Annotated in this window: 57 protein-coding genes (1 of these 57 cut by a window edge); 29 read left to right on the top strand and 28 right to left on the bottom strand. The window is 71.6% G+C overall.

The features are described 5' to 3' along the window. The 3 genes from ASF58_RS09710 to ASF58_RS09700 form a co-directional block, all read right to left on the bottom strand. Positions 1-852, bottom strand: partial view of a LysR family transcriptional regulator gene (locus ASF58_RS09710; RefSeq protein ID WP_055950930.1) — the 5' portion only. It extends 45 nt beyond the left edge of the window; 852 of the gene's 897 nt are visible here — the first part of the coding sequence; its start codon is at positions 850-852; its stop codon lies off the left edge, out of view. Between the two features lie 79 nt (positions 853-931). Beyond that, on the bottom strand, positions 932-2,083 hold the full coding sequence (gene rnd / locus ASF58_RS09705) for a ribonuclease D (protein WP_055950928.1): 1,152 nt from the start codon (positions 2,081-2,083) through the stop codon (positions 932-934). Positions 2,084-2,163: 80 nt separating this feature from the next. Then, positions 2,164-2,613, bottom strand: a complete 450-nt coding sequence (locus ASF58_RS09700; RefSeq protein ID WP_055950925.1) for a hypothetical protein — start codon at positions 2,611-2,613, stop codon at positions 2,164-2,166. Between the two features lie 207 nt (positions 2,614-2,820). Between ASF58_RS09700 and aspS the strand changes: the two genes are divergently transcribed. The 3 genes from aspS to ASF58_RS25730 all read left to right on the top strand — a co-directional run bounded on the left by aspS (position 2,821) and on the right by ASF58_RS25730 (position 6,017). Beyond that, on the top strand, positions 2,821-4,635 hold the full coding sequence (gene aspS / locus ASF58_RS09695; protein ID WP_055951008.1) for an aspartate--tRNA ligase: 1,815 nt from the start codon (positions 2,821-2,823) through the stop codon (positions 4,633-4,635). 70 nt (positions 4,636-4,705) lie between these two features. After that, positions 4,706-5,035 carry a hypothetical protein gene (locus ASF58_RS09690; RefSeq protein WP_055950923.1) on the top strand — a complete coding sequence of 110 codons (330 nt, stop codon included), beginning with the start codon at positions 4,706-4,708 and terminating at the stop codon, positions 5,033-5,035. An 841-nt stretch (positions 5,036-5,876) separates the two neighbouring features. Next, positions 5,877-6,017: a hypothetical protein gene (locus ASF58_RS25730; protein WP_156375613.1), complete on the top strand. Its 141-nt coding sequence runs from the start codon at positions 5,877-5,879 to the stop codon at positions 6,015-6,017. Positions 6,018-6,020: 3 nt separating this feature from the next. On the opposite strand, the gene ASF58_RS09685 is transcribed toward ASF58_RS25730, so the two are convergent. Next, positions 6,021-6,275 carry a DUF3297 family protein gene (locus ASF58_RS09685; RefSeq protein WP_055950921.1) on the bottom strand — a complete coding sequence of 85 codons (255 nt, stop codon included), beginning with the start codon at positions 6,273-6,275 and terminating at the stop codon, positions 6,021-6,023. 384 nt (positions 6,276-6,659) lie between these two features. Here ASF58_RS09685 and ASF58_RS09680 point away from each other — a divergent pair, with 384 nt between their 5' ends. The 4 genes from ASF58_RS09680 to ASF58_RS09665 all read left to right on the top strand — a co-directional run bounded on the left by ASF58_RS09680 (position 6,660) and on the right by ASF58_RS09665 (position 11,636). Further along, the gene (locus ASF58_RS09680) at positions 6,660-8,993 is read left to right on the top strand and encodes an NADP-dependent malic enzyme (RefSeq protein WP_055950919.1); all 2,334 of its coding nucleotides are present in this window, start codon (positions 6,660-6,662) and stop codon (positions 8,991-8,993) included. Between the two features lie 167 nt (positions 8,994-9,160). After that, the gene (gene gnd, locus ASF58_RS09675; RefSeq protein WP_055950917.1) at positions 9,161-10,135 is read left to right on the top strand and encodes a phosphogluconate dehydrogenase (NAD(+)-dependent, decarboxylating); all 975 of its coding nucleotides are present in this window, start codon (positions 9,161-9,163) and stop codon (positions 10,133-10,135) included. 73 nt (positions 10,136-10,208) lie between these two features. Further along, positions 10,209-10,937 carry a 6-phosphogluconolactonase gene (gene pgl / locus ASF58_RS09670; RefSeq protein ID WP_055950916.1) on the top strand — a complete coding sequence of 243 codons (729 nt, stop codon included), beginning with the start codon at positions 10,209-10,211 and terminating at the stop codon, positions 10,935-10,937. Between the two features lie 222 nt (positions 10,938-11,159). Next, positions 11,160-11,636 carry a hypothetical protein gene (locus tag ASF58_RS09665; RefSeq protein WP_055950915.1) on the top strand — a complete coding sequence of 159 codons (477 nt, stop codon included), beginning with the start codon at positions 11,160-11,162 and terminating at the stop codon, positions 11,634-11,636. 83 nt (positions 11,637-11,719) lie between these two features. Here the strand turns inward: ASF58_RS09665 and ASF58_RS25725 are convergent, their stop codons facing one another. The 9 genes from ASF58_RS25725 to ASF58_RS09625 form a co-directional block, all read right to left on the bottom strand. Further along, on the bottom strand, positions 11,720-11,887 hold the full coding sequence (locus ASF58_RS25725; RefSeq protein WP_156375612.1) for a hypothetical protein: 168 nt from the start codon (positions 11,885-11,887) through the stop codon (positions 11,720-11,722). A 158-nt stretch (positions 11,888-12,045) separates the two neighbouring features. Beyond that, positions 12,046-12,243, bottom strand: a complete 198-nt coding sequence (locus ASF58_RS09660) for a hypothetical protein (RefSeq protein WP_055950913.1) — start codon at positions 12,241-12,243, stop codon at positions 12,046-12,048. A gap of 144 nt (positions 12,244-12,387) precedes the next feature. After that, positions 12,388-13,659: an oxalate/formate MFS antiporter gene (gene oxlT, locus ASF58_RS09655; protein ID WP_055950911.1), complete on the bottom strand. Its 1,272-nt coding sequence runs from the start codon at positions 13,657-13,659 to the stop codon at positions 12,388-12,390. Between the two features lie 513 nt (positions 13,660-14,172). Next, positions 14,173-14,640: a hypothetical protein gene (locus ASF58_RS09650; RefSeq protein WP_055950908.1), complete on the bottom strand. Its 468-nt coding sequence runs from the start codon at positions 14,638-14,640 to the stop codon at positions 14,173-14,175. Between the two features lie 87 nt (positions 14,641-14,727). Continuing rightward, entirely contained in the window at positions 14,728-15,501 is a 774-nt protein-coding gene (locus ASF58_RS09645; RefSeq protein ID WP_055950907.1) for a DeoR/GlpR family DNA-binding transcription regulator, read from the bottom strand. A gap of 107 nt (positions 15,502-15,608) precedes the next feature. Next, complete coding sequence (gene pdxA / locus ASF58_RS09640; protein ID WP_055950905.1) at positions 15,609-16,625, bottom strand: 4-hydroxythreonine-4-phosphate dehydrogenase PdxA; 1,017 nt, start codon at positions 16,623-16,625, stop codon at positions 15,609-15,611. Continuing rightward, a complete protein-coding gene (locus tag ASF58_RS09635) occupies positions 16,622-17,887 on the bottom strand; it encodes a four-carbon acid sugar kinase family protein (RefSeq protein WP_055950902.1) in 1,266 nt (421 codons plus the stop codon). Before ASF58_RS09635 ends, pdxA begins: the two co-directional genes overlap by 4 nt. Before the next feature lies 1 nt (position 17,888). After that, the gene (locus tag ASF58_RS09630; protein ID WP_055950900.1) at positions 17,889-18,914 is read right to left on the bottom strand and encodes a 2-keto-3-deoxygluconate permease; all 1,026 of its coding nucleotides are present in this window, start codon (positions 18,912-18,914) and stop codon (positions 17,889-17,891) included. 355 nt (positions 18,915-19,269) lie between these two features. Continuing rightward, positions 19,270-20,013 carry a sulfite exporter TauE/SafE family protein gene (locus ASF58_RS09625; RefSeq protein ID WP_055950898.1) on the bottom strand — a complete coding sequence of 248 codons (744 nt, stop codon included), beginning with the start codon at positions 20,011-20,013 and terminating at the stop codon, positions 19,270-19,272. 290 nt (positions 20,014-20,303) lie between these two features. On the opposite strand from ASF58_RS09625, the gene ASF58_RS09620 reads away from it, so the two are divergent. The 8 genes from ASF58_RS09620 to ASF58_RS09585 all read left to right on the top strand — a co-directional run bounded on the left by ASF58_RS09620 (position 20,304) and on the right by ASF58_RS09585 (position 28,025). Next, entirely contained in the window at positions 20,304-20,621 is a 318-nt protein-coding gene (locus tag ASF58_RS09620; RefSeq protein ID WP_055950896.1) for a UxaA family hydrolase, read from the top strand. A gap of 136 nt (positions 20,622-20,757) precedes the next feature. Continuing rightward, on the top strand, positions 20,758-21,909 hold the full coding sequence (locus ASF58_RS09615; protein WP_103709481.1) for a UxaA family hydrolase: 1,152 nt from the start codon (positions 20,758-20,760) through the stop codon (positions 21,907-21,909). 204 nt (positions 21,910-22,113) lie between these two features. Next, the gene (locus ASF58_RS09610; RefSeq protein ID WP_244477246.1) at positions 22,114-23,472 is read left to right on the top strand and encodes a cation:dicarboxylase symporter family transporter; all 1,359 of its coding nucleotides are present in this window, start codon (positions 22,114-22,116) and stop codon (positions 23,470-23,472) included. A 95-nt stretch (positions 23,473-23,567) separates the two neighbouring features. Further along, entirely contained in the window at positions 23,568-24,509 is a 942-nt protein-coding gene (locus ASF58_RS09605) for an NAD(P)-dependent oxidoreductase (RefSeq protein WP_200930193.1), read from the top strand. Between the two features lie 6 nt (positions 24,510-24,515). Then, the gene (locus ASF58_RS09600; protein WP_055950887.1) at positions 24,516-25,505 is read left to right on the top strand and encodes an Ldh family oxidoreductase; all 990 of its coding nucleotides are present in this window, start codon (positions 24,516-24,518) and stop codon (positions 25,503-25,505) included. A 2-nt stretch (positions 25,506-25,507) separates the two neighbouring features. Then, complete coding sequence (locus ASF58_RS09595; protein WP_244477245.1) at positions 25,508-26,395, top strand: GntR family transcriptional regulator; 888 nt, start codon at positions 25,508-25,510, stop codon at positions 26,393-26,395. Between the two features lie 38 nt (positions 26,396-26,433). Beyond that, positions 26,434-27,648 (top strand): molybdopterin-dependent oxidoreductase, encoded by a 1,215-nt coding sequence (locus ASF58_RS09590; protein ID WP_055951004.1) that lies wholly within the window; start codon positions 26,434-26,436, stop codon positions 27,646-27,648. 86 nt (positions 27,649-27,734) lie between these two features. Further along, the gene (locus ASF58_RS09585; RefSeq protein WP_348271578.1) at positions 27,735-28,025 is read left to right on the top strand and encodes a cytochrome c; all 291 of its coding nucleotides are present in this window, start codon (positions 27,735-27,737) and stop codon (positions 28,023-28,025) included. Positions 28,026-28,070: 45 nt separating this feature from the next. On the opposite strand, the gene ASF58_RS09580 is transcribed toward ASF58_RS09585, so the two are convergent. Continuing rightward, positions 28,071-28,313, bottom strand: coding sequence for a hypothetical protein (locus ASF58_RS09580; RefSeq protein WP_055950885.1), 243 nt, complete (start codon positions 28,311-28,313; stop codon positions 28,071-28,073). A 134-nt stretch (positions 28,314-28,447) separates the two neighbouring features. On the opposite strand from ASF58_RS09580, the gene ASF58_RS09575 reads away from it, so the two are divergent. Further along, positions 28,448-29,533 carry a putative sulfate exporter family transporter gene (locus ASF58_RS09575; RefSeq protein ID WP_082512958.1) on the top strand — a complete coding sequence of 362 codons (1,086 nt, stop codon included), beginning with the start codon at positions 28,448-28,450 and terminating at the stop codon, positions 29,531-29,533. A 17-nt stretch (positions 29,534-29,550) separates the two neighbouring features. Here the strand turns inward: ASF58_RS09575 and ASF58_RS09570 are convergent, their stop codons facing one another. The 3 genes from ASF58_RS09570 to ASF58_RS09560 form a co-directional block, all read right to left on the bottom strand. Continuing rightward, positions 29,551-30,564 carry a zinc-binding alcohol dehydrogenase family protein gene (locus ASF58_RS09570; RefSeq protein WP_055950883.1) on the bottom strand — a complete coding sequence of 338 codons (1,014 nt, stop codon included), beginning with the start codon at positions 30,562-30,564 and terminating at the stop codon, positions 29,551-29,553. A 316-nt stretch (positions 30,565-30,880) separates the two neighbouring features. After that, positions 30,881-31,987 (bottom strand): 2'-deoxycytidine 5'-triphosphate deaminase, encoded by a 1,107-nt coding sequence (locus tag ASF58_RS09565; RefSeq protein WP_055950881.1) that lies wholly within the window; start codon positions 31,985-31,987, stop codon positions 30,881-30,883. Between the two features lie 99 nt (positions 31,988-32,086). Beyond that, positions 32,087-32,506, bottom strand: a complete 420-nt coding sequence (locus tag ASF58_RS09560; RefSeq protein WP_055950879.1) for a hypothetical protein — start codon at positions 32,504-32,506, stop codon at positions 32,087-32,089. Between the two features lie 144 nt (positions 32,507-32,650). Here ASF58_RS09560 and apaG point away from each other — a divergent pair, with 144 nt between their 5' ends. From apaG to speG, 3 genes are read left to right on the top strand one after another with little or no spacing between them, the layout of a single operon-like run. Then, positions 32,651-33,043, top strand: coding sequence for a Co2+/Mg2+ efflux protein ApaG (gene apaG, locus ASF58_RS09555; RefSeq protein ID WP_055950877.1), 393 nt, complete (start codon positions 32,651-32,653; stop codon positions 33,041-33,043). Between the two features lie 4 nt (positions 33,044-33,047). Continuing rightward, the gene (gene argE, locus ASF58_RS09550; RefSeq protein WP_055950876.1) at positions 33,048-34,220 is read left to right on the top strand and encodes an acetylornithine deacetylase; all 1,173 of its coding nucleotides are present in this window, start codon (positions 33,048-33,050) and stop codon (positions 34,218-34,220) included. Then, positions 34,205-34,801 carry a spermidine N1-acetyltransferase gene (gene speG, locus ASF58_RS09545; RefSeq protein ID WP_280137536.1) on the top strand — a complete coding sequence of 199 codons (597 nt, stop codon included), beginning with the start codon at positions 34,205-34,207 and terminating at the stop codon, positions 34,799-34,801. The genes argE and speG overlap by 16 nt, the downstream gene beginning before the upstream one ends. Positions 34,802-34,873: 72 nt before the next feature. Here the strand turns inward: speG and ASF58_RS09540 are convergent, their stop codons facing one another. The 4 genes from ASF58_RS09540 to ASF58_RS09525 all read right to left on the bottom strand — a co-directional run bounded on the left by ASF58_RS09540 (position 34,874) and on the right by ASF58_RS09525 (position 40,002). Continuing rightward, a complete protein-coding gene (locus ASF58_RS09540) occupies positions 34,874-36,157 on the bottom strand; it encodes a hypothetical protein (RefSeq protein ID WP_055950874.1) in 1,284 nt (427 codons plus the stop codon). Between the two features lie 173 nt (positions 36,158-36,330). After that, positions 36,331-37,350 (bottom strand): Hsp33 family molecular chaperone, encoded by a 1,020-nt coding sequence (locus ASF58_RS09535; RefSeq protein ID WP_055950872.1) that lies wholly within the window; start codon positions 37,348-37,350, stop codon positions 36,331-36,333. Positions 37,351-37,714: 364 nt separating this feature from the next. Further along, positions 37,715-38,668 (bottom strand): ornithine carbamoyltransferase, encoded by a 954-nt coding sequence (gene argF, locus ASF58_RS09530; protein WP_055950870.1) that lies wholly within the window; start codon positions 38,666-38,668, stop codon positions 37,715-37,717. A 140-nt stretch (positions 38,669-38,808) separates the two neighbouring features. Continuing rightward, positions 38,809-40,002 carry an aspartate aminotransferase family protein gene (locus ASF58_RS09525; RefSeq protein WP_055950868.1) on the bottom strand — a complete coding sequence of 398 codons (1,194 nt, stop codon included), beginning with the start codon at positions 40,000-40,002 and terminating at the stop codon, positions 38,809-38,811. Positions 40,003-40,317: 315 nt separating this feature from the next. Here ASF58_RS09525 and ASF58_RS09520 point away from each other — a divergent pair, with 315 nt between their 5' ends. The 4 genes from ASF58_RS09520 (at position 40,318) to ASF58_RS09505 (ending at position 44,209) form a co-directional block, all read left to right on the top strand. Continuing rightward, a complete protein-coding gene (locus ASF58_RS09520) occupies positions 40,318-40,791 on the top strand; it encodes a RidA family protein (RefSeq protein WP_055950866.1) in 474 nt (157 codons plus the stop codon). Between the two features lie 5 nt (positions 40,792-40,796). Continuing rightward, positions 40,797-41,552, top strand: a complete 756-nt coding sequence (locus ASF58_RS09515) for a glycerophosphodiester phosphodiesterase family protein (RefSeq protein WP_055950997.1) — start codon at positions 40,797-40,799, stop codon at positions 41,550-41,552. Between the two features lie 82 nt (positions 41,553-41,634). Continuing rightward, on the top strand, positions 41,635-42,987 hold the full coding sequence (locus ASF58_RS09510; RefSeq protein WP_244477243.1) for a GNAT family N-acetyltransferase: 1,353 nt from the start codon (positions 41,635-41,637) through the stop codon (positions 42,985-42,987). Between the two features lie 61 nt (positions 42,988-43,048). Continuing rightward, the gene (locus ASF58_RS09505; protein WP_055950864.1) at positions 43,049-44,209 is read left to right on the top strand and encodes a M20 aminoacylase family protein; all 1,161 of its coding nucleotides are present in this window, start codon (positions 43,049-43,051) and stop codon (positions 44,207-44,209) included. A gap of 265 nt (positions 44,210-44,474) precedes the next feature. Here ASF58_RS09505 and ASF58_RS27445 read toward each other — a convergent pair whose 3' ends face one another. Together ASF58_RS27445 and ASF58_RS09500 are read right to left on the bottom strand one after the other, a co-directional pair. Further along, a complete protein-coding gene (locus ASF58_RS27445; protein WP_280137535.1) occupies positions 44,475-44,609 on the bottom strand; it encodes a hypothetical protein in 135 nt (44 codons plus the stop codon). After that, positions 44,596-45,057: a hypothetical protein gene (locus ASF58_RS09500; RefSeq protein WP_055950862.1), complete on the bottom strand. Its 462-nt coding sequence runs from the start codon at positions 45,055-45,057 to the stop codon at positions 44,596-44,598. The genes ASF58_RS27445 and ASF58_RS09500 overlap by 14 nt, the downstream gene beginning before the upstream one ends. Positions 45,058-45,351: 294 nt before the next feature. Here ASF58_RS09500 and ASF58_RS09495 point away from each other — a divergent pair, with 294 nt between their 5' ends. From ASF58_RS09495 to ASF58_RS09475, 5 genes are all read left to right on the top strand, one after another. Further along, positions 45,352-45,852, top strand: a complete 501-nt coding sequence (locus ASF58_RS09495) for a glutathione peroxidase (RefSeq protein ID WP_055950993.1) — start codon at positions 45,352-45,354, stop codon at positions 45,850-45,852. Between the two features lie 475 nt (positions 45,853-46,327). Beyond that, a complete protein-coding gene (locus tag ASF58_RS09490) occupies positions 46,328-46,954 on the top strand; it encodes a sigma-70 family RNA polymerase sigma factor (RefSeq protein ID WP_055950860.1) in 627 nt (208 codons plus the stop codon). A 351-nt stretch (positions 46,955-47,305) separates the two neighbouring features. Then, positions 47,306-47,533 carry a hypothetical protein gene (locus ASF58_RS09485; RefSeq protein WP_055950858.1) on the top strand — a complete coding sequence of 76 codons (228 nt, stop codon included), beginning with the start codon at positions 47,306-47,308 and terminating at the stop codon, positions 47,531-47,533. Positions 47,534-48,093: 560 nt separating this feature from the next. Then, positions 48,094-49,137 (top strand): hypothetical protein, encoded by a 1,044-nt coding sequence (locus ASF58_RS09480; RefSeq protein WP_055950856.1) that lies wholly within the window; start codon positions 48,094-48,096, stop codon positions 49,135-49,137. 143 nt (positions 49,138-49,280) lie between these two features. Beyond that, complete coding sequence (locus tag ASF58_RS09475; RefSeq protein WP_156375611.1) at positions 49,281-49,535, top strand: hypothetical protein; 255 nt, start codon at positions 49,281-49,283, stop codon at positions 49,533-49,535. Positions 49,536-49,544: 9 nt separating this feature from the next. On the opposite strand, the gene ASF58_RS09470 is transcribed toward ASF58_RS09475, so the two are convergent. Next, a complete protein-coding gene (locus ASF58_RS09470; protein WP_055950852.1) occupies positions 49,545-50,528 on the bottom strand; it encodes a cation diffusion facilitator family transporter in 984 nt (327 codons plus the stop codon). Between the two features lie 222 nt (positions 50,529-50,750). Continuing rightward, entirely contained in the window at positions 50,751-51,521 is a 771-nt protein-coding gene (locus ASF58_RS09465; protein ID WP_055950849.1) for a glutaredoxin, read from the bottom strand. A gap of 305 nt (positions 51,522-51,826) precedes the next feature. Here ASF58_RS09465 and ASF58_RS09460 point away from each other — a divergent pair, with 305 nt between their 5' ends. Then, a complete protein-coding gene (locus tag ASF58_RS09460; protein ID WP_055950847.1) occupies positions 51,827-52,273 on the top strand; it encodes an HIT family protein in 447 nt (148 codons plus the stop codon). 1 nt (position 52,274) lies between these two features. On the opposite strand, the gene ASF58_RS09455 is transcribed toward ASF58_RS09460, so the two are convergent. From ASF58_RS09455 to ASF58_RS09445, 3 genes are all read right to left on the bottom strand, one after another. Further along, positions 52,275-52,691: a PilZ domain-containing protein gene (locus ASF58_RS09455; RefSeq protein ID WP_055950844.1), complete on the bottom strand. Its 417-nt coding sequence runs from the start codon at positions 52,689-52,691 to the stop codon at positions 52,275-52,277. Positions 52,692-52,832: 141 nt separating this feature from the next. After that, positions 52,833-53,060, bottom strand: coding sequence for a hypothetical protein (locus ASF58_RS09450; protein ID WP_055950842.1), 228 nt, complete (start codon positions 53,058-53,060; stop codon positions 52,833-52,835). Between the two features lie 66 nt (positions 53,061-53,126). Then, complete coding sequence (locus tag ASF58_RS09445; RefSeq protein WP_055950839.1) at positions 53,127-55,208, bottom strand: NAD(+) synthase; 2,082 nt, start codon at positions 55,206-55,208, stop codon at positions 53,127-53,129. Positions 55,209-55,258 lie beyond the last annotated feature (50 nt).

Here is a 55,258-nt window from a genome sequence, read left to right as displayed (position 1 = left end):
CGCCACGGCGGCTCGCGCCCGGGGGCCGTGGGTCGGGGCGCCGTTGCGATAGAGGCGGATCTCCAGGGGCATCGCGGGCCCGCTGGCGACGAGGCGGCCCTCGGCGAGTTCCCGGGTGACGAGGCTGCGCGGCACGAAGGCGAGGCCGTGTCCCTCGAGGGCCATGCATTTCAGGGCCTCGGCCATCGGGTTGGCGTGGACCACCGGCCCCGGCGGCAGGCCGAGCTCGGCCTGCGCGAGCGCGCTGACGCGGCCGAGGAAGGAATCCCGTCCGTAGTCGAGGCGCGGCAGCGGCCGGCCCTCCGCCCCGGCGGCGAGGTCCGGGCTCCGCACCGGAACCAGCGCGTCGGCCCCGACCACCCGGTGGGGATAGAGCGCCGGGTCGAGGGGGATCGGCACGCCCGGATGATGGAAGGTCAGGAGGAAGTCCGCGCCGCCCTCCACCAGGGCCTGCAGGCAGTCGTGGAAGTCGTCCGGCAGGAGCCGCGTCGCCACCGGTCCGGTGCGCGCGGCGAGGGTCCGGAACCAAGCCGGGAAGAACGTCAGGGCCAGGGTGTGCAGGCCGGCGATCCGCACCAGGGGCTCGGCGGCGTCGAGGCCGGCGCGCAGGTCGGCCCGGGCGCCGAGGAGCACCCGCACGCTCTCCTCGGCGGTGTCGCGGAAGCGGCGACCCTCAGGGGTCAGGGTGGTGGGGTAGGTGCTGCGGTCGACGAGGGCCACGCCGAGCCAGAGCTCCAGGGCCCGGATGCGCCGGCTGAAGGCCGATTGGGTGACGTGGCGGGCTTCCGCCGAGCGGGAGAAGCTGCGGGTCTGGGCGAGGCTGAGGAAATCCTCCAGCCACTTCAGCTCCACGGCGGCCGCCCGACCGGGCCTCCGCCGCGGGGCGTCGCGCCGGAGGGTCTCATGCCGGACTGACTCACGCCGGACTGACTCACGCCAGGTCGCGCACCACCACCCGGCCGCGCTCGGCCGAGAGGGCGAGGCGGCCGCTCTTGAGGGCCAGGGCCTTCTCGCCGAACAGCGCTCGGCGCCAGCCGTGCAGCACGGGCACGTCGGCCGCGTCGTCCTCCGCGATGGCCTCGAGGTCGTCCACGGTGGCGATGATCTTCGGGGCGACGCCCTCGGTCTCGCACACGGCCTTCAGCAGGACCTTGAGCAGCTCGACCAGCGCCCCGTTGCCGCCCCGGCTGCGGGTGCGCTCGGGCAGCGCGATGTCCGAGAGGTCGCGGGTGAAGCCCCGCTCCACCGCCGCCAGGATGTCGGTGCCCGTGCGCGAGCGCTCGAAGCCGGCGGGGATCGAGCGCAGGCGACCCAGCGCCTCGACGCTGCGCGGGGCGGAGGTCGCCACGTCGATCACCGCCTCGTCCTTGAGGATGCGCCCGCGCGGCACGTTGCGGTTCTGGGCCTCGCGCTCGCGCCAGGCGGCGACCTCCATCAGCACCGCGATTTCGCGGGGCTTGCGCATCCGCCCCGCCAGGCGGCGCCAGGCGGAGGCCGGATCGGCCCGGTAGGTTTCCGGCGAGGTGAGCACGCTCATCTCCTCGTCGAGCCACTCGCCGCGATCGGTGGAGAGGAGCTTGCCGGCCAGCACCTCGTAGACCTTCACCAGGTGGGTGACGTCCGAGAGGGCGTAGCTGAGCTGGGCGTCCGAGAGCGGCCGGCGCGACCAGTCGGTGAAGCGCGAGGACTTGTCGATCTTGGCCTTGGCCACGTCGTTGACGAGCTGCTCGTAGGAGACCGAGTCGCCGTAGCCGCAGACCATGGCGGCGACCTGGGTGTCGAAGAACGGCTGCGGCAGCAGGCCCCCGAGGAGCCAGATGATCTCCAGGTCCTGGCGGGCGGAATGAAACACCTTCACCACGCCCTCGTCGGCCATCAGGGCGAAGAACGGCGCCAGGTCGAGGTCGGGGGAGAGGGGATCGACGAGCACGCCCGTCCCGTCGGGCGCCGCCATCTGGATGAGGCAGAGCTTGGGATAGTAGGTCGTCTCGCGCATGAACTCCGTGTCGACGGTCACGAAGGGATGGGCGGACAGGCGGGTGCAGGCCTCGGCCAGGGCCGCAGTGGTGGCGATCAGATCCATAGAATCGGCTATACCGAAGGTTCTCGCCTCAGGCGAGGGACGCCGGACCCGGTCACCAGAATTCGCGCGCCCGAGGAGTGTCAGGCGGCGGCGTCGCGCGGCGTATCCGGCCTGCTCGCCCCGCGCCGGCGCGACGCCAGGGCCCGGATCTGGGCCGCGCGCTCCCGGCGCTGCGCCTCGGCCCGGGCGAGGAGCCAGTCGAGGATGCCGGCCTCGATCCGCGTGGCGCTGGCCGGGTCGGTGAGCCGACGGATGCGGTCGGCGCGAAAGCCGCGGTAGCCGCCACGTCCCCGGTCGATGCCGCCCAGCAGCGTCCGGCCCGGCCCGAGCTTCAGCTCGCGCGCCTCGACCCGCCGGGTGCTCCAGGCCCCGCGCGAATCCTCGTAGACGATCTCGAAGGTGCCCTCGAGGGGCAGGACGCGCCATCGGCCCTCCTGCCCCTCGCGCGCCGCGGGGGCGGGGGCGCGGGCCGGCTCGGACGCCTCCGCCGCGGCCTGCCGCAGAATATCGAAAAAAGCGTTGGAATTCATGAGACTAATATGGGAATCGCCGGGCGATTCCGGAAGAGTTTCGGGGCCATTTCCGTCGCGTTCCGGCGGACCTCGGACAGACTTCGGGCGGGCGTCCGGCCTCGCCCCCGCACCCCCGTCGCCTTGACTTCACCTCCCCCGCGTGAATGGTGCGCCGCTCAATCCCCAAAGCCCGTGATCCGTCAGCCCGTTATGCAGCAGCCCGTCATGCACCGTTACCGGACCCATACCTGCGGGGCGCTCCGGCCGTCCGACGTCGGCGAGAGCGTCCGCCTCTCCGGCTGGTGCCACCGCATCCGCGACCATGGCGGCGTGCTGTTCATCGACCTGCGCGACCATTACGGCCTGACCCAGTGCGTGGTGGATTCGGATTCGAAGGCCTTCCAGGCCGCCAACGCGGCGCGCTCGGAATGGGTCATCCGCATCGACGGCCGGGTCCGCACCCGCCCCGCCGGCACCGAGAACCCGGACCTGCCCACCGGCGCGCTGGAGGTCTACATCGATGACCTCGAGGTGCTCGGCCCGGCGGGCGAGCTGCCGATGCCGGTCTTCGGCGACCTCGACTACCCGGAGGAGACGCGCCTCAAGTACCGCTTCCTCGACCTGCGGCGCGAGAAGCTGCACGCCAACATCATGAAGCGCGGCGCGATCATCGACAGCCTGCGCCGGCGCATGCGGGACGGCGGCTTCTTCGAGTTCCAGACCCCGATCCTCACCGCCTCCTCGCCGGAAGGCGCGCGCGACTACCTCGTTCCGTCCCGCGTCCACCCGGGCAAGTTCTACGCGCTGCCGCAGGCCCCGCAGCAGTTCAAGCAGCTGACGATGATCGCGGGCTTCGACCGCTACTTCCAGATCGCGCCCTGCTTCCGCGACGAGGATGCCCGCGCCGACCGCTCGCCGGGCGAGTTCTACCAGCTCGACATCGAGATGAGCTTCGTCACGCAGGAGGACGTGTTCCAGGCGGTGGAGCCGGTCCTGCGCTCGGTCTTCGAGGAATTCGCCGAGGGCAAGCGCGTCACCGGCACCTTCCCGCGCATCCCCTATGCCGAGGCGATGCTGAAGTACGGCGTCGACAAGCCGGACCTGCGCAACCCGCTGATCATCGCCGATGTGACGGCGGAGTTCGCCCGCGAGGACGTCGCCTTCAAGGCCTTCAAGGGCGTGATCGCGTCCGGCGGCGTGGTCCGGGCCATCCCCGCCACGGGGGCGGCGACCCAGTCCCGCTCGTTCTTCGACAAGCTCAACGACTTCGCCCGCGCCGAGGGCGCGCCGGGGCTCGGCTACATCATCTTCGAGGACGATGGCGGCACGCTCACCGGCAAGGGTCCGATCGCCAAGTTCATCCCGGCGGAGGTCCAGGCCCTGATCGCGCAGAAGACCGGCACGAAGGCCGGCGACGCGGTGTTCTTCTCCGCCGGGACCGAGGCCAAGGCGGCGGCGCTCGCCGGCAAGGCCCGCATCCGCATCGGCGACGAGCTCGGCCTGTCCGACAAGGACCAATACGCGTTCTGCTGGATCACCGACTTCCCGATGTACGAGTGGAACGAGGACGAGAAGCGGATCGACTTCTCGCACAACCCGTTCTCGATGCCGAACTTCGACCGCGAGGCGTTCCTCGCCCTCGACCCGGCGGATGCCGAGACGATCCTGAACATCAAGGCGTTCCAGTACGACATCGTCTGCAACGGCACCGAGCTGTCCTCGGGCGCGATCCGCAACCATCGCCCCGACGTGATGGAGAAGGCCTTCGGCATCGCCGGCTACGGCGTCGAGGTGCTGGAGGAGAAGTTCGGCGGCATGCTCAACGCCCTGAAGCTCGGCGCCCCGCCGCACGGCGGCATCGCGCCGGGCATCGACCGCATCGTCATGCTGCTCTGCGGCGAGCAGAACCTGCGCGAGGTCGTGCTGTTCCCCATGAACCAGCGCGCCGAGGACCTGATGATGGGCGCCCCCGCCGAGGCCACGCCGAAGCAGCTGCGCGAGCTCCACATCCGCCTCAACCTGCCCGAGAAGGGCGCCTGAGGCGGCCGCGCCCGGGCCCTCCCCGCACGGGGGCGGCCGCGTGGCTTCGGGCCGACGGGACTCCGCGCGCATGACCGTCGTCCTCCGGCCCGCCGAGGCCCTGGCCCGCGCCGTCGAACGCCTCGCGGCGCAGGGCTTCGCGGTGGTGGCCCGCAACACCCGGGGCGACAGCGTCTACCTCAAGCCCGAGGCCTGCGCCTTCGCCCTGCGGGTCTCGAATCACGCCCGCACGGCAAAGCAGCGCAAGAACCACCCCGACGCCATCACCAGCCTCGTCCTGCGCGACCCGACCTCCGAGACGGCGCTGGCGGAGGCGGTGGCCGTGGCGGTGCGGAATTTCGCCGGCGAGCGAGCGAAGCGGGAGCGCGAAACGGGTGCCAACGGACCATCCCAGGCCTGAATATAGAGCTAGAACAGGCTTTTATTGATAGATATTTGGGGTTCCGTGAGAGAAATGGGCCGGTCGCTCGATCTCTCCGGAGCTCCGCCCACGTCCCACGCCCACCTCCCACGCCTGTATCCCTGTCAGGTCGTCAGAGCGCGGAACGCGCGACACGCCCCTGTGACCTCGCGGCCCTGAGAGTCGAACGCGGACGGCTCCGCGTCGGGCCTCTCCTCTCCCGGGCGTACGATCCCGATCTGCCCCGGACGCGGGCCGGCGAGAGCGGCTTCGCAGCGCTGCGTGCGACCCGAATCGCACGGATGGTGGCCCTCCATTTCCCGGGCACGCGACGCATCATCGGGAATGAAAGAAGGCCGACCCGATGACGAACGCCAGGCAGATCAAGCAGGTTTTCGGGGCCCTGGCAGCGCCGTATGACGACCTGAAGCAGATCGGGTCCCCCTATTTCGGGCTTCGTCCGGGCCGCCACGTGGCCCTGCGCGTCCCGACCGCAGTTCGCACGAGGACGTCTGTACGCCGCAAAGGACGATGTTGCAGAGCTTCCTGCCCGGTCCCGATCTGCTGACAAGCATCGGCTGTTCCGGCTACCTGCATCGTCCCGCGTGGCGGCATGGGACTGGTCGGACCCGGCGATGATCGAGAACCCGCTCTCAGTCATCGCAATGGGTGCACTTCCCCGGCTTCGAGCGATCGATGCTCCGTCGGCATTCTGGGCGGTCTACACCGACGGCACCGATCGCAAGGTGCCGCAAGGGCCGGAAGCCCGCCTGATCTTCCGCATCGCTCGCGGCGACCTGGATGCGGCACGGGCGCGAAACGCCGCCGGATGGTCCGGCGCGTGTCCGCGCCGCTTCTGGCCGGCGACCGGGCCGCGCTCGCGACACTCCTGCACGGCCGGGAGGCGGACAGCATCCGCGGCACCGAGATCCAGCCCTACCGGGGGCCGACGCCGGTCCCGCCGGAGGACGCGTCGGCCTGAGGCTCAGCCCTCGGCTGGCGCGTCATCGCGAAAATACGGCTCCACGGGGCCCTTCAGCTTCACCGTCATCGGATTGCCGGCGCGGTCCAGGGTCTTGCCGGCCGAGAGGCGGACCCAGCCCTCGCTGACGCAGTATTCCTCGACATTGGTCTTCTCGACGCCCTTGAAGCGGATGCCGATGCCGCGCTCGAGGATCTTCTCGTCGTAGTACGGGCTGTTGGGATTCACAGCGAGGCGGTCGGGGGGCGTGTCGGACATCGTCGCGGGCCTTGGATCGGTTCAGGTCATGCGGAGCAGGAGCGCATGCGGGTACGGGATTCGGCGCGGGGCCGCAACGCCGGGCCGCCCGCCACCCCCGCCGCGGGGGCGGCCAGGAACGCAATCCCCGGCACGATGGAACAAAATGCGCCAATCGTCAGCGTCGGCCCCCGGTCCGGACGCGACAGGAATGCCCCGCCGTAGGAGTTTGTGCCGAAGGGAAAACCGGCCCGGAGGGCGGGCGGGCACGGTCGATCCGGGTCTCCGCGCGCGGGTTGCGCCCATCCGGCAGCCGGTGCAACAGGAGCCCCCAGCGAAGATCCCGCCGATGATGGGAGACGCGCTCCGACGCCGGGGCAGCGCGCAATCCTCAGGAGGACGACCATGGGCGACAATATGTCCGACGATCTCAAGTCGGGAGCGCTCGTCTATCACCGACTGCCACGGCCCGGGAAACTGGAGATCCAGGCGACCAAGCCCCTCGGCAACCAGCGCGACCTGGCGCTCGCCTACTCGCCCGGCGTCGCCGCCGCCTGCATGGCGATCCACGAGGATCCGCAGGAGGCCGCCACCCTCACCATCCGCCAGAACCTCGTCGCGGTGCTCACCAACGGTACGGCCGTGCTCGGCCTCGGCGATATCGGGCCGCTCGCCTCCAAGCCGGTGATGGAGGGCAAGGCCGTCCTGTTCAAGAAGTTCGCCGGCATCGACGTGTTCGACATCGAGGTGGCCCAGAACGACGTCGGCAAGCTCGTCGACGTGGTCTGCGCCCTGGAGCCGACCTTCGGCGGCATCAACCTCGAGGACATCAAGGCGCCGGAGTGCTTCGAGGTCGAGGAGCAGTGCCGGGCCCGGATGAACATCCCGGTCTTCCACGACGACCAGCACGGCACCGCGATCATCGTGGCGGCCGCCGTCCTCAACGGCCTGGAACTCGCCGGCAAGCAGCTCGGCGACGTCCGCATCGTCACCTCGGGCGCCGGTGCGGCCGCTCTGGCCTGCCTCAACCTCCTGGTGTCGCTGGGCGCCCGGGTCGAGAACATCACCGTCACCGACATCAAGGGCGTGGTCTACAAGGGCCGGCCCGAGCTGATGGACCGCTGGAAGGACGTCTACGCCCAGGAGACGCAGGCCCGGACCCTCGCCGAGGTGATCCCCGGCGCCGACGTCTTCATCGGCCTCTCGGCCGGCGGCGTGCTGAAGCCCGAATACCTGGAGAAGATGGCCGACAAGCCGCTGATCATGGCGCTGGCCAACCCCTACCCCGAGATCATGCCGGACCTCGCGCAGGAGAAGCGCCCGGACGCGATGATCTGCACCGGGCGCTCGGACTTCCCGAACCAGGTCAACAACGTCCTGTGCTTCCCCTACATCTTCCGGGGCGCCCTCGACGTCGGCGCCACCTCGATCAACGAGGAGATGAAGCAGGCCGCCGTGAAGGCGATCGCGGCTTTGGCCCGCGAGACGCCCTCCGACGTGGTCGCCCGCGCCTATGGCGGCGAGGCCCGGCCCTTCGGCCCGCGCTCGCTGATCCCGAGCCCGTTCGACCCGCGCCTGATCCTGCGCATCGCCCCCGCCGTGGCCCAGGCCGCGATGGATTCGGGCGTCGCCGGGCGGCCCCTGGAGAACGTCCAGGCCTATACCGACAGCCTCGACCGCTTCGTCCACCGCTCGGGCTTCATCATGAAGCCGATCTTCTCCAAGGCGAAGGAGAACCCCAAGCGGGTCATCTACACCGAGGGCGAGGACGAGCGCGTGCTGCGCGCCGCCCAGGCGATCTGCGAGGACAAGGTCGCGCGGCCGATCCTCGTCGGCCGGCCCCGGGTGATCGAGACCCGGATCAAGCGCTTCGGCCTTTCCCTCAAGCAGGGCGTCGACTTCGACCTCATCGATCCCGAGGACGATCCGCGCTACCGCGACTACGTCGCCACCTACCTGGAGGCCGCCGGGCGGCGCGGCATCACGCCGGACGCCGCCCGCACCCTGGTGCGCACCAACAACACGGTGATCGGCGCCATCGCGGTGCGCCGCGGCGAGGCGGACGCGCTGATCTGCGGCCTCGAGGGCCGCTTCGAGACCCGCCTGCGGGTGATCCGCGACGTGATCGGCCTCGCGCCGGGCGTGCTCGACTTCGCCGCCATGAGCCTGATCGTCACCAAGGAGGGCGCCTACTTCCTCGCCGACACCCACGTGCGGCCGGATCCCAGCGCGGAGGAGATCGCGGACGTGGCCGTGGCCTGCGCCGAGCACGTCAGCCGCTTCGGCCTGACCCCGAAGATCGCGCTCCTCAGCCACTCGGATTTCGGCCAGTCGGATTCGCGCTCGGCGGTGAAGATGCGCACCGCCCTGGGCCTGATCCGCGAGCGCCGGTCCGACCTCGAGGTCGACGGCGAGATGCAGGCCGATTCCGCCCTGTCGGAGCTGATCCGCGACCGGGTGATGCCGGCCTCGCGCCTGAAGGGGGCGGCCAACGTGCTGATCCTGCCGAACCTGGATGCGGCCAACATCGCCTTCCAGTTCGCCAAGGTGCTGGCCGACGCCCTGCCCGTCGGGCCCCTGCTCATCGGCCCGGCCAAGCCCGCCCACATCCTGTCGCCCTCGGTGACCGCCCGCGGCATCGTCAACGTCACGGCCGCCGCCGTGGTCGAGGCGCAGGCGGCCGAGATCGGCACCAGCCCGGTCCTGGCCGAGCCCGGCGTCGGGCCGACCTCCGCCTGAGGGCGGCGACGGCGTCCGGCAAGGGGGTGACCCGCGCGCCGGACGCAGGGGCGGCGGCCGGACCGCCGCCTCGCCCTGGCAGGCCAAATGCGATAGCCCTTCGCGCGAGGGAGCGTGCGACGGCCGGACGCGAGTCCGGCGGCTCTTCGCGGGCACGGGAGACACGGATGCAACTCGGCATGATCGGCCTCGGCCGGATGGGCGGCAACATCGTCCGCCGGCTCCTGCGGGACGGGCACCAGGCGGTGGTCTTCGACCAGAACCCGGAGGCGGTCGCCGCCCTGGTGGCGGAGGGCGCCACGGGGGCCGACAGCCTGAAGGACTTCGTTGCCAAGCTGAGCGCGCCCCGCGCCGCCTGGGTGATGCTCCCGGCGGGCGCCATCACCGAGGCCACGGTGACGACCCTCGGGGGCCTGATGGCCCGGGACGACGTCATCATCGACGGCGGCAACTCCTTCTACAAGGACGACATCCGCCGCGCCGCCGCGCTGAAGGGCGCCGGCATCCACTACGTCGACGTCGGCACCTCCGGGGGCGTCTGGGGCCTGGAGCGCGGCTACTGCATGATGATCGGCGGCGACAGCGCCGCCCTGGAGCGCCTCGACCCGATCTTCCGGACCCTGGCGCCCGGCCTCGGCACCATCCCGAAGACCCCGGGCCGGGAGGGCCGCGACCCGCGGGCGGAGGCCGGCTACATCCATGCCGGCCCGAGCGGGGCCGGCCACTTCGTCAAGATGGTCCATAACGGCATCGAGTACGGCCTGATGCAGGCCTATGCCGAGGGCTTCGACATCCTCCGGCACGCCGATTCCGAGGACCTGCCCGAGGCCCAGCGCTTCCAGCTGAACATCGGCGACATCGCCGAGGTCTGGCGCCGCGGCAGCGTGGTCTCGTCCTGGCTCCTCGACCTCACCGCCGGGGCCCTGGCCCAGGACGAGCACCTGGAGGACTTCTCCGGCTTCGTCGCCGATTCCGGCGAGGGACGCTGGACCCTGAACGCCGCCATCGAGGAATCCGTGCCGGCCAACGTGCTCTCGGCCGCCCTCTACGCGCGCTTCCGCTCCCGCGAGGAGGCGAGCTACGCCGACAAGCTGCTCTCGGCCATGCGCAAGGGCTTCGGCGGCCACCAGGAACCGAAATAACCCCGCGGCGGTCGCCCCCGCGTCCGGCGGCCCGTCCCCGGTCGCGTCCCGCCCCCACCGAGGTCCCGCGCCGATGATCCCCCTGCCCGAGGCCGCTGAGATCCTGCCCGATGCCGACGCGGTGGCGGGGGCCGCCGCCGAACGCCTCGTGGCCCTCTGCGATTCGGCGCCGCGGCCGGCCATCGCGGTCTGCCTCTCCGGCGGCGCGACGCCCAAGCGCCTCTACGCCCGGCTGAGCGGCCCGGATTACCGGGCGCGGCTGCCCTGGGAGCGCCTGCACTGGTTCTTCGGCGACGACCGGATGGTGCCGTGGACGGATGCGGCGAGCAATGTCCGCATGGCCCGCGAGGCCTTCGGCGATGCGCCGATCCCGGAGGGCCACCTGCACGGGATGGACACGGGCGGAACCCCGGAGGAGGGCGCGCGCGCCTATGCCGAGACCCTGCGGGCGTTCTACGGCGCTGCCGTCCTCGATCCCGCCCGGCCCCTGTTCGACCTCGTCCTCCTGGGCCTCGGCGAGGACGGGCACACGGCCTCCCTGTTCCCCGGCAAGCCAGCCCTGGCGGAGCGGCACGCCTGGACGGCGCCGGTGCCGGAGGCGGGGCTCGCCCCCTTCGTGCCGCGCATCACCCTCACCTTTCCGGCCCTCGCCTCGGCCCGCGAGACCCTGGTCCTCGTGACGGGCGCCGGGAAGCAGGAACCCTTACGCCGACTCGCGCGCGGCGAGGACCTGCCCGCCCGCCATCTGCGCAGTGTTGGCCGCCTGGTCTGGCTGGTCGACCAGGCGGCGGCAGGGGCCTGATCTGCACGATGGCAAAGTTTCGTCGGTCCCGGCCGACGCTTCACTGATAAAAGATGTTGATTTGTCGGTATCGGTAGGCGAACATTTTTGGATTGCCGGAATGTCCCGGTCTCGCAACGCTGTGTCATGGGCGTGGACTCTTCCGTAGGCCTGTCCCGCCGCCCTGCCCCTCACCGGCGGTGGCGCCGCACGCCCCGGCACCGGATCGGACCGCTGCGCTCGGTGTCCGAGGCCGCGCCGCATCCGATCCTGCGCGGCATGCGCTCGGGGGCGATCGCGGGCCTCGCCCTGGTGGCCGGCCTCGGCCTGCCCATCCTGCTGGTTTTCACGGTGAAGGCTCCCTCCCCGGTCATGGACGAAGCGCCCGCCGTCGCCCGGGTCTGGGCCGCCGAGCCGGTCGCGCGGGCCGCGGCCGAGCCCCCGGTGCCCCCCCGTGCGCCTGCCAGGGGGCCGGTCGCGGCGGCGGGAGCCGGGGCCGAGCCCGTTCCGAGCCGCGACGCGCGCGGCTCGGGCCCCGCCGCCCCGGCACCGACCTCGGGGCGCGGGGACGGGAGCGGCGCGCGCTCGGCCCTCAGCCTCGACCTGATCCCGGTGCTCGACGACGCGAGCGGCGCCCTCGCGATCGAGGATCCGGCGGCGGCCGCCAAGCCGGTCCGGCCGGCCCGCGCCGCCGCGGCCAAGCCCCCCAGAACCCCCTGACGCCGTCCGCTCACGGCGCGGCATGAAAACACCCGCCGCGTCGGACGCCGGGCGGGTCGAAACGTCGGGTGGACGCGCCGCGATCAGGCGGCGCGACGGGTCGTCTGCAGGGCGTTGTCGTTGAGCGTCACGAACATGCCGGCGGAGCCCGTGTCGGCGACCGACGATCCCGTGGCCTCCTCGTCGATCAGCAGGGCCAGCATCGGGCCGATGGCGACGGCCGCCAGGCCGAGAACGAACAGGGAGAGCATCGTGGGATCCCGGGTGCGGTGCGACGGAACGTTATCGCACTGCACAACGGGCCTTGGTATGCCACGGGCCGCAAGGCGGTCATGCGGCTGGGGCCGGGCTCGCCGGCCGGGATGACGGACAGGCGCTGCCCGTCGATCCTGCGACGCCGAAGCCGCGGCTAGCGATGCACCGGCTCGGGGACGATCGGCGGCAGGGGCAGCAGGTAATAGCCGCCGACTAGCAGGATGGCCGAGAGGACCAGGCCGAGAGAGGACACGTACAGCACGGTGAAGACGTCGCGATTGAAGTCGGCGGTCTGCAGCACGACGAACGCGAAGGGGATGCTCACCAGTGCGAGGAGGACGGAGAGGACCATCTCGTCACCTTCTTCGAAGCCTTGGCCGGTTGGAAGGCTGATTGATACCGCCGGGGATCGCAGGGAGCGCGGATGGCTTCGAGCCGGGCTCTGGGCCCGGCTCGCGAGAGTGGCCCCGGCCCGAGGGCCGGGGTGCGGGCCGGGTCAGGCGTGGGCCAGAACCCCGGCCGGCTGGGCGACGCCCTGCGCGGCGTGGTGACGCTTCAGCATCGGCCGCAGCACGGCGATGGCGAGGAAGGCCGCGATGAGGTCCATCACCGCCACGGTGTAGAGCACCGTCGCCCAGGTCCCGGTCGCCTGCATCAGCAGGTTGCCCACCGGCACGAACAAAGCGGCGAAGCCCTTGGCGCAGTAGAGCACGCCGTAGATCTTGCCGATGTGCTTGGAGCCGAAGGTATCGGCGGCGGTGGCGCTGAACAGCGAGTAGACCTCGCCCCAGGCCAAGAACACGATGCCCGAGAGGATGACGAAGGCCCACGGGTTGGTGCCGAAATAGCCCAGCGCGACGATGCCGAGGCCTTCCATGGTGAAGGCGATGAACATCGTCTTCTCGCGGCCGATGCGGTCGGAGACGTAGCCGAAGAGCGGGCGCGAGATGCCGTTCATGATCCGGTCGAGCATCAGCGCGAAGGGCAGCGCGGCCATGGCGAAGAAGTACAGGTTGACCTGGAATTCCTTCACGCCGAGGTCCTGCGCGATGACGCCGAGCTGGGCCACCGCCATCAGGCCGCCCGTCACCGTGCAGGTGAACATCAGCAGCATCACCCAGAAGACCGGCGTGCGCAGGGCCTCCCGCAGGGTGTAGTCGCGCCGGGTCTGCAGCACCTTGGTGGAGAAGATGACCTCGTCCTTGGCCGGCGCGCGCAGGCCGAGGGCCGCCAGCATGATGATGCCGCCCTGGATCAGCCCGAAGATGAAGAACGCCTGGGCGTAGCTGCCCTGCGAGATCATGTTGGCGATCGGGATGATCGTCAGGGCCGAGCCCGCGCCGTAGCCGCCCGCCGTGAGGCCGACCGCGAGGCCGCGCTTGTCCGGGAACCACTTGAGGGCGTTGTTGATGCAGGTGGCGTAGACGCAGCCGACGCCGATGCCGCCCGCCACCGATCCGGCATAGAAGCCGGTAAGCGAGGTGGCGTAGGAGTTGATCACCCAGGCGAGGCCGGTCATCAGGCCGCCGAACAGCACCACGCGGCTCGGGCCGTACTTGTCGATGAAGTAGCCCTCGATCGGGGTCAGCCAGGTCTGGACCACGACGAAGATCGTGAAGGCGACCTGGATCGCCGCGCGATCCCAGCCGAAGGTCTTCTGGATCTCCGGAACGAAGAGTGTCCAGGCATATTGTATATTCGCGGCCGCGACCATGCAGGCCACGCCGAGGATCAGTTGCAACCATCGATTGACGGAAGGTTTCGTCATAGGGGGCGCGGCAGCCGTCATCGCCATGAGCTGAGTTCCTCGTTTTGCTTAAGGCCGGGCAGTCAGTGCTGAATATCCCGGTCGGAATGCTGGAATGCGGCCCGCACGCCTGAGGCGAATCCTGTGGTTCACTTGCCGGGCAGCGCACTTGCATTATTTGGTATGCCACGAACCCGTGCAAGCAGAATAATTCTACAACGGGTCGCGATTTTTCGGGATTAAACCCATTGCCGGGCGCGTTTACGGGCTTGGACCCAGTCCTGACCTGGTCGATGTCGGATCACAACGCGGCTCGCCGGCCGATGATCGCTGGTGCCGGATCGCAATGCTGTCCTGTGACTGGCGTGACCGCGGCTTTTACCAGGACAGGCTCCGGGAAAGCCTTCGCGGGACATTCGGCGGGACACTCGGCGGGCACTTGGCGCGAAACTCGGAGGAGCACTTGGAAGCCGCGCGGTCCGACGCGCTTGCCAGCGGGGCGCCAGGATCGGGTCGTGGCCCGGCCGCGATCCCCTAGCGGGGCAGGCGCAGGAGACGCGGCCGCCAGATGCCGAGGACGACGTTCGCGGTGGCCACCGCCAGCAACACCCAGAGCGTGTTGCGCTCCGGCCCGAGGGTGGCCGCCAGGGTGGCGGGATCGACCCGTCCCGCCAGCGCCAGGGCGCTCTGCTCCGCCTCCTGGCGCATCGGTCCCTGCACGTAGACGAGCACGCCCTCGAACATCAGCACGCCGGTGGCGAGCTTCAGCCAGGCCCAGCCCGCGTTGAGGAAGCCGCGGTTCAGGGTCATGGCCAGCAGGCCGGAGACTAGGGTCAGCGCCAGGCTCGGCAGGACGATCCAGGTGGCAACCGCCCCCATGGCGGCCCGCGCCGCGGCGTAGCCGTCGAGGGCGCTCGGCGGCGGCGCCACGCCGAGCATGACGACGAGGGCCGCCATCGCGCCCAGCAGGCCGGTCGAGCCCATCGTGTGGAGGAACTTCATCAGGCGTCGCCGCACGGGTCCGGCCTCCGGCTCAGGAGCGGGCGATCCTAGCCCGGGCGGATGGTCCGGCGGTAGCCGGTGCGCGCCTCAAGCGTCCCGGTCGGTCGCCACGTGGATCCGGGCGCCGGCCTCGGCCAGGCGCCGCAGCTGCTCGCGTGGCTCGGCCGAATCCGTCACCAGGGTCCAGTCGCGCGGAAGGGGGGCCCAGGCGGTCTGCTCGGCGCGGCCGAGCTTGCCCGCATTGGCCAGCACGATCACCTCGCGCGCCTGGCGCATCATCAGGGACTTGAGGGCGACCTGATCGAGGCTCGCCTCGCACAGGCCGCGCCCGGCCACGACGCCGTCGGCGCTGACGATCGCCCGGTCCGCCGTCATCAGGCGCAGGGCCTCGATGGCGAGGGGGCCGACGGTGCTCATGCTGGTGGCCCGCAGGGCCCCCCCGAGCACGACGAGGTCGAGCTCCGGGGCCTCGGCCAGGAAGGGCAGCAGCGCGAGGTTGTTGGTGATGATCCGCAGCCGCCGCTTGGCGAGGAGCTGGCCGAAGGCCGCCACCGTCGAGCCGGCATCGAGGATCAGCGTGTCCCCGTCCGCCACGAGGTCGAGGGCGGCGCGGGCGATCGCCCGCTTCTCGGCGCCGTTCACCGCGAGCCGCTCGGTCAGGGTGGTCTCGGGCGGGTGGCGCGTCAGGATCGCCCCGCCATAGGTCCGACGTACCGCCCGGGTGGCGGAGAGGTGCTGGAGGTCGCGCCGGACCGTCGAGGCGGAGACCTTCAGGCGGGCCGCGACATCGTCGACGTCGATCTCGCCGACGCTCAGCGCCTCCAGCAGCAACGCCCGACGCTCCTGGCTGCGCATCGACATGGGTTCGTGGCTCTCCCGGCTTCGGTCCCTCGTCATGGCCGAGGTCGCGGCCGCTGGCCAGGGCGTTTCACCCGGGTCGGCGGCCGCGGCGCGGGCGGGACGCGGTGTCAGGCGGCGATCGATTTCGGCGCCAGGTCGACCGCCTGGCGCAGGGCCTCGATCAGGCTGCGCTCGTCCGCGATCCCCTTGCCGGCGATGTCGAAGGCCGTGCCGTGGTCGACGGAGGTGCGAATCACCGGCAGGCCCACGGTGATGTTCACCCCCGCCTCGAGCCCCAGGACCTTGATCGGGCCGTGTCCCTGATCGTGGTACATGGCCACCACCATGTCGTAGTCGCCGCGCCCGGCCAGGAAGAACAGCGTGTCGGCGGGCAGCGGCCCGCGCACGTCCCAGCCCTTCGCTTGGCAGGCCGCGATGGCCGGGGTGATCTTCTCCGCCTCCTCGCCGCGCCCGAACAGGCCGTTCTCGCCCGCATGGGGATTGATGGCGCAGACGCCGATCTTCGGATCGGCGATGCCCGCCTTCACCAGGACGGCGTGGCCGCGGGCGATGACGCGCTCGACGAGGCCGGGCTCGATCTTCGCGATGGCGTCGATGAGGCCGATATGGGTTGTGACGTGGATCACCCGCAGCTTGGGCGAGACCAGCATCATCGAGACCTCCGGTGTGCCCGTGAGATGGGCGAGAAGCTCGGTGTGGCCGGGGAACTTGTGACCGGCGGCGTGGAGCGCCTCCTTCGACAGGGGGGCCGTGCAGATGCCCTGGGCCTGCCCGGCCTGCACCACCGCCACGGCCTTCTCGATGTAGCGATAGGCCGCCTCCCCGGCGACCGGCGAGACTTGCCCGAACGGCAGGTCGGCCGGCACGACCTTGAGGTCGAGGCACTGCACCGCGCCGCCGTCGAAGTCCGCCTCCCCGGCCGCGGACAGGGAATCGACCGTCAGGCCGGAACCGACGATCCGCCCGGCCTGCCGCAGGCGCTCGGCGTCGCCGATGACCAGGGGCCGGCACGTCGCCTGGACGTCGGCATGGGCCAGGGCCTTCATGATGATCTCCGGCCCGATGCCGGCGGGATCGCCCATGGTGATCGCCAGGGTCGGGCGGGTGGAGCTGGGGCCGGTCATGAGAAGCGTCCTTCGGTTCGGGCGACGCGCAGGCGCGCGCGAATGCGGATGAGGGAGTCGGCGTCGCCGAAGGCGCCGGCCTTGGTGGCGACCGGCACGGTGAGCCGTCCCAGGGTCAGGCCGAGGGAGACCCCCGGCTCGATCTCGTCGACGAGGCGGATGCCGTCGACGCCGAGGCGCGCCAGCAGCGCCGCGGCGGTCTCGCCCCCGGTGGCCGCCACGGCCCCGATCCGGCCCGCCACCGGGTCGAGGGCCTCGGCGAGGCTCCGGGCCAGGCGCGGGCCGAGGGCCATGTCGGGCTCGCCCGCGGTGGTGATCTCCACCAGGGCGTCGCCGCCGGCCTCGAGGATGGCGGCGACGCGGCCGGCGAAGGCGGCCCGGTTCGGGCCGTCGTCGAGCAGCGTCTCGGGGTCCACCGGCAGGTGGGTGACGCCGTCGCATCCGGCAAGCCTGCGGGCGGCCGCGCGGCTGGCGGCCGCCAGCGAGCCGACCACGATCAGGCTGCCGAAGCGGCTCGGCGGGTGCGACCGGGGCGGGATCGCCGGCGCCGTCGGGAGGCCGGCGAGCGCATGTGCGAGGCCCGCGCTGCCGATGAAGAACGGGGCCGGCGCCACGGACAAGCCCGCCGCCGCGATCCGGCCGAGGTCGGCCTCGGTCTCGGCATCGCAGACCGCGACGGCCGGCCCTGCGGCGGCGATCCGGGCGAGGTCGGCGGCGAGGCCGGGTCCGCGGACGGCCGCCAGCGGCACCGTCTCGCTGCGGATCCCGGCGCTGGCGAGGACGGCCCCGAGGTCGGCACTCGCGTAGGTGTGGTCGCGGCGCCAGACCTCCGCCGCCTCGAGGGGGCGGCCGTCCACCCGGACCCGGCCCTCCAGGGTGGTCCGGCCGGTGGCCGGGAAGGCCGGGGCGCAGATCCCGAAGGCGGAGCCGGTCCGGGCTGCCAGGACCGCCATGGTGGCGGCGGTCTCGGCGGCGGGCTGGCCCCGGAGGGTCGAATCGATCTTCTTGAACAGGACCCGGTCCGGTTCGAGCCAGCGTCCCAGCAGGTCGGCGTGCCGCGCCGCCGCCGCTTCCCCGGACAGGCCGCGGCTGTCGGCATCGTAGGCCAGCACCGCGAGGTCCCGGTCGGCGACGCCCGCGGCGTCCCCCCAGGTCACCGCCGCGTCGAGGCCGTGTCGCCCGAAGGCGATGGCGCAATCGGCCGCCCCCGTCAGGTCGTCGGCCAGGATGAGCCAGCGGTGGGCTGAATCGGCGGCGGTCATGTCAGCGGCCGGCGACGGGCGGCGCGGGCGCCGCGACCTCCGGGCTCCCGGCCTCGCTTTCGGTCTCGACGTCGGCCGCGCCGCCGAAGCGCCGGGAGGCCCAGGCGGTGGCGATCGGCACGAGGATCGCCGTGACCACGACGCAGGCCGCCACCAGGATCGTCGCCGGCCCGGCGGCGTCGGCATAGGCCGGGTTGGCCGAGGCGACGATCGCCGGCACGGCGGCGGCGTTGCCCGCCGTCGAGGCCGCCGCGATCCCGGCGACGCCGGTCCCGCCCGTGAGCCGGTCGGCGAAGAACAGCGGGATGCCGGTGACGATCACCACGGCGACGCCCATGGCGAGACCGAGCAGGCCCGCCTGCCAGACCTTGCTCAGGTCGAGGCCGGCCCCGAGGGCGAAGGCGAAGAACGGGATCATCACGGGAATCGCCCGGCTGAGGAAGGCGCGCATCTCCCGGTCGAGGTTGCCGATGATCATGCCGACGAGGAGCGGCAGGATCGCGCCCACCAGGGTCTGCCAGGGAAAGGCCGAGAGTCCGGCGACCCCGAGGGTCACCATGGTGAGGAACGGCCCGCTCTCCAGGGACATCACGGTGTAGGCCCCGACGTCGCGAGGGCGGCCGTACTGGCCCATCAGCGCCATGTAGAGGCCCCCGTTGGTGTCGTTCATGGCGGCGACCACCGCCAGGGTGGAGAGGCCCGCGAACATGCCGGCCGCCACGGGCGCCTCGCCGAGGACCTGACCGAAGATCAGCCCGAGCAGGATGGCGATGCCGACCTTCACGATCAGCAGGGTGCCGCCCTTCTTCATGATGTAGGGCGTCGCGCGGAAGTCGATGCTGGCACCCATGCAGACGTAGAAGACCGCCAGGATCGTCAGGGCGCCGGAGAAGAGCGCGCCGGTGAACGAGCCGAACAGCTTCGGGGTGCCGGGAAAGAAGGTGGCGATCAGGGCGCCGGCCAGGAGCGGCACCACCATCATGCCGCCGGGCACCGCCTCGATGGCCCGCTTGATCGGAATCTGCATGCGCGTTTCCTCCGTGCGCGTTTCGCGCAATTTTTTCGCTTTTGAAGATGGTGCATCGATCTGGATCAGGAGCCGATCGTATCGAATCGCATCATTCTGCGCATAACGCGCATGGCGTCAACAATTTTGCGTGATGCGCGCAGCCTTGGGCGGATGGACCGTCGCCGAAGCCCTGGCGTGCGGACCGTGCATCCGGCGGAGGCTGGATCGTTTCGCGGCGACCGCCCGGGGATCGCGAACGCTTCAGGAAGAAACGCCTCGCGACGAGCTGAAGAAACGCCGCGCGAAATCAAGCGTCCCGACAACCTGGTGTTCGGTCTTCTCCCCCCTCTCCGGGGCCAGGCCCGGCGGCGCCTCAGGGCAGCAGGCCTGGGAGCGCCAGGGCGGTGGTGGTGATGCCGATGGCCGCGAGCAGCGCCAGGACGAGGGCGCGGAACCGGCGCTGGTCGATCTGCGCGAACAGCGACAGCCCGGCCAGCACGCTGACGAGGACGATGGGGAGGCCGAGGGCGAGGTCGCCCAGCAACTCGGGCGGGAACGGGTTGAGCACGGCCAGGATCGCCAGGGACCAGACCTGCAGGACCAGGGTGAAGCTCTGGTAGACCGCCCGCTGCATGCGCGGTTCCCAGCCACGCACCAGGCTCCAGGCGGTGGGAAGCGCGCCCGACAGCCCGGCGATGCCACCGAGGATACCGCCGAGGAAGCCCACAGCGCCGTCGCTCCAGGCATTGCCGAACGGCACCCGGAAGTCGCTGCGCAGCAGCGCCACCCCGGCGCTGTAGAGGATCAGGAAGACCCCGATCAGCACCTTGATCAGGGCGGGATTGAGATCGTTGAGGAGGTAGATGCCGATCGGCGCCCCGAGGAGTCCGGGGCCGATCATCGCCAGGGCCGTCGCCCGCGGCGGCAGGGTCCGCAGCCGCATCACCGACAGGGCCTGCGAGAGGATGCTGCAGGTCAGCACCAGGGCGGTCGCCTCGACCGGCGCCCGGATCGACAGCAGGGTGCCGGAGGCCACCAGGGCGAAGGCGAAGCCCGTCAGGCCGGAGATGAGGCCGGCGCAGGCGAGGCACAGGACGATCTGGAGGGTCTCGCTCACGCGGAGTCTCGGTCTGCGGGGATCGTCGGGAGGCGGACCGGCCGGAGCGCGGAACGTGAATATTTATGTCTTATATAAGATTCCGCGGGGATCAAGCCGGTGCCCGTTCGGGCGGCGGGCCGCTCGGGGGAAGCGGAGGGCCGGCGGCGCGTTTCCCCGGGCGGGATCGCTCCGGATGCATCCGCTGGCACGTCAGGGGCGCCTTCCGGATTGACGCCGGAAAATCTCATGTCTTATACAAGACTCAGTCGCCGCAAAGAGCCGACGGCTTCACCAAGGAGGATCTCGGAATGAACAGCCACGCCGGATCGGGCGAAGGGCGGACGAAGCCGCACCTTCTCGCCCACAGCCCGCTGGACAACGTCGCCGTCGCGGTCATCGAGGGCCTCGGTGCCGACACCGATGCGTTCGGCGTCATCACCGAAAACGATTCGACCTTCGCGGTGCATGTCCGCCACGACATCCCGATCGGCCACAAGGTGGCGCTTACCGACCTGAAGGCCGGCGACACGGCCATCAAGTACGGCCAGGACATCGGCAAGATCATCAAGGACGTCGCCAAGGGCGAACACGTCCATGTCCAGAACCTCAAGACGAAGCGCTGGTGAGGTCGCGATGCCCGGAGAGACGATCATGAACGCCCCCGAGACCACCTCCCCCTTCGTCGGCGGAGCCCCCGACCAGTTCGCCACCGGCGCCCTCGGCGCCGCCCGCCCCTCGGCGGACGTCAAGGCCGCCACCTTCATGGGCTGGCGCCGCGAGAACGGCCGCGTCGGCGTGCGCAACCACGTCGTCCTCCTGCCCCTGGACGATCTCTCGAACGCCTCCTGCGAGGCGGTCGCCAACACCGTCAAGGGCACGATGGCCCTGCCCCACGCCTACGGCCGCCTGCAGTTCGGCGAGGATCTCGAGCTCCACTTCCGCACCCTGATCGGCATCGGCTCCAACCCGAACGTCGCCGCCGTGGTGGTGATCGGCATCGAGGACCAGTGGACCAACCGGATCGTCGAGGGCATCGCCAAGACCGGCAAGCCCGTGGTCGGCTTCGGCATCGAGGGGCACGGCGACATCGCCACCATCGCCAAGGCGAGCTACCAGGCCAAGCGCTTCGTGCAGTGGGCGACCGAGCTGCCGCGCGAGGAATGCCCGATCTCGGACCTCTGGATCTCGACCAAGTGCGGCGAGTCCGACACCACCACCGGCCTGTCCTCCTGCCCCACCGTGGGCAACCTCTACGACAAGCTGATCCCGCAGGGGATCTACGGCGTGTTCGGCGAGACCTCGGAGATCACCGGAGCCGAGCACCTCTGCCGCGAGCGCGCCGCCACGCCGGAGATCGGCGACAAGTGGTTCGCCATGTGGAAGTCCTACCAGGACGACGTCATCGAGGCCCACAAGACCGACGATCTCTCGGATTCCCAGCCGACCAAGGGCAACATCCTCGGCGGCCTGAGCACCATCGAGGAGAAGGCGCTCGGCAACCTCGAGAAGATCGGCCACGACTGCCGCTACATCGACGCGCTGCAGCCGGCCGAGTCCCCCGCCAGGGGGCCGGGCCTCTACTACATGGACACCTCCTCGGCGGCGGCCGAGTGCGTGACCCTGATGGCGGCGGCGGGCTACGTGGTCCACACCTTCCCCACCGGCCAGGGCAACGTCATCGGCAACCCGATCGTCCCGGTGATCAAGATCACCGGCAACCCGCGCACGGTGCGCACCATGGGCGAGCACATCGACGTCGACGTCTCGGGCGTGCTCACCCGGGAGATGACCATCCCGCAGGCCGGCGACGCCCTGATCGACATGGTGGTGCGGACCGCGAACGGACGGCTCACGGCCGCCGAATCCCTCGGCCACCGCGAGTTCGTGATGACGAAGCTGTACCGGAGCGCCTGACCGGCGGCCTCTCCCGCCGCGTTCCGGCCTGGAACGCGGCGCCCCGCCCCGACGCCATCGGGGTTTCTGCGAAAGCGGAATTTTTCGCGAAGGCGGAATTTTCGCGAAGGGATGAAGACCGCAGAGCGGCGCATCCCGTTCGAAGCGCGCGTGGGAGGAACGCCAATGCAATCAGCGCCGATACGATCCGCGCCCATACGTTTCTTGCGATCGATCTACGGTCAGGTCCTGATCGGCATCGCCCTCGGCATCGTCGTGGGCGTGCTGGCCCCCGGCTTCGCCGTCGGCCTGAAGATCCTCGGCGACATGTTCATCAACCTGATCAAGATGGTCGTCGGGCCGGTGATCTTCTGCACGGTGGTGGTCGGCATCGCCCATGTGGGCGACATGAAGAGCGTCGGCCGGATGGGCCTGAAGACCCTCGTGTATTTCGAGGTCTCGACCACCGTGGCCCTCGGCGCCGGCCTCCTCTTCGTCAACCTGCTGCGGCCGGGCGACGGCATCAACGCCACGGTGGAGAGCCTGGACGCCAAGAGCGTCGCCACGATCGCCGGCAAGGCCCACGCCCAGAGCGTGATGGAGATCATCGCCAACATCATCCCGCACAGCGCCGTGGACGCCTTCGCCAAGGGCGACCTGCTGCAGGTGATGTTCTTCTCCGTGCTGGTGGGGATGGGCCTCGCCGCCATGGGGCCGAAGGGGCAGTTCCCGCTCAAGGTCATCCACGCCTTCGGCGACATCCTGATGAAGGTCGTGGGTATCATCATGCGCTTCGCCCCCATCGGGGCGTTCGGGGCCATGGCCTTCACCATCGGCAAGTTCGGCCTCGGCATCCTGGCCCAGTACGGCATGCTGATCCTGTCCCTCTACCTGACCTTCTTCGTGTTCATCGTGCTGTTCCTCGGCGGCGTGATGCGGTTCTACGTGGGCTTGAGCCTGTGGAAGCTGTTCCTCTACGTCCGCGAGGAGATGTTCATCCTGCTCGGCACGACCAGCACGGAATCGGTCCTGCCGCGCCTGATGGCCAAGCTCGGCGGTCTCTCCGTCGAGAAGGGCGTCACCGGCCTGGTGATGCCGGCCGGCCTGTCCTTCAACATGGACGGCTCGTGCATCTATCTCACCATGGCGATCGGCTTCATCGCCCAGGCGCTCAACATCCCGCTCACCTGGGAGCAGGAACTCGGGATCCTCGCCATCGCGCTGGTGACCTCGAAGGGGGTCGCGGGCGTCGCCGGGGCCATCCTGTTCGTGCTCGCCGCCACCCTGCAGGCGTCCCAGCTCCTGCCCGTCGCCGGCATCGCGCTGATCATCGGCGTCGACCGCATCCTCAACGAGCTGCGCTGCATCACCAACGCCATCGGCAACATGGTGGCGACCCTGGTGATCGCCCGCTGGGAGGGCAAGATCGACCTCGCCCATGCCCGCGCGGTCCTCGACGGGCGCATCCAGCCCGACCTCGACAGCCTCGACGAGCCGGACGAGGCGTTGGAGGAGGCGCCCGCCCCCAGCGCCCCGAGCCCGGCCCGCCACCGGGCGATGGCCGCCGCGCTCCCCGCCACCTGACGCGCCGCGTCCCCGCAAACCGGAGGCCCAGTGCCATGACGCCCCCAGACATGACGCCCCCAGACCTGACCCCATCCCCGACCCGGACCGGCCGCGTGCCGAAGGTCGTGATCGCCGAGTTCATGGACGAGGCCGCCATCGCGGCCGAGCTCGGCGGGTTCGCCACGCACTACGACCCGGCCCTGGTGGACCGGCCCGAGGATCTGCGGGCGGCCCTGGCCGATGCGGACGCCCTCGTGGTCCGCAACCGCACCCAGGTGAACGCGGCGCTGCTGGCCGCCGCCCCCGACCTGAAGGTGGTCGGGCGTCTCGGCGTCGGCCTCGACAACATCGACCTTGACGCGTGCCGGGCCCGCGGCGTCGCCGTCTATCCCGCCACCGGCGCCAACGACGTCGCGGTGGCCGAGTACGTCATCGGCACCGCCATGCTGCTCCTGCGCGGCGCCTACGGGGCCAGCGCCGCGGTGGCGGCCGGGACCTGGCCGCGCAACGCCCTGATGGGCCGGGAGATCTCGGGCAAGCGCCTCGGCCTCGTCGGCTTCGGTGCCATCGCCCGCGAGACCGCCCGGCGCGCCCTCGCCCTCGGGATGCGGGTCTCGGCCTACGACCCCTTCCTGCCGGCCGACGACCCGGCCTGGCGGCCGGACGGCGGTCCGGTGGTGCGCGCCGATCGCGACGGGCTCATCGCCGACAGCGACGTCCTCTCCCTGCACGTGCCGCTCACGCCCGAGACCCGGGGGATGATCGATGCGGGCGTCCTCGCCCGGATGCCCGCCGGGGCGGTGCTGATCAACGCCGCTCGGGGCGAGGTGGTCGACGGCGCCGCGGTTGCGGCGGCGCTCAGGGCCGGGCATCTCGGCGGGGCCGCCCTCGACGTCTTCCCGCACGAACCCCTCGATGCCGCCGCGGGCGCCCTCTTCCGCGACCTGCCCAATCTCATCCTGACGCCGCACATCGCCGGAGTGACCCGGGAATCGAACGTGCGCGTGTCCCGCGTCACGGCCCAGGCCGTGCGCCGCCACCTCGCCGAGGACTGAAGCGCCATGACCACCCTGAGCCTCGCCGCCGCCCACGCCCTCGTCAGCGAGGCCCTGGTCCGCTGCGGCACCCGCCCGCCCGCCGCCGACAGCGTCGCCCGCGCCCTGGTCGGGGCCGAGGCCGATGGCCTGAAGGGCCACGGGCTCTCGCGGGTGGCCTCCTATGCGGCCCAGGTCCGGGCCGGCAAGGTGGTGGGCGACGCCGCGGTCGCGGTGACGCGGCCCCGACCCGGCCTCCTCGCCGTCGACGCCGCCCACGGCTTCGCCTACCCGGCCCTCGACGCCGTGGTGGAGCAACTGCCGGCGATGGTCCGGGAGCAGGGCGTCGCGGCGGCCGGCCTCCGGCGCTCGCACCATTGCGGCGCGGCCGGCCGCCCCGTCGAGGCCCTGGCCGAGGCCGGGCTCGTGGCGATCCTGCTGGCCAACACCCCCGCCGCCATGGCGCCCTGGGGCGGATCCCGGGCGGTGTTCGGGACGAACCCCCTCGCCTTCGCCTGCCCCCTGCCCGGCCGCCCGCCGATCGTGGTCGACCTGTCCCTCTCGAAGGTCGCCCGCGGCGCGATCATGGCCGCCCGCCAGCGCGGCGAGGCCATCCCCGAGGGCTGGGCCCTCGATGCCGCGGGCGCGCCGACCACCGATCCGGCCGCGGCCCTGAAGGGCACCATGGTGCCCCTCGGCGACGCCAAGGGCACGGCGCTGGCCCTGATGGTGGAACTCCTCGCCGCCGGCCTGACCGGCGGGCGCTTCGCCGGCGAGGCGAGTTCGTTCCTCGACGCCGAGGGCGATCCGCCGGGCACCGGGCAGCTCGTCATCGCCCTCGCGGCGGATGCCTTCGGCCCCGGGGCGCTGGCCCGGTTCGCGGAACTCGCCGGCTCCATCGAGGTGCAGGACGGGGCCCGCCTGCCCGGGGCCCGTCGCCTCGCCCTCCGGGCCCGGGCCGAGGCCGAGGGGCTCAGCGTCCCGGACGCCCTCGTGGCCGAGATCGCGGCGCTCTGACGATGAAGGCCGCGTTCCCGAGCGGGACCCGCGTCCGGCCGCCGGCCCTGCGGATCGACCGATTGCCCGGAGCCGGGCTCGGCCTTAACGAGGGACGGGACACCGTGCTGGGAAACCTCTCCTTTCCTCCGCCCACGCCCGGGGAGCAGCGGCGCACCGACATGGAACGCACAGGTGGGAATGCGGTGGGGTTCCGGCCGCTCTATCGGCAGGTCTACGACACGCTCCTGCGCCGCCTCGCCGACGCCGTCTGGCAGCCGGGCCAGATCCTGCCCAGCGAGGGGGTGCTGGCGGCCGAGCTCGGCGTCAGCCAGGGCACGGTCCGCAAGGCCCTCGACGCGCTCACCGCCGACAGCCTGCTGGTGCGCCGCCAGGGCCGCGGCACCTTCGTGGCCGAGCACGACGACAAGCAGAGCGTCTTCCGCTTCTTCAAGCTGCGCCCCGACGGAGCGGTCGCCGGCACCCCGACCAGCCGCGTCGTCGCGATCGCCGAGGCCGCGGCCACCATCGACGAGCGCGACCGGCTCGCCCTCCTGCGCAACGCGCGCGTGGTGCGGCTGGAGCGGGTGCGCGCCCTCGACGGACGGATCTGCCTCGTCGAGACGATCGCCGTCCCGTCGAGCCTGTTCCCCGGCCTGGCCGCGATGGAGCTCCCGAACACGCTCTACAGCCTCTACGCGACCCGGTTCGGCATCACGATCGCCACCGCGCACGAGCGCCTGAAGGCGATCGCCCTGGGCCCCGACAAGGCGCCCCTGCTGGGGGTGCCGGCGGGGATGCCGGTGCTTGAGGTCGACCGCGTCGCCGTCGATCTCGAGGACCGGCCGGTGGAGTGGCGCCTGTCGACCTGCCTCACCGAGGACATCCACTACGCCTCCGTCCTGCGCTGACCGCGCGGACGCCTTCAGCCGGACGGGAGATGACCGGGATGACCGAGACCGATCGCAGAACGCTCCTCCGGCAGGCCGGGGCCGGCCTGCTCGCGGCGTCCGGGGCCGCCCTCGCGCCCTGGGCGGCCCGGGCCGGCGAGTCCGTCACCCTGCCCTTCGGCAACGGCGAGCGCCCCCTCGTGGCCTATCCGGGCAAGCGCCCGCTGCTGCAGATGACGGCGCGGCCGCCGCAGCTCGAGACGCCCTTCGGGGTGTTCGACGAGGGGGTGATCACGCCGAACGATGCCTTCTTCGTCCGCTACCACCTGGCCGACATCCCGACCACCATCGATCCCGAGGCCTTCCGCCTGACGGTGTCGGGCCATGTCGACGGGCCGGTCGCGCTGTCGCTGGCCGAGCTGAAGGCGATGCCGGGGGCCGAGATCGTCGCGGTCAACCAGTGCTCGGGCAATTCGCGCGGCTTCGTCGCGCCGCGGGTCGCGGGCGGGCAACTCGCCAACGGCGCCATGGGCAACGCCCGCTGGACCGGCGTCCCCCTGAAGGCCGTGCTCGACCGGGCGGGCGTGAAGGCCGGGGCGGTGCAGGTCGTCTTCGAGGGGCTCGACGGCCCGGTCCTGCCCGAGACCCCCGACTTCGCCAAGGCGCTGGGCGTCGATCATGCCCGCGACGGCGAGGTGATGCTGGCCTGGGCCATGAACGGCGAGGACCTGCCCTGGCTCAACGGCTATCCGTTACGCCTCGTGGTGCCGGGCTTCTACGGCACCTACTGGGTCAAGCACCTCAACGCCATCACGGTGACGGACAAGCCCTACGAGGGCTTCTGGATGCGCGCGGCCTACCGCATTCCGGACAATCCCTGCGCCTGCGTCGAGCCCGGCCAGACCCCCAAGGCCACCGTGCCGATCAACCGCTTCGCCATCCGCTCCTTCGTCACCAACCTCGCCGACGGGGCCGCGATCCCGGCCGGGCGCACGGCGTTGCGCGGCATCGCCTTCGACGGCGGCTCGGGCATCCGGGCGGTGGCGGTCTCGACGGATGACGGGCAAAGCTGGACCGAGGCGAGCCTCGGCCCGGATCTCGGGCGCTATTCGTTCCGGCCCTGGACCCTGTCGGTCGATCTCCCCGCGGGGATGCACGCCCTCCGGGTCCGGGCGACGGGGCAGGACGGCGCCACCCAGCCGATGGAGTCGCGCTGGAATCCGCCGGGCTACATGCGCAACGGGGTCGAGACCGTCCGGGTGCGGGCGGCATGAGGAGAATCAGGATGACCGTGCGTTCTCCCGCGGCGACACGGGCCGCCACCGGCCTCCTGAGGGGATATGTCCGGGTGGGATGTGTTTTGGCCGGATACGTTTTCGCGAGCCTCCCGGCCGCCGCCGCACCCCGGACCTACGACCTGCCGGAGCCGACCGCGCAGCTGCGCCCGGCGCCCGGACACGAGGCCGGCCTCGCGGCGGCCGAGGCCCATTGTCAGAGCTGCCACGCGGTCGACTACATCGCGATGCAGCCGCCGGGCCAGGGGGCGGCCTTCTGGACCAGCGAGGTGACGAAGATGCGCAAGGTCTATCACGCGCCGGTCGACGAGGCGGATGGCAAGGCCATCGCGGAATACCTCGCGGCGGCGTACTAGGCCTCGGACAGGATGACGGGCGCCGCTCCGAGCGGCGCCGGACCCTTACAGGATGGCGGTGATGAAGGCGGCAACCTGCGCATGAGCGTTCGCGACCATCTGCGCCACCGGCTCGTCGGCCAGGTAGACGCGGCTCGCCGTCAGGGTCGCGGCGATCAGCCAGAAGCCGATCACGGCGACGCTGCGCGCCCGACGGTCGCCCGCGTTGGGGGCGCCCTGGCACGCGATCTCGACGGGCTCGCCGAAGGGATCGTAGGCCATCGCCGGGCTGTCGGAACGGTTGCTCATAGGGGTGAATGTCGCGCTTCGACCCTGCCCAATCAATGGATGGGTTTTGCGAAGATTTTCGCCACGGGAGAGCATTGTTCTCGCCGCCGAGCCCGGGGCAGAATTTCCTTCCGATTGCCTCGCGGAAAGGCAGCATGAGCACCAAGAGCATCACGACGGCCCCCGCCGGCGCGGGCAAGCCGGAGGCCGCCGGCGGCCGGATCGCCTCGCTGGTGCCCGGCCTCCTCGTCTGTCTCGCCGTCACGGCGGCGGCCCTGGCCGTGCAGGCCCTGGAGGAGCGCGCCACCGGCCACCCCTACGTCGAGGCCCTGGTCATCGCGATCCTGCTGGGGATCGCCCTTCGCACCCTGTGGAGCCCGGGCGAGCGCTTCCGGGCCGGAATCGCCTTCTCGGCCAAGCAGGTGCTGGAGCTCGCCGTCACCCTGCTCGGCGCCTCGATCAGCCTCGGGGCGATCGTCGCCTCCGGCACGAGCCTCCTCGTCGGCATCGTCGCCACGGTGGTGCTGGCGATCGTGGCCAGCTACGCCATCTGCCGGGTGCTCGGCCTGCCGCCCCGCATGGCGATCCTGGTGGCCTGCGGCAACGCCATCTGCGGCAACTCCGCCATCGCCGCGGTGGCGCCGGTGATCGGGGCCGACAGCAAGGACGTGGTGGCCGCCATCGCCTTCACGGCGGTGCTCGGCGTGCTGATGGTGCTGGGCCTGCCCCTGTTCATCCCCCTCGCCGGCCTGTCCGAGCACCAGTACGGCACCCTGGCGGGCCTCACGGTCTACGCGGTGCCGCAGGTGCTCGCCGCCACGGTGCCGGTGGGCATCCTGGCGACCCAGGTCGGCACCCTGGTCAAGCTCGTGCGCGTCCTGATGCTCGGGCCCGTGGTGGTGGCGTTTTCCTTCATCGCGCCACACCTGCCGGCGGAGGGCTCTTCGGCCAAGGGCCGGCCCGGGCGCCTCGGCTTCTTCAAGATCGTGCCCTGGTTCATCCTGGGCTTCCTGGCCCTCGCGACCCTGCGCTCGGTCGGGCTCGTCCCCGACGCGGCCTCCCAGCCGGTGACGCGCCTCGCCGGCCTGCTCACCGTGGTGTCGATGGCGGCCCTGGGCCTCGGCGTCGACGTGCGGGTCCTGGCCCGGGTCGGCGGCCGGGTCACCCTGGCGGTGACCGGCTCGCTCGTCGTCCTCCTGCTCGTCAGCCTGTCCCTGATCTGGGCCCTCAGGATCGCCTGAACGGCCCCGGACCGGCCTCAGAAGCCGGCCAGCACCGTCTTGCCGATGCTGCGCCCGCTCTCCTGGGCGGCGTGCGCCCGGCGCAGGGCCTCGGCGGTGATCGCGCCCATCTCCTCCCGCAGGGTGCTGCGCAGGAGACCGGCATCCACGAGGCGCGACACCTCGGTGAGGATGCGATGCTGCTGGTCCATGTCCGGCGTGCCGAAGAGGCTGCGGGTGAACATCAGCTCCCAGTGCACCGACAGGCTCTTGCGCTTGAACGGCACGATGTCGAACGTCTCCGGATCGTCGATCAGCGCCAGGGCGCCCTGCGGGGCCAGGGCCGCCACGATGGCGTCGCGGTGCTGGTCGCTGCCGCTCAGGCTGGCCACGTAGCGCACCTGGGGCAGGCCGATGCGCGCCAGCTCCCGATCGATCGGCTTGCGGTGGTCGACGACGTGGTGCGCGCCCATGGCCCGGCACCAGGCCTCCGTCTCGGGGCGCGAGGCCGTGGCGATGACGGTGAGACCGGTGAGCCGGGCGGCGATCTGGGTGAGGATCGAGCCGACGCCGCCGGCGCCGTTGATGATGAGGAGCGCGTCGCCGCCCGCCATCGCGCCGTAGGGGACGCGCAGGCGGTCGAACAGCAGCTCCCAGGCGGTGAGCGCGGTCAGCGGCAGGGCGGCGGCCTGCGACGGCGTCAGCGTCCGCGGCGCCGGCCCGACGAGGCGCTCGTCCACCGCGTGGAACTCCGCGTTGGTGCCTGGCCGGTCGAGGGCACCGGCATAGAACACCGCGTCCCCTGGCTTGAACAGACGGACCTCCGGGCCGACCGCCTCGACGAGGCCGGCCGCGTCGTAGCCGAGGATGTGCGGCGCCCCCGGCGCCGGCGTCACCCGGCCGCGGACCTTCACGTCGACCGGGTTGACCGAGACCGCCTGCACGCGGACGAGCAGGTCGCGGGGGCGCGGCACCGGCCGGGGCTGCGCGAGATCGACCAGCGCCTGGGGATCGCCGATGGGCAGGGAGGTGTGAAAACCGACGGCCTTCATGGGGGTCTCCGTGTCGATGGGGGACGCGTCGAAGGAGATGCGGACCGGCGTCGGGCGCGCGACCCCCCTTGCCCGCGGCCCGAGCGACGGCGCGGCGGACGGGGGCTTCTCGAACGACGCAAGGGGATCGCGGCGAGCCCCCGATCCGGGATCGGCGCGCGCTCCATCGGCGATGGAGCCCCGGGACCGTGCCACGCGTCCCGGCATCGGGGAAACGCATAGTTCCGATCGGTGCCATTCGAATTGCAGCTGGATTGGTCGCCGAGAGGCCCGCCCTGACCGGCGAAGGGCCGGCCGTCGGCGCATGGGCCGCGCGTCAGACGAAGTGCTTCGAGAGCTTCAGCCCCTGGGCCTGGTAGTTCGAGCCGGCGCCCGCCCCGTACAGGGTGGCGGGACGCTCGGCCATGCGCTCGTAGACGAGGCGGCCGACGATCTGGCCGTCCTCGAGCAGGAACGGCACGTCGCGCGAGCGCACCTCGAGGACGGCGCGGGCCCCCGCCCCGCCGGCGGCGGCGAAGCCGAAGCCCGGATCGAAGAAGCCGGCATAATGGACCCGGAACTCGCCCACCAGGGGATCGAACGGCACCATCTCGGCGGCGAAGTCGGGCGGTACCTGCACGGCCTCCTTCGAGGCCAGGATGTAGAACTGGCCCGGGTCGAGGATCAGGGCCCTGGACGGGTCGGCGTGCAGGGGCTCCCAGAAATCCGCCGCCCGGTGCGTGCCCGGGGCGTCGACGTCAACGAGGCCGGTGTGACGCCGGGCGCGGTAGCCGATCAGGCCGGAGAAGCCCGAGAGGTCGATGGAGACGCCGATGCCGCCCTGGAAGCTCGGGTTCGGGGCGTCGACCAGGGGCGAGGCCGCGTGCAGGGCTGCGAGCGCGGTGTCCGTGAGGCGGGGCTCGCCGCGCCGGAATCGGATCTGCGACAGGCGCGAGCCGGTGCGGACCTTCACCGGGAAGGTGCGGGGCGAGATCTCGGCATAGAGCGGCCCGTGATAGCCGGGCTCGACCTGGTCGAAGGCGGCGCCCCGGTCGGTGATGACCCGGGTGAAGACGTCGATGCGGCCGGTGGAGCTCTTCGGGTTGGCGCTGGCCGCGAGGTCGCCCGGCAGGGCCAGGTGCTCCTGCAGCTCGGCGATGTAGACGCAGCCGGTTTCCAGCACGGCCCCGTGGCGCAGGTCCATCTCGTGCAGCGCGAAGGCGGCGATGCAGGCGGAGACCGTGCGGGTGCCGGGCAGGAAGCTGGTGCGCACGCGGAACACCCGGGCGCCCAGGCGCAGGTCGAGGCTCGCGGGCTGGATCTGGTCGGGGGCGTAGGGCGTGTCGGGCCGGATCGCGCCCGCGCGCGTCAGGGCCTGGATCCCGCTCGCGGCCAGAATCCCGTGCTGGTGGCGTCCCGCCCCGTCCTCAATCCCGTCCGGCATCCGCTCGCACCACCCGCTGGTCCATCGGGCACCGCCCCGGCGGCCGGGGCGGGAACGCCGCATCCTGCACGAAATGCGGCCGGATCGCCTAAGGTCCGGTTAAACCTCCGGGTCCCGGTCGATCCGCAGCACGATCCAGGCGAGGGCGAGGCGGGCGATGGCCCCCATGGCGACCAGCCCCGCCAGGGCGCTGGCGAGGATCGGAAAGCCCGCCGGCCAGACCGCCAGGGCAACGCCGAACAGGACCGCGCCGAGGCCGGCGGCCGGTCCGAAGGCCAGCACCACGGAGGGCAGGCCGGCGATCCGCGGCGCCCCGCCCCCGCGGCGGGCCAGCCAGGCCCCCGCCGCCTGCGCCAGCCCGTCGAGGGCCAGCGCCACGGCCAGGGCCAGGGCGGCCCAGCCGTTGCGCTCGGGCGCGGCCCAGGCGAAGGCGACGGTCAGGCCCGCGAGGGCGAGGCTGGCGAGGAGGGCCCGGCCGGCGGACCGGACGGACAGGCGCGAAACGGTCTCCTCGACCACGGGACACGGACCTCGATCTTGCGCGGGCAGCCCCGCATTCGCCACGATTGACGCGGTTTTGCGAGGGCCGTACCACGACGCCCTGTGCTTGTCGCGGACGCAGCGCGCTCAGGGTTCAGGTCCGGCCAGGGAGGCATGACGGGGATGTACAAGGCTCAGACGCGCGGAATCAGCGTGACCGTGATGCCACGCTTCGTCGAGGAAGAATCGTCGCCGGCCGAGAGCCGCTACTTCTTCGCCTACACGGTCGAGATCGTGAACAACGGCCCCGAGCAGGTGCAGCTGCGCTCCCGCCACTGGCGCATCGTCGACGGGCGCGGCGAGACCCAGGAGGTCCGCGGCGCCGGCGTGGTCGGCAAGCAGCCGGTGCTCGAGCCGGGCGAATCGTTCAGCTACACCAGCGGCTGCCCGCTCACCACGCCCGACGGCCTGATGGCCGGCAGCTACACCATGGCGACCCATGGCGGCGAGAGCTTCGAGGCGGAGATCCCGGCCTTCTCGCTCGATTCGCCCCACGTCCGCCGCAGCGTGCACTAAAGCCATGTCCACCGAAGGCCCGCGTCCGGAGACCCTCGACTGGCTGGCGCGGCTCGTGGCCTTCGACACCGAGAGTTCGAAATCGAACCTCGCGCTGATCGACAGCGTGGCGGCCGCCCTCGACGCGCTCGGGGTGCCCTTCGTCCGCGTGCCCAACGCCAGCGGCGACAAGGCGGCCCTGTTCGCCACCATCGGCCCGATGGTCGACGGCGGCATCGTGCTCTCCGGCCATACCGACGTGGTGCCGGTGACGGGGCAGGCCTGGAGTGCCGACCCCTTCACCCTGCGGGTGGCGGACGGGCGCGCCTACGGGCGCGGCGCCGTCGACATGAAGGGCTTCTGCGCCCTCGCCCTGGCGGCGATCCCGCGCTTCCAGGCCGCCGACCTCAAGCGCCCGATCCACATCCTCCTGTCCTACGACGAGGAGACCACCTGCCTGGGTGTGACCGACACCATCGCGCGCTTCGGGGCCGACCTGCCGCGCCCGGCCGCGGTGATCGTCGGCGAGCCCACCGACCTCGAGGTGGCCGACGCGCACAAGAGCATCGTCACCTACCTCACCACCGTGCACGGGCACGAGGCGCACTCGGCCAAGCCGATGCTCGGGGCCAATGCCGTGATGGCGGCGGCCGACCTGGTCTCCGAGCTGAACCGGATCGCCGACGCGATGATCGCCCGGGGCGACGCCTCGGGCCGCTTCGACCCGCCCGCCACCACCGTGCATGTCGGCACCATCGCGGGCGGCACGGCCCGCAACATCCTGCCCAAGGTCTGCACCTTCCACTGGGAGTTCCGCGGCCTGCCCGACCTCGACATGGGCGAGATCCCGGCCCTGTTCGAGGCCAAGGTGCGCAGCGTGCTGCGCGACCGGCTCAACCGCTACGGCGATTACGGGCGGATCGAGACGCTGGAGGAGGTCGCGGTGCCGGGCCTCGCGCCGGAGCCCGGCTCGGCCGCCGAGCGCCTGGCGCTCCGGGTGGCGGAGCGCAACCACACGATCTCGGTGCCCTACGCCACGGAGGCCGGGCGCTTCCAGGTCGCCGGCATCCCCACCGTGGTCTGCGGCCCCGGCTCCATCGACCAGGCCCACCAGCCGGACGAGTACATCACGCTCGCGGCGCTCAAGGCCGGCGAGGCCTTCATGGACCGCCTCGCGGCGGCGTGCGTGACCCTGTGACGGCCTTCACGTCCCGCACCATCGCGGCGGACGGGCCGGTGAAGCTGCGCCCGCTGGAGCGCGAGGACCTGATGTTCGTGCATCAGCTCAACAACAACGACAGCATCATGCGCTACTGGTTCGAGGAGGCCTACGAGTCCTTCGCCGAACTGGCGCAGCTCTACGAGCGCAACATCCACAACCAGACCGAGCGGCGCTTCATCATCGCCAATTCGGAGGGGGCCCCCGCCGGCCTCGTGGAGCTCGTGGAGATCAACCACCTGCACCGGCGCTGCGAATTCCAGATCGCGATCCACCCGGCCTTCCAGGGCCAGGGCTACGCCCCGCGGGCCACGCGCATCGCCATGGACTACGCCTTCAGCGTCCTCAACATCCACAAGCTCTACCTGCACGTGGACAAGGACAACGCCCGCGCGGTGCGGATCTACGAGCGCTGCGGCTTCGAGCCCGAGGGCATCCTGAAGGACGAGTTCTTCGTCAACGGCAAGTACCGCGACGCGGTGCGGATGTGCCTGTTCCAGCCCGCCTACCTCGCCCGCCGGGGCGGCGGCGACATCGCCGATCCCGTCCTGAAGGCCTGAGCGCGACGCGCGGCGCCGAACCTCCGCGAAGAGAGCCCGGCGCCGTTTCCCATCAGGCGATCGGCTTGGCGATCAGTTGCGGCCCGCGCCGCCCTGGCCGCCGGTGCGCTCGCCGCCCCCCATGTTGCCGCCACCCATGCTGCCCCCACCCGTGTTGCCGGTCTTGCCGCCCGGCGCGCCGGCATTCAGGCCGCGCTCGGCGCCGCCGGTCCGGCTGCCGGTGTTCAGGGTGCCGCGCTCGGCGCCCCCCGAGCGGTCGGCCGCGTTGCGGATCCCCGAGCCCTCGGTCCCACGGTCGCGGTTCATGCTGCGCTCGGCCGCGGCGCCGGTGCGGCCCCCCTGCTGGCGGGTCTCGGCGTTGCGGATGCCCTCCCGCGACTCGCTCTGGCTCGCGCGGACGTTGCGCGTATCGCGCCGCTCGTCGGTGCGGGAGGAGACGGCCTTGCCGCGGAAGCCGCGCTCCTCGAAGCGGGCGCCGACGGTGCCGCCCCGCCGCTCGGTCACCGTCAGGCGGCGATACTCGGGCGAGCCGTAGACCACGCGCTGGCCGCGCACGACCACGTAGCGGGTGCCGGGACGGCGGGTGGTCGTCTCCTCGACGCGCACGAGGCGCCGGTACTGGGGCGAGCCGTAGAGGACGCGCTGGCCCCGGATGGTGACGTAGCGCCGGCGCGAGCGCTCGACCACGCGGTCGCCGCCGCGATGCTCGACGGTGACGAGGCGCCGGTATTCCGGCGAGCCGTAGACCACGCGCTGGCCGCCGATGAAGACGAAGCGGCCCGAGCGGCGCCCGCCCTCGAAGCGCTCGCTGCGCGACTCGCTGCGGCTGCTGACCGAGACCCGGTCGCGCTGCTCGCGGCCGCCGACCCGGTCTTCTCGGGACGAGGAATCCTGGCGGGACGAGGTCCGGGTCGCCCGGTCGCCGCGCACGCCATCCCGGTCGCCCCGGTCCGCGCTGCGGGACTGCGAATCCTTGTTCTGCGAATCCCGGCCCTGGGACGCTTGGTTCTGGGACGCTTGGTTCTGGGATGCTTGACCCTGGGAGCTTTGGCCCTGGGAGTCTCGGGCCGCCGTGTCGCCGCGGCCGCCCTCGCGGCGTCCGCCGGCCTCGGCCCGTCCGCCCATATCGCTGCGGGCGCCGCCCGCAGCGCCCTCGCCGCCCTGGCTGCGTGCGGCGGCCCCGCCACGGCCCCCGGCCTCGCTGCCGCCGGCGGTGCCGGCCTGGCCCGCACCCTGGGCGTAGGCCGAGGTCGTCATCAGCAGTGCCGTCAGACCAACGACGAAATTCTTGCTGACCAGATGCTTGCTGACCAGACGCTTGCCGATCAGGGTCTTGCCGACCACAAATTTCTTCATCGACGTTCCTCCTGAGCTCTTGTTGAGCACTCTTGAGAAACCCCAAACGTCGAAACCTCAGAAACGGTTCAAATACAAATCCCGGCTGTAGGGACGAGAATTTGCAGCGTCTTGTATTCTACAACAGTCAAGCTTGGCGATGCTGCCGCGACATCTGTCGCGGCAGCCCTGGATCAGTTGCCCGACTGGGCCGTGACTTCGGCTTCCACCGCCGCCGGATCGAGATCGTAGCGTCGCGAGCAGAACTCGCAGGTGATGCCGATGCGGCCGTCATCGGCGATCATGTCCCGGCGCTCCTGAGGCGAGAACGAGGTGATCATGCCCATCACCCGCTCGGGCGAGCAGCGACACTGCTCGCGCACCCCCTGCGCCTCGAACACCCGCACGCCGCGCTCGTGGAACAGGCGGTAGAGCAGGCGCTCGGCCGAGACCTCCGGGTCGACGAGCTCGTGGTCCTCGATGGTGGAGACGAGGCTGCGGGCCTCGACCCAGGCATCGTCCTCCGGCACCCCGTTCGCGTCGAGATGGACGTGGCCCTCGGGAATGTCGCCCGGGGGCAGGTCGGCGAGCCGCGCCCGGTCGATGGATTGCGGCAGGAACTGCACCAGGAGACCGCCGGCCCGGTAGGTGCGGGCGCCGCCGGCATACTGCTCGGCCACCGCGAGGCGGACCTGGGTCGGAATCTGCTCGGACTGGCGGAAGTACTGGTGCGCCGCCTCCTCCAGGCTCTGGCCCTCCAGGGCGACGACGCCCTGGTAGCGGCTGCTGGTGGGACCCTGGTCGATGGTCATGGCCAGGTGCCCTTGCCCGATCAGGTCCCGGTCCCGGAGCGGGCCGGCGCCGAGGGCGTCCACCCGTGCGGTGTCGAAGCGCGCGGTGGCGCGCAGGCGGTCGGGCGCCTCGAAGTCCACCACGATCATCTCGACCGGGCCGTCGGTCTTGGTCTGGAGCTGGAAGCGGCCCTCGAACTTCAGGGACGAGCCGAGGAGCACGGTGAGCGCCGCCGCCTCGCCGAGGAGGCGCGCCACCGCGTCGGGATAGCCGTGCCGGCGCAGGATGGTGTCGACGGACGGGCCGAGGCGGACCACGCGGCCGCGCACGTCGAGGGCCTCGACGGCGAAGGGCAGCACCACGTCGTCGTCGCCCTCGATGAGGAGCGGGGGGACGGATCCGGCGGTCGTTCCAGCAGGCATTCCAGAAGTCATGGCAGCTCCGATCGGGCTCGACGAACGCGAGGGCTGGGCCATGGACCACGTGACCCTCCGGGGGCAGGGTCATGAGATCGCCGAACGGTGTCGGCGGCGCACCGGTCGGAACGGTCGCGCTCGTCGCGCGTCCGCGCCCAACCCTCAGGGAAGGATGGTCCCTATATAGGCATCCGGGCGCGGCGGCGCGACGGGGCCGGGATGCGGCCCGTGCACGGGTGGTCCCGCGGCAGGTGTACTCCGCAGCAGGCCTTCCCCCCGCAGCAGGTCCTCCCCCAGCAGGTCCTCCCCCAGCAGGTCTTCCCCCACCAGGTCTTCGCGCGCCCGCTCGTCCCCGGGGCGGTCGCGGCCGTCAGAGGCCGTGGGCCTGCAGGCACCAGGCGAGGATGCCCTTCTGGGCGTGGAGGCGGTTCTCGGCCTCGTCGAAGATCACCGATTGCGGCCCGTCGATCACCTCGGCGGTGACCTCCTCGCCGCGATGGGCCGGCAGGCAGTGCATGAAGATCGCGTCCTGGGCCGCGGCCGCCATCAGGCGGGCATCGACCCGGTAGGGCACCAGCAGGTTGTGCCGGTGCTGGTCGTCCTCGTCGCCCATGGAGACCCAGCAATCGGTGACCACCGCATCCGCCCCGTCCACCGCCTCGTAGGCGTCGGTGGTGACGTTGACGGTGGCGCCCTGCGCCTTCGCCCAGTCGAGGAGCGGCTGGGGCGCCGACAGCTCCGGCGGGGCCGCGATGTTGAGGGTGAAGTCGAAGCGCGCGGCGGCGTGCACCCAGGAGGCGAGCACGTTGTTGGCATCCCCCGACCAGGCCACGGTGCGGCCCCGGATCGGCCCGCGATGCTCCTCGAAGGTCAGGAGGTCGGCCATGATCTGGCACGGGTGCGAGACCTTGGTCAGGGCGTTGATCACCGGCACGGTGGCGTACTCGGCCAGCTCCAGCATCAGGCCGTGGTCCAGGATGCGGATCATGATCGCGTCGACGTAGCGCGAGAGCACCCGCGCGGTGTCGCCCACGGTCTCGCCCCGGCCGAGCTGCATCTCGCTACCGGTCAGCATCAGGGTCTCGCCGCCGAGCTCGCGCATGCCGACGTCGAACGACACCCGGGTCCGGGTCGAGGGCCGGTCGAACACCATCGCCAGGGTCTTGCCGATGAGGGGGCGGTCCTCGGCCAGGGTGCCCTTGCGGCGGTTCGCCTTGATGCGGGCGGCGGCGTCCAGCACCGTGCGCAGCTGCTCGGACGAGAAATCCTTGAGGTCGAGGAAGTGGCGGGTTCCGTGGCCGGTCCCGTTCAGTGTCGTGGTCATCGGTCCGTTCTTCGTGTGCGTGGTCCCGGTCTGGGCAAATCCGGTCAGGGCAGTTTCGGTCGGGGCAGTTTCGGTCGGGGCGGGTCCGGCCGCGCGGCCGGGTCGTGCGGCCGTCCGGTGACGTGTCCGACTCCTCGCGGCTACTCGGCGGCGCCGCGCAGGCGCGTTCCGAGCCGGCCGGCCGCCGTGTCGAGGCGGGTGACCGCCTCCGCCACGTCGGCTTCGGTGATGATCAGCGGCGGCAGCAGGCGCACCACGTTGTCCCCCGCCGGGATCACCAGCAGGTGCGCGTCGCGGGCGGCGGCGGCGAACTCGGTGTTCAGCACGTGGAGCTTGAGGCCGAGCATCAGGCCTTCGCCGCGGATGTCCGCGATGACGGCCGGATGCCGGTCCTGCAGGGCGGCGAGGCGCTGCTTCAGGATCAGGCCCATGCGCTGGACGTGGTCGAGAAAGCCGTCGGCCAGCACCACGTCGAGGACGGCGTTGCCCACCGCCATGGCCAGGGGGTTGCCGCCAAAGGTGGTGCCGTGGCTGCCCGCCGTCATGCCGCGCGCGGCGTCCGCCGTGGCGAGGCAGACGCCGAGGGGGAAGCCGCCGCCGATGCCCTTGGCCGCGCTCATGATGTCGGGGGCCGCCCCCGACCACTCGTGCGCGAACAGCTTGCCCGTGCGCCCGACCCCGGTCTGGACCTCGTCCATGATCAGCAGGATGCCGTGCGCGTCGCAGAGTTCGCGCAGGCCGCGCAGGCATTGCGGCGGCACCGGGCGCACGCCGCCCTCCCCCTGGATCGGCTCGATCAGGATCGCGGCCGTCTCCGGGCCGATGGCGGCCCGCAGGGCCTCGTGGTCGCCGAAGGGCACCTGGTCGAAGCCGTCGACCTTCGGGCCGAAGCCCTCGATGTACTTCTGCTGGCCGCCGGCCGCGATGGTGGCGAGCGTCCGGCCGTGGAAGGCGCCCTCGACGGTGATGATCCGGAAGCGCTCCGGATGGCCGTCGGCGGCGTGGTACTTGCGCGCCATCTTGATGGCGGCCTCGTTGGCCTCGGCGCCTGAATTGGCGAAGAAGGCCACGTCCGCGAAGGTCGCGTCCACGAGGCGCCGGCCCAGCCGCTCACCCTCCGGGATCTCGAACAGGTTCGAGGTGTGCCAGAGCTTCTGCGCCTGCGCGGTCAGGGCCTGGACGAGGTGCGGATGGGCGTGGCCCAGGGCGTTCACCGCGATACCGGCGCCGAAGTCGAGGTATCGCTCGCCGCTGCGCGCCTCGAGCCATGCGCCCTCGCCGCGTTCGAAGGCGATGGGAGCCCGGGCATAGGTCGGCAGAAGGGCGGATGTCACGATCCCGTCTTCCCGTGTGTCTCGCGGGCACGCGAGGAACGCGACCGCACCAAATGAAAGTGCCGCCTCGGATGGGGCGGCACGCGCGCGATTACTAGAGAATTGCCCAATTCTGTCAACGACAGACCGGGTTCACAGTCCTGACATGCCTGCCAATTAGGCTGTTGCGCGCGTGCGCTGCGCGGCCTGCCTTCAGCCATGCCTCGTACCATGCCTTGCCCTGCACCATGCCTTGCACCCCGCGCCCGGAAGTGCTCAGAGCCGCGGCACGCCGGCCGGACGACCCGCGGCCGCCCAGCAGAGGAACGACGCAGCATGAGCACCGTCACGGAACGCCTGGAGGCCCTCGGCCTGACCCTGCCCAAGGCCGCGGCCCCCGTCGCGAACTACGTGCCGTTCGTGCGCAGCGGCAACCTGGTGGTGATCTCCGGGCAGATCTGCTTCGGGGCCGACGGCCGAATCGCCGACGCACACAAGGGCAAGCTCGGGGCCGAGGTCTCGGCCGAGGACGGCGTCGCCGCGGCCCGGCTCTGCGCCCTCAACGTGCTGGCCCAGCTTCAGGCGGCGGTGGGCGATCTCGATCGCGGTGTCGTGCAGTGCATCCGCCTCGGCGGCTTCATCAACGCGGTCCCGACCTTCGCGGGACTCGCCGGCATCATGAACGGCGCCTCCGACCTCATGGTGGAGATCCTGGGCGACCGCGGCCGCCACGCCCGCTCCACCGTCGGCGTCGCCGAGCTGCCCCTCGACGCGGCCGTCGAGGTCGAGGCGATGTTCGAGGTCAAGTGAGCCCGGTGACGGGTCCCAACACCCCCGACTGGCTCGTCGCCCGGCCCATCGCCCATCGCGGCCTGCACGACCGCGCCGCCGGCGTACCGGAGAACACGGGGGCCGCCGCCGAGGCGGCCATCCGGGACGGCTACGCCATCGAGTGCGACGTGCAGCTCAGCGCCGACGGCGAGGCGATGGTGTTCCACGACGAGACCCTGGGCCGCCTGACCGCGGCCGGGGAGGCGGTCGGCACGCGGCCCGCCGCCGCCCTCGCCGCCCTGGCGGTGGCGGGGAGTGCCGAGCGCATCCCGACCCTGCCGGACTTCCTCGCCCGGATCGGCGGGCGCACGCCCCTCGTGATCGAGGTGAAGTCGCGCTACAGCGGCGACCTGCGGCTCGCCGAGCGCGTGGCCGCCCTCGCGGTCGCCTATGACGGCCCGGTGGCGCTGAAATCCTTCGATCCGCACATCGTCACCGCCCTGCGGACGCTGGCGCCCGGGCTCCCGCGCGGCATCGTCGCCGAGACGCGCCAGGACGACCCCGCCTACGCGACGCTGCCCCCGAGCCTGCGGCGCGCCCTCTCCGACCTGCTGCACTTCGACGAGACCCGGCCGGACTTCCTGTCCTGGCGGGTGGACGACCTGCCCTGCGCGCCCACCGTCCTGTGCCGGCTCCTGGGCCAGCGCCCGGTGATGACCTGGACCGTGCGCAACCCGGACCAGCGCCGCCATGCCGAGGCCCATGCCGACCAGATGGTGTTCGAGGGGTTCCATCCCTAGGGCCCCGGTCGACCCCCTGCGACGGTGCGGGGCGCCGGGCCGCCCTTGGCCCACCCGCCCCCGGGGACTAGATTGCCCGGCGATGATGAAACCCGGCGAGACAGATCGGTCCGGCCATGAATCCGGGTCCGGCGACGCATCCGAGGCCGGCGACGGAGCCGACGCTCCGGCCGAGACCGTGACGGAACTGCAGGTGCGGGCGGTGCCGGGGCTGACCGGGATCGCGGCGGCCGAGTGGGATGCCTGCGCCACCTCGGCCGAGACCCTGGCGGGGGGCGACGAGACCCATAACCCCTTCACCTCGCACGCTTTCCTGTCGTCCTTGGAGGATTCGGGGTGCGTCTCGCGCAAGACCGGCTGGCTGCCCCTGCACGTGGCGGTGGAGCGCGAGGGACGGCTGGTGGGCGTGGCGCCCTGCTACCTGAAGTCCCACAGCCAGGGCGAGTACGTCTTCGACCACGGCTGGGCCGACGCCTACGAGCGGGCGGGCGGGAGCTACTACCCGAAGCTCCAGGTCAGCGTGCCCTTCACCCCCGTCACCGGCCCGCGCTTCCTCATCGCGCCGGGGCAGGACGTGAACGAGGCGGCGTCCGCGATCGTCGCCGGCCTGCGCGCCCTGCGCGCCGAGACCAAGGCCTCCTCGATCCACGTCACCTTCATGCAGGAGCGCGAGTGGGCCCAGGCCGGGGCGTTGGGCTTCCTCCAACGCGTCGACCAGCAGTTCCACTGGGACAATGCCGGCTACGCCACCTTCGAGGATTTCCTCGGGGCGCTGGCCTCCCGCAAGCGCAAGGCGATCCGGCGCGAGCGTCGCGACGCCTTGGCGACCGGCCTGACCATCGAGCACGTCACCGGTGCCGACCTGACCCCCGCCCACTGGGACGCCTTCTACGAATTCTACGCCGATACCGGCGCGCGCAAGTGGGGCCGGCCCTACCTGAACCGGGCGTTCTTCGGGCTCCTGGGCGAGCGCATGCCCGAGCGGGTGCTGCTGGTGATGGCCAAGCGCGAGGGCCGCTACGTGGCCGGCGCCATCAACCTCATCGGCGACGTCGCCCTCTACGGCCGCAACTGGGGCTGCATCGAGGACCACCCGTTCCTGCATTTCGAGGTCTGCTACTATCAGGCCATCGACTTCGCCATCGCCCACGGATTGAAGCGCGTCGAGGCGGGCGCGCAAGGGGAGCACAAGCTCGCCCGCGGCTACCGCCCAGTCCTCATGCACTCGGCCCATGACATCGCCGACCCGGCCCTGCGCCGGGCGGTGGCCGATTACCTGACGCGCGAGCGCGAACACGTGCTCGAGGCCGCCGAAGTTCTGGACACGATGACCCCCTTCCGGCGGGAAATCGTGCCTGGATCTTGGCCCGAAGCGTCCGACGAAACGGCATCCGACTTGCCTGGGGCCGCGCCGGAGGCGAATCCTTCCGGTTGAGGACGCCCCTCCGACCCAGCCCAGCCCGCCCCCGAGAGGCGCGAGAGCCCAAGGACGATCCGTGAGCCCCATCGACCGCATCAAGACCTTCGCCGACGATCTCGTGGCGATCCGCCGCGACTTCCACGCCCATCCCGAACTCGGCTTCGAGGAGGTCCGCACCTCCGGCATCGTCGCCGCGGAGCTGGCCCGCTACGGCATCGCCGTCCATCGCGGCATCGGCGGCACCGGGGTGGTGGGCGTGCTCGAGGGCCGCACCGGCTCCGGCCGGCGCATCGGCCTGCGCGCAGACATGGACGCCCTGCCGATCGAGGAGGAGACCAACCTGCCCTACCGCTCGACGGTGCCGGGCAAGATGCACGCCTGCGGCCATGACGGCCACACCACGATGCTGCTCGGCGCCGCGCGCTACCTCGCCGAGACCCGGGACTTCGACGGCACCGCCCTGTTCGTGTTCCAGCCGGCCGAGGAGGGCCAGGGCGGCGCCCGCGCGATGATCGCCGACGGCCTGTTCGAAAAATTCCCCTGCGACGAGATCTACGCCATCCACAACCAGCCCAACGGCCCGCACGGCAAGATCAAGCTGCGCCCCGGCCCGGCCATGGCGGCGGCGGACTTCTTCGACATCCGCATCACCGGGCGCGGCGCCCACGCGGCCCAGCCGCAGCAGGGCATCGACCCCATCGTGGTGGGCTCCACCCTGGTCCAGGCGCTGCAGTCGATCGTCTCGCGCAACGCCGACCCGCTCAAGAGCGCGGTCCTGTCGGTGACGCAGTTCCACGCGGGTGCCGCCTACAACGTCATCCCGGAGGGCGCGCACATCACCGGCACGGTGCGGACCTTCGACGCGGACCTGCGCACCCTCGTCACCACCCGCATCCGGGAGATCGCCGCGGGTATCGCGACGGCCTACGGCGCCACCATCGACGTCGACATCCGCGACGTGTTCTCGGTGCTGATGAACAGCCCCCAGCACGCCGCCGCCGCCGCCGACATCGCCCGCGAGCTGTTCGGCCCCGAGGGCGTCGACGACCAGTCGAAGCCGCGCATGGGCAGCGAGGATTTCGCCGACATGGTCGCGCGGGTGCCCGGCGCCTATGCGTGGATCGGCTCGACGCCCGGCCCCGGCCTGCACAATGCGAGCTTCGACTTCGACGACAGCATCATTCCCCTCGGCTCGGCCTTCCTCGCCCGCCTCGTGGAGCGGCGTTCCGCAGCCTGAGGAGCGGACCGCCGGGATCACACCGGCGGTTCCAGCCGGAATCGCGGGGCGTGGTCGGGCCGGATGGTGACCATGTCCGCCGGCAGGATCCGCCGGCAGGACTGGGCGGATCCCCGCACGGACTGCGCGCGACGAGCCCGATGAGGGCCCGCATCGCCTCCAGGAGGGTGAATCGCGCGCCGATGCGGATCCGCGGGCCGGCGCCGGACCGGCTCCGGCTCGCTGACCCCGAAGGGGGTCCGGGTTTCCCCGGCCGGCCGATGGCTCAGGCCGTCAGCGCCACCCGCTTCGCGGCGACCTGTTCGGCCCGCCGGCTGGCCCGGGCCGGAGCCACGTCGCCCACGGCGGCGTCCATGAACGCCACGCTCGCCGCGTGCAGGTCGCCGTCACTCAGCGTCATCGTCCCCGCCAACGCCTGCGACGTCATCAGCCGGGTTGTGTAGCGCCCGGAAGGCCGCAGAGCGCGCCGCGTCGTCCCGGGCCGCCTTCGTCTCGGCCGCGAAGGCCTCGATGCCCTTCCGGTAGGGGCTGTCGGTTTTGACCTGGCCGAGATCGTCGAGGCGCAGCACGATGGGCTCGTCCTGCGGTACCCCGAGACGGGCCAGGCGCTCCGTCAGCGTACCGGCCAGGGCCTTCGTGCGCGCCTGGACGATTTCATCGAGGGACCGGACACGACCGGCGGCCCCCGTGCCCCTCTGGGCGATCTGCCGCTGCGCGGCCGCGCTCAGATCGACCACCGCCGCCGCGCCCGCCGCCCTGGAGGCGGCGGTTTCCGGACGCCCACCCGTCGTCGATGCGCCGCGCTCCGCCTCGGCGGACGAGGGCCGTGCCGCCGCGCCCGCAGGCATGCGCGGTGCCGGCGTCGCCGGGGCCCGTGCCGCTGTCGTCGCCGCTTTCGTCGTGCGGGTGATTCCGATCGCTCTGCAATCGAAAGGTGTGGTGTTGAGGCCTGAACGGCGACTGAGCGCGTGCGGGCGAGGAGTCCGGGCGTCCTCGAGGGCGTGGATCGTCGCATCGGTACACGCGGGTGCAGCGGGAATGCCTGCGGCCCGGACGATCCGCGACATCCCGGCGGCGCTTGCGAACCGGGGCGGCGGGGTCTTAGGAGAGGGCCCCTTCCGCACGCCGCACGGTCGATGTCCATGAACAGCCTGCACGACCTGATTCCGAGGGCGGCCGACGGGGCGCCCTACCCCCTGGCCCAGCACCGGGGGCAGGTGCTCCTGATCGTCAACACCGCCTCGAAATGCGGGTTCACGCCGCAATATGCCGGGCTGGAGGCCTTGGCGCAGAAGCACCGGACGGACGGGCTCGTGGTGCTGGGCTTTCCCTGCAACCAGTTCGGCGCCCAGGAGCCGGGGGATGCGGCCGAGATCGCCCGGTTCTGCAGCCTGACCTACGATGTCAGCTTCCCGGTCCTCGCCAAGGTCGCGGTGAACGGCCCCGCGGCCGACCCGGTCTTCGCGCACCTGACGCAGGCGAAGCCCGGCCTCCTCGGCAGCCGCGCCATCAAGTGGAACTTCACCAAGTTCCTCGTCGGGCGCGATGGCCGGGTGATCGCCCGCTACGCGCCCTCCACCAAGCCGGAGGCCCTGGAGGCCGCCGTCGCGGCCGCCCTGGCGGAGCCGGCGCCCGCCTCCTGAAGGGCCAGCCGCCGCGGCGGAGACTCGGCAGCGGAGGCTCGGCGGCGGGGCGTTCGGACCGGCCGCGTCGGGCCCCGCGCCGTCCCGCCGGCCGGAATGCGCCGGACCCGCGGGCGCCATCCCCAGCCCGGTGGGCGCGATCCGTGGCCAAGGTTAGGAAAGTCCTGGCCCAATCCGACAGGCCTCGGAACCGCTTGACCCGACAGGCATCGGAGCGCGAACAGCCGGCCGACCGGCGGGATCAGTCGGCCGTCCCGGCCCCGATTCCGCCCCGTCCGGCCCGGGCAGGTGACGATCGGGTGAAGAGTTCGTTAGCCGACGTTCAGCCTTGGTATGCCAGAAACTCCCGACCGAGTTGCCGGATCGTCCCGGCTTGCGGTGCGATCCGGGGAGGTGGGGATACGGCATGACTGCAGGCACGGGGCGATCGGCAGCGGCGAACGGGGAGGCAGACGCTGCAGGTCCAGTCCGGGCCATGCCCGAGGGGGTGCGGCTGCATCTCGGATCCGAGCTGAAGGCCTTCTACGCCACGGTCCTGGCCGAGGCGCCGCCGACGGCCTTGCTCGACCTGATCGCCCGGCTGGAGGTCCATCCGCCCGCCGCCGCGGACTTCCGCGCCGGACTGCTCGACGCCCTGCCCGGCCTGCGCGCCTTCGCCCTGTCGCTCGCCGTCACGCCGAACGCGGCCGACGACCTCGTGCAGGAGACGCTGCTGAAGGCCTGGGCGAACCGACACCGCTTCGAGCCCGGCAGCAACCTCAAGGCCTGGCTCTGCACCATCCTGCGCAACCAGTTCTACACCGAGTGCCGCAAGCGGAAGCGCGAGGTCGAGGATGCGGATGGTGCCTTCGCCGCGAAGGTGGTGGCGCCGGCCGCACAGGAGGCGAGCAGCGACCTGCGCCGGGTCTGGCAGCATCTCGGCAAGCTGCCGCCCGCCCAGCGGGAGGCGCTGGTGCTCGTGGCGGCCCAGGGGATGACCTACGAGGCCGCCGCCGCGCTGATCGGCTGTCAGGTCGGCACCATGAAGAGCCGCGTCAGCCGGGCCCGGGCCTTCCTGGTCGGCTCCCTCGGGATGGAGGCGCGCGGGGCGACAGCCGCCTGAGCCGTCATCCCCGGGGCGCCACCGGCGCGAAGCCGCCCCTTACGCGAGGCCCGCCCCTCCCTCGGGCTGGACCCGGGCGGGGGCGATGCTGGCGGGGGCCGGAGCGTCGGGCATCAGCGCGGCCCCCGAGGCGGCGTGTTGCCCGGCCCGTCCGTCTCGGCCGTGGCGCCGCCCCGTCTTCACGGGATCGAGATGTCGTGAACCGGGGGCGGGGCCGCAGGTTCGAACCTTGCATCACCGTTTGCCGCGCCGTGGATCGATCAATGGGGATCGGTCTTGCCGGCTCCGCCGTTGCTAGGACCGTGCGCGGATCCGGTCGATGTCACCGTTCCCACGCGCAGGGACTGATCCATGATGAACGCCCAGACCTACCGCGTGACCCTGGAGACCCGCGACGGGCGCCGCGTCCTGACCGCGATGGCCGAGCGGGAGGCCGCCCTGATGGCGGAATCGGTCCTGCGTCGCTACGCGGGCCAGACCCTCACCGTCGGCTTCAGCGTCGCCTGCGCCGATCCGGAGGCGCGCCGCCGCATCGCCTACTACCTGACCGACGTCGCCCTCGAGCTCGAACTCGCCTGAGCGGGGCGTCCGCCGCGCCCTCCCCTGCGGAGCCGCAAGCTCTACGGGGCCGTGCGCGTGCGAACCCCGCCCGAAGGGCGCGCTCGGCCGCCCGGATTTTTCCCTGAGACCCGAAGGCGCTGGACGAGAGAATCCAGGGTGTGCGAGAACGCGGCCCTCGATGCCGAGGTGGGTCGGGGGGCGTCCGGCGGCGGGTCCGTTCATGGGGCCGGGGGGATGCGAAACGACGGCAGGGTTTCCTGATCCGCCTTCCGGTCCCAGGCCCCGCACCCGGGCGCGCCCGGGTGGGGTCAGGGTTCGGGCCCGACCGTGATCCAAGCCCCGCTGTCGGCATGGGCAAGTCGAGGTGCGGATCTTCCGAGCGGGATGTCTGTTTTTGCCGCGGGACCCGGGCCCCTTGATCGATCGGACGGGCGAGCCCAGGAATCCGGTGCGGCGCATCCGGTGCGGCGCGACGGTCCGCTGCGCGGCGTTTCGACGTCGCCGTGTCTTCCTCAATCCAGGCTTGTGTCAGGCCTGCCGGTCGGGCGATCCGCGCAGGTGTTCCTTAGGACCCAACGATGAGATTTTTCGTCAACAAGGAAGTGAGCGGAGGGATACACTTCTGGCTGGCGCCCGACAATCCGCGCGCGATCAGCAAAGTCTTCATCTCCGTCGACGGGCGCCGGACCTTGGAGCTGTCGGCCTGGATCACGGACGATAACATTCGCGCGCATGGCTGGCACTCGACCGGTCAATGCGTCTACATGATCACCGAGAATGAGTTGCCGGAGCTCTTCTCCGCGAATCGGATCGAAATCTTCGATGCCGACACGAACATTCTGATCTTCCGGTCCCTTCGCGAGAAGGTTTTCCTGCCCGCGAAGCTGATCAACATCACCACGACCGTGCAGAAGAACACCTTCGTCGAGCAGAACCTGTTCGACCTCTTCCAGTACAGCTACTTCAACGTCGACCGGCTCTCGGAAGAGGTCGTGCAGAGCATCATGCAGGGCCCCTGGCTGACGTCGTCGCTCATCACGGGGGCCGTGATCTTTCCGCGTTACGAGGTGTTCTTCCAGGACGACAACTGCGTCAGCGGCGTCCTGGTGCAGGACCCCTTCGTGGAGATGGCCGCCCGCATGCGGTGGCTTCAAGCGAAGAAGGCGGTCGCGGACGATCCCGCGCAAAACTGGCGCCTGGGCGCGCTCCTGGAATCCGTCCGCTTCGCGGCGGAGTACGATCTGTCGAACAGCCGGAACATCAAGCGCTTCCTGCGGATGCTGCCCGAGCCGTGCTACCGCTTCCTCTACAACCCGCTCTGCCGGCAGTTCGGAACACGCTCGCCCAGTGACCCGTTCGGGCCCGGCAACTCCATCGTCGCCATGGAGATCATCTCGCGGATCAAGGTCGTGGGGCACAGCGACTATACCAACGAGTATTATACCGCGCTCCTCGACCGCCTGGGGGTTGCCCCCATCGAGATGTCGCATCCGAAGCCTTCGGAGGACGTCCTGTCGCTCGCGACCCTGCTGCGATCGGTCGATGCCGCGCGGGACATGGTCGCGTTCGACACGGTGATCTCCGATGCCGTCCGGCATGCCGTCGGAAAGAGCTGGGGCTGATCGACGGGCCGGGCGCCGACGTTCGGGCCGGTGCTGTCGGACGATTGGGCCGTATACAGCCCGCGATCGGAGGCCATGCGGGTTTGCGCCAGCGCGACGGTCTACGACCCCGACCGGTACGCCAGCCTCACGTGCGGATGCGGGTGCACGACCTCCTCGAGGACCTCGGCTGCACCCCCGTCGAGGCCGGCGACAGGGCGTCCGGCCTCCCGGTGCTGCAAGCCGCGCTGCGCCCGGGCCTGACGGTGCGGTTCATCACCGGCGATGCCGAGGACGCCGTCCGCAACCACGGCCTGCTCGCCCCCGGCATGGCGGTGGTGACCAGGCCCTTCTCGATCGAGACCCTCGCCACGCTGATCCGTTGGCTGAGCGCGGAGACCCGTCCGGACGGCGGCTGACGGTCCGCGTCAGGCGTTGGCCGAGGCCGGGGCGGCGCCGAGGGCGTCCGGAGCCGTCGTCGCCCGGGCCTGGACCTCGATGAACACCCGCGTCACGTCGGGGCTGTGCGCCTTCAGCCGGGTCTCGACCCGGGCGACCATGGCCTCGATCTCACCGGCGCTGAGGTCGTCGTCCATGTCGAGGCTGATGTTCACCAGGACGTCGGACGGGCCGAGATGCTGGGTCAGCACGGTGTTGACGTGGTGGACGCCCGCCTCGTCGCGCACCACGGCGCGAATCGCCGCCACGAGCTCCGGATCGGCGGCCTCGCCGATCAGGAGGCCGTGGGTCTCGATCATCAGGAAGGCCGCCATCCCGATCAGGATCACGCCGATGCCGATGGAGGACCAGCCGTCGAGGGCGGGCATGTCGAGGAGCCGGGCCAGGATCACGCCGGCCAGCGCCACCACGAGGCCCATCAGGGCGGCCACGTCCTCGGCCAGCACGGTGAACAGGGCCGGGTCCTTGCTCCGGCGGATGGCGGCGAGCGGCGGCCGCTGGCCCTTCTCCGCCCAGAACGCCTTCATGGCCACGAAGCAGGAATAACCCTCGGCCATCACCGAGAAGCCCAGGATCGCCACGTTCACCCAGAAGCCCGAGACGGGGTAGCCCCAGACCACGGCGTCCGCCGAGGGCTCGGGATGCTGGAGCTTGTGGATGCCCTCGTAGACCGCGAAGGCGCCGCCGCCCAGGAAGATGAACAGCGCGACGATGAAGGCGTAGAAGTACACCTCGCGGCCGTAGCCGAACGGGTGCTTCGCCGTGGCCGGACGCCGGGACCGCTTCATGCCGATGAGGAGCAGGATCTGGTTGGTGGTGTCGACCACCGAGTGGACGCCCTCGGCCAGCATCGCCGAGCTGCCGGTGAGGAAGGCGCCGACGAACTTGGCCGCCGCGATGGCGAGGTTGGCCCCGGCCGCGGTATAGATGGCGCTGGTGCTCTCGTGGGCCATGCGGGACGGATCTCTCGGGCTTCTGGGGCGGACGGCGCGGTCCCGACGGGCGCCGCTGCGGGCCGCGCGTCCGGCCAAGCGTCGCCGGTGGGGGGCAAAGCGCAGGCAACGCACGGGGCGCCCGGAAGGTTCGCCCCTCCGCTCGCCCCGTCCGGATGATCGGGGCGCCGCGTTCGTGCTGGCGCCCGCCGGTCCCCGGAACCCCTTCGTTCGGCCCGCGGGTCACATCGCTCGCGTGAGCATCCAGAGGGCCATACCCACCATCATCAGGTTCTCGGTGAGCGAGACGAAGCCGAGGGGCACCTTGCCCGACCCGCCGACGCAGGCGCACTTGATCTCGCGCCGGTCGAGATACACCGCCTTGAACACGGAGACGGCGCCGATGCTGCCGATGAAGAGGGCCACCGGGATCGAGATCCCGTTCCAGGCTCCGGCGACCATCAGGATGCCCGCCAGGCCTTCGAGGAAGGGATAGGCGTAGGCGTAGCGCACCCAGCGCCGGGCCAGGAGATCGTAGCCCAGGAACATCGACGAGAACGTCTCCACGTCCTGCAGCTTCAGGATCGCGAGCACGCACATGCTGAAGGCGATGAACCACTCCACCGCCCGGGCCGTGAAGGGCGTGCCGAACACGGCGTAGCTCGCCGCCAGCCCCATCAGCGCCGTCATCGCGAACACCGCCACGACCGGCGTGTAGCGGGTCGCGTCCGGGTCGGGGACGGTCTGTCCGAAATGCCGCTGCAGGTCGTCGAACCCGCCGACCCGCCGGCCGTCGATGAAGGTCTGCGGCGTGCTCTTGACCCCCTGCTCGTCCTTGAAGCGGTCGGTCTCCGCCCGGGTCGTCAGCCAATGGTCCTCGACCGTGAAGCCCCGGCGCTCCAGGAGGTCCTTGGCCTTCAGGCCGTAGGGACAGGTGTGCTCCGGCATCACCATGCGGAACAGGATGGCGGTTCGGGTGCCGGTCGGGTGCGTCGTCTGGGTGGGGTTGGACATCGGAAACTCCGTGCGGATCCGGTGGCGAGGCCTGCCGCCACGGGATGCGGTCCGGGGCGTGGACGGCGCGTCCGAAGCGGTGCGCGGCCGGTCCATGCCGGGGTGCGCCGGGGTGAGCGGCGCGGCGTTTGCCTCAGATGGGGCTTCCCATCGTGGGAAGGTCAAGGGCGGGCCGGCGCGGTCCCGTCGCGGCGCTACGCGGCGGCGAGGGGCCGGCCCGGAGGCGCCCGGGACGGTGGACGCGGCGCGTCGGCCTGTGCATCGTGCGCGCCGAAACGCACGCCCCAGACCCGGAGCCGGCTGCCTTGACCGAGACGCGCCCAACGCCCGCCTACGATCCCGACAACATCTTCGCCAAGATCCTGCGCGGGGAGATCCCCGCCGAGCGGGTCTACGAGGATGCCGACACCCTCGCCTTCATGGACGTGATGCCCCAGGGGGACGGCCACACCCTGGTGATCCCCAAGGCTCCGGCCCGCGGCCTCCTCGACGCCGACCCGGATTCTCTCGCGGCCCTGGCCAGGACGGTGCAGCGCGTCGCCCGGGCGGTGAAGGCGGCCTTCGCGGCCGAGGGGCTGACGGTGTTCCAGTACAACGAGCCGGCGGGGGGGCAGACGGTGTTCCACCTGCACGTCCACATCGTGCCGCGCTTCGAGGGCGTGCCGCTTCAGCGCCACACCGGCGGCATGGCGGACCGGGCGGTCCTGGCGGAGCACGCCGCCCGTATCCGGGCCGCCCTCGCGGCCGGCTGAGTCAGGCGGCGCCGCTCACCGGCGGGTTGGCGAGGAGCCGGCGCAGGGCGGCGTTCTCGGCCTCGAGTTCGCTGATCCGGCGCACCAGGGCGAGCATCGCGGCGGCCTCGTCCGCCGGGGGCGGAGCCGCCGCGGCGGGGACGGGCACGGGGACCGGCGCCGGCGCGGCCTCGTCCACGAAGGTGATGCCGATGCCGTCCGCCCGGCGCCAGCACAGGGTGGCGCGGTAGGTCCGGTCCTTCTGCGGAATGTAGAGGTCGAAGCTCTCGGGCAGCGTCGTGGTCTCGGTCAGGGCGAGCCGGGCGCCGGAGGCGGACAGGTCCCGGACCAGGCAGTCCATGGTCGAGGCACCCTTGTTGAAGATGATCCGGCCCTTGAGGAAGGTCCTCAGGCGCGACTCCCTGCGATGCTCCGACATGCCGTGCTGCTCCACCCTGGGTCGGTCTCCGACTCCGCGTCACACGGCGGGCACCCTGGCACGGGGGCCCTTAAGGAATGATCGCCGCGATGCGCGACGGCGCGCCCGGCGTCGGACCTGACGCCGCGTTCGCCCATCGGGTCAGTGGAAGCGGCTGTCCATGGTCTGGAACAGGTAGAAGCCGTTGAAGCGTACGGCGGTCTCGGCCGCGCGGTCGTCGAAATCGGCGGGGGCGTCGCCGGCCGCCTCGAGCTTGCCGCCGAAGGCCCAGCGGTCGTTCCCGAGGAAGGGCGGCACGGCGCGGCTCTCCGGCACGGCGCAGCACAGGCCCTCGACGCTCCTGAGGCAGAAAACGTTGTAATTCTGCATCGGTCAACCTCCGATTCGCCCACCCAAGCTACGCCCTAAGCAGGCAATCGGACAGCACTGTGTCGATCAGGTCTCCGGAACGTTACGGGCCAGGTCTTCGAGCCAGGGCGCGGCGCTTCCATCGGAGGGCGCGCGCCAGTCGCCGCGCGGAGACAGGGAGCCCCCGGCCGAGACCTTGGGGCCGTTGGGCAGGGCGGAGCGCTTGAACTGGCTGAAGCCGAAGAACCGCTTCAGGAAGACCGCGAGCCAGCGCCGGATCTCTCCCAGGTCGTAGGCGCCGCGCTCGGAGTCGGGGAAGTCCGGTGGCCAGGAGCCGGCGCCCGCGTCGCCCCAGGCATGCAGGGCCAGGAAGGCGATCTTGGAGGGCGGGAAGCCGTAGCGCAGGGTGTAGAACAGGTTGAAATCCTGCAGCGCGTAGGGGCCGATCACCCCTTGGGTGCTCTGCGGCGCCGCGCCCGCTTCCACCGGCACCAGTTCGGGCGAGATCTCGGTGGCGAGGATCGCCCGCAGGGTGACGCCGACATCCGGCGCGAACTGGCCCGCGGCGATGACCCAGCGGATCAGGTGCTGGATCAGGGTCTTGGGCACGCCGGCATTGACGCCGTAATGGCTCATCTGGTCGCCGACGCCGTAGGTGCACCAGCCGAGGGCCAGTTCCGACAGGTCGCCCGTGCCGATGACGAGAGCGCCGTTCTGGTTGGCGAGCCGGAACAGGTAGTCCGTGCGCAGGCCCGCCTGCACGTTCTCGAAGGTGACGTCGTAGACCGGCTCGCCGCGCCCGAACGGGTGGTCCATCCCCTTGAGCATCACGGTGGCGGCCTCGCGGATGTCGATCTCGCGGGCGGTGGTGCCGAGCGCCTCCATCAGCGCGTGGGCGTTGGCCTTGGTGCCCTCCGAGGTGGCGAAGCCCGGCAGGGTGTAGGCCAGGATGTTCGACCGGGGCAGGCCGAGGCGGTCGAGCGCCTTGGCCACCACGATGAGGGCGTGGGTCGAATCGAGTCCGCCCGAGACGCCGATGACGACCTTCTTCGTCCCCGTCGCCTCCAGGCGCTGGGCGAGGCCCGCCACCTGGATGTTGTAGGCCTCGTAGCAATCCTGGGCGAGGCGGGCCGGATCGGCGGGCACGAAGGGGAAGCGCTCGACCGTGCGCTTCAGCCCGAGGTCGGCCACCGGCGGATCGAGCCGGAAGGCCACCCGGCGATAGGTGGGCCCGCGGGGCGCGGCCCGGCCCGAATCGTCGAAGCTGCCCATCTGGAGCCGCTCCTGGGCGAGGCGGCCGAGATCGATGTCGGCCAGGGTCATCACGGGCTCGGAGGAGAACCGCGGCCCCTCGGCGAGGCGCTCCCCGTTCTCGTCGATGCTGGTCTGCCCGTCCCAGGACAGGTCGGTGGTGGATTCGCCGGTGCCGGCGGCGGCGTAGACGTAGGCGCAGAGGCAGCGCATCGAGGCGGCCCGCGACAGCATCGCCCGGGATTCCGCCCGGCCCACCGTGATCGGGCTGCCCGACAGGTTGGCGAGCACGGTGGCGCCGGCCAGCGCCGCGTCGGTGCCGGGGGAGGCGGGCACCCAGAGGTCCTCGCAGACCTCGAGGCCGAGCACCAGGTTCGGCACGTCCGCGGCGGCGAACAGCAGGTCGGTGCCGAAAGGCGCCTCCAGGCCGGCGACCCGGATGGTCTCGCCCGCGATCCCGGCGCCGGAGGCGAAGTGGCGCTTCTCGTAGAACTCCCGGTAGGTCGGCAGGAAGCTTTTCGGCACCACCCCGAGGAGCCGGCCGCGGTGGATGGCCAGGGCGCAGTTGTAGAGCCGGTGGCCCCAGCGCAGGGGCGCGCCGACGACGAGGACGGGCTGGAGCGCGGCCGAATCCGCCACGAGGCGCGCCACCGCCGCCTCCACGGCCTCCAGCACCGTCACCTGCAGGAACAGGTCCTCGATGGCATAGGCCGAGACGCAGAGCTCCGGGAACACCGCCACGGCGGCCCCGGCGCGATCGCACGAGCGGGCGAGGGCGAGGATGCCTTCCGCGTTGCGGGCCGGGTCGGCCGGGTGGCTGCGGGTGGTGCAGGCGGCGACCCGGGCGAAGCCGTGCCGGTAGAGGGAGCGGAAGCCGGGATCGGCCGGGGCGGGGGTGGTCGCCGAGGGACTGGGCAAGGGGCGGGGCTCCGGGCTGGTCGCGCCGCACCTTAACGCCTGTGGCCATC

This window comes from Methylobacterium sp. Leaf125 (assembly GCF_001423085.1).
Lineage (GTDB): Bacteria > Pseudomonadota > Alphaproteobacteria > Rhizobiales > Beijerinckiaceae > Methylobacterium.
Note: the sequence above shows the minus strand (reverse complement) of the source record. Positions and strands in the feature narration are given on the sequence as shown.

Coding starts and splice junctions, on each gene's coding strand:
- rnd (WP_055950928.1), bottom strand. CDS start 2,083: ATGGATCTGATCGCCACCACTGCGGCCCTGGCCGAGGCCTGCACCCGC.
- ASF58_RS09700 (WP_055950925.1), bottom strand. CDS start 2,613: ATGAATTCCAACGCTTTTTTCGATATTCTGCGGCAGGCCGCGGCGGAG.
- aspS (WP_055951008.1), top strand. CDS start 2,821: ATGCACCGTTACCGGACCCATACCTGCGGGGCGCTCCGGCCGTCCGAC.
- ASF58_RS09690 (WP_055950923.1), top strand. CDS start 4,706: ATGACCGTCGTCCTCCGGCCCGCCGAGGCCCTGGCCCGCGCCGTCGAA.
- ASF58_RS09685 (WP_055950921.1), bottom strand. CDS start 6,275: ATGTCCGACACGCCCCCCGACCGCCTCGCTGTGAATCCCAACAGCCCG.
- ASF58_RS09680 (WP_055950919.1), top strand. CDS start 6,660: ATGGGCGACAATATGTCCGACGATCTCAAGTCGGGAGCGCTCGTCTAT.
- gnd (WP_055950917.1), top strand. CDS start 9,161: ATGCAACTCGGCATGATCGGCCTCGGCCGGATGGGCGGCAACATCGTC.
- pgl (WP_055950916.1), top strand. CDS start 10,209: ATGATCCCCCTGCCCGAGGCCGCTGAGATCCTGCCCGATGCCGACGCG.
- ASF58_RS25725 (WP_156375612.1), bottom strand. CDS start 11,887: ATGCTCTCCCTGTTCGTTCTCGGCCTGGCGGCCGTCGCCATCGGCCCG.
- ASF58_RS09660 (WP_055950913.1), bottom strand. CDS start 12,243: ATGGTCCTCTCCGTCCTCCTCGCACTGGTGAGCATCCCCTTCGCGTTC.
- oxlT (WP_055950911.1), bottom strand. CDS start 13,659: ATGACGAAACCTTCCGTCAATCGATGGTTGCAACTGATCCTCGGCGTG.
- ASF58_RS09650 (WP_055950908.1), bottom strand. CDS start 14,640: ATGAAGTTCCTCCACACGATGGGCTCGACCGGCCTGCTGGGCGCGATG.
- ASF58_RS09645 (WP_055950907.1), bottom strand. CDS start 15,501: ATGTCGATGCGCAGCCAGGAGCGTCGGGCGTTGCTGCTGGAGGCGCTG.
- pdxA (WP_055950905.1), bottom strand. CDS start 16,625: ATGACCGGCCCCAGCTCCACCCGCCCGACCCTGGCGATCACCATGGGC.
- ASF58_RS09635 (WP_055950902.1), bottom strand. CDS start 17,887: ATGACCGCCGCCGATTCAGCCCACCGCTGGCTCATCCTGGCCGACGAC.
- ASF58_RS09630 (WP_055950900.1), bottom strand. CDS start 18,914: ATGCAGATTCCGATCAAGCGGGCCATCGAGGCGGTGCCCGGCGGCATG.
- ASF58_RS09620 (WP_055950896.1), top strand. CDS start 20,304: ATGAACAGCCACGCCGGATCGGGCGAAGGGCGGACGAAGCCGCACCTT.
- ASF58_RS09615 (WP_103709481.1), top strand. CDS start 20,758: ATGGGCTGGCGCCGCGAGAACGGCCGCGTCGGCGTGCGCAACCACGTC.
- ASF58_RS09600 (WP_055950887.1), top strand. CDS start 24,516: ATGACCACCCTGAGCCTCGCCGCCGCCCACGCCCTCGTCAGCGAGGCC.
- ASF58_RS09595 (WP_244477245.1), top strand. CDS start 25,508: ATGAAGGCCGCGTTCCCGAGCGGGACCCGCGTCCGGCCGCCGGCCCTG.
- ASF58_RS09590 (WP_055951004.1), top strand. CDS start 26,434: ATGACCGAGACCGATCGCAGAACGCTCCTCCGGCAGGCCGGGGCCGGC.
- ASF58_RS09580 (WP_055950885.1), bottom strand. CDS start 28,313: ATGAGCAACCGTTCCGACAGCCCGGCGATGGCCTACGATCCCTTCGGC.
- ASF58_RS09575 (WP_082512958.1), top strand. CDS start 28,448: ATGAGCACCAAGAGCATCACGACGGCCCCCGCCGGCGCGGGCAAGCCG.
- ASF58_RS09570 (WP_055950883.1), bottom strand. CDS start 30,564: ATGAAGGCCGTCGGTTTTCACACCTCCCTGCCCATCGGCGATCCCCAG.
- ASF58_RS09565 (WP_055950881.1), bottom strand. CDS start 31,987: ATGCCGGACGGGATTGAGGACGGGGCGGGACGCCACCAGCACGGGATT.
- apaG (WP_055950877.1), top strand. CDS start 32,651: ATGTACAAGGCTCAGACGCGCGGAATCAGCGTGACCGTGATGCCACGC.
- argE (WP_055950876.1), top strand. CDS start 33,048: ATGTCCACCGAAGGCCCGCGTCCGGAGACCCTCGACTGGCTGGCGCGG.
- ASF58_RS09540 (WP_055950874.1), bottom strand. CDS start 36,157: ATGAAGAAATTTGTGGTCGGCAAGACCCTGATCGGCAAGCGTCTGGTC.
- ASF58_RS09535 (WP_055950872.1), bottom strand. CDS start 37,350: ATGCCTGCTGGAACGACCGCCGGATCCGTCCCCCCGCTCCTCATCGAG.
- argF (WP_055950870.1), bottom strand. CDS start 38,668: ATGACCACGACACTGAACGGGACCGGCCACGGAACCCGCCACTTCCTC.
- ASF58_RS09520 (WP_055950866.1), top strand. CDS start 40,318: ATGAGCACCGTCACGGAACGCCTGGAGGCCCTCGGCCTGACCCTGCCC.
- ASF58_RS09510 (WP_244477243.1), top strand. CDS start 41,635: ATGATGAAACCCGGCGAGACAGATCGGTCCGGCCATGAATCCGGGTCC.
- ASF58_RS27445 (WP_280137535.1), bottom strand. CDS start 44,609: ATGACGCTGAGTGACGGCGACCTGCACGCGGCGAGCGTGGCGTTCATG.
- ASF58_RS09500 (WP_055950862.1), bottom strand. CDS start 45,057: ATGCCTGCGGGCGCGGCGGCACGGCCCTCGTCCGCCGAGGCGGAGCGC.
- ASF58_RS09495 (WP_055950993.1), top strand. CDS start 45,352: ATGAACAGCCTGCACGACCTGATTCCGAGGGCGGCCGACGGGGCGCCC.
- ASF58_RS09490 (WP_055950860.1), top strand. CDS start 46,328: ATGCCCGAGGGGGTGCGGCTGCATCTCGGATCCGAGCTGAAGGCCTTC.
- ASF58_RS09485 (WP_055950858.1), top strand. CDS start 47,306: ATGATGAACGCCCAGACCTACCGCGTGACCCTGGAGACCCGCGACGGG.
- ASF58_RS09480 (WP_055950856.1), top strand. CDS start 48,094: ATGAGATTTTTCGTCAACAAGGAAGTGAGCGGAGGGATACACTTCTGG.
- ASF58_RS09470 (WP_055950852.1), bottom strand. CDS start 50,528: ATGGCCCACGAGAGCACCAGCGCCATCTATACCGCGGCCGGGGCCAAC.
- ASF58_RS09465 (WP_055950849.1), bottom strand. CDS start 51,521: ATGTCCAACCCCACCCAGACGACGCACCCGACCGGCACCCGAACCGCC.
- ASF58_RS09455 (WP_055950844.1), bottom strand. CDS start 52,691: ATGTCGGAGCATCGCAGGGAGTCGCGCCTGAGGACCTTCCTCAAGGGC.
- ASF58_RS09450 (WP_055950842.1), bottom strand. CDS start 53,060: ATGCAGAATTACAACGTTTTCTGCCTCAGGAGCGTCGAGGGCCTGTGC.